Below are 54,480 nucleotides of genomic sequence, written 5' to 3' on the forward strand. Positions count from 1 at the left end.
CGCGCGCACCAAACAGATGACCGACGAGCTCGCCGAGAAACTGCAGGCGCGCGGTTTCGCCGCCGCCGCGATCAACGGCGACGTCGTGCAGGCGCAGCGCGAGCGCACGATCCAGCAGCTCAAGGACGGCAAGATCGACATCCTGGTGGCGACCGACGTCGCCGCCCGCGGCCTCGACGTCGACCGCATCAGCCACGTGCTGAATTACGACGTGCCCTACGACACCGAGAGCTATGTCCACCGCATCGGTCGCACCGGCCGCGCCGGCCGCAGCGGCCAGGCCATCCTGTTCATCGCCCCGCGCGAGCGCAGCATGCTGCGGGCGATCGAGCGCGCCACCCGGCAGCCGATCGCAGCGATGGAGCTGCCGACCGTCGCCGCCGTCAACGACGTGCGCATCGCCAAGTTCAAGCAGCAGATCAGCGACACCCTCGCCCGTGACGACCTGGCGCCCTTCCGCGCCCTGGTCGAGACCTACGAGCAGGAAATGAACGTCCCGGCGATCGAGATCGCCGCCGCGCTCGCGCGCATGGCCCGCGGCGACGTGCCGCTGCTGCTCGAGCCGCCGAAGGTCGAACCGCGCAAGCCGCGCGTCGACCGCGACCTGCTCGCCGCCAGCGACCGCTACGCCGATCGGCCGGCCCGCTTCGACAAGGGCCCGCGCCCGGAACGTGCCCGCCCGGACTTCGCGAAGAAGGTGCGGGTACCGCGCGCGCCGGATGCCGGCAAGACCACCTTCCGCATCGAAGTCGGTTACCAGGACGGCGTGAAGCCCGGCAACATCGTCGGCGCGATCGCCAACGAAGCCGGCCTGGAGGCGAAGCACATCGGCCGCATCGAGATCTTCGACGACCACAGCCTGATCGACCTGCCCGACGGCATGCCGGTCGACGTGATGCAGCACCTGAAGGGCGTCTGGTGCGCCGGCCGCCAGCTGCGCATCACCCGCGACGGCGAGACCCCGGACGCACCGCCGGCGCGGCGGCCGGTGCCGCCGTTCAAGGGGCCGCGGAAGGCGCATCGCAAGGGAAAGCCGTAGTAACGAGTCGAGAGTAACGAGTGAAGAGTGACGACCCGCGCCTTCGGCACGGGCGCGCTTCGCGCGAGTGACAAGATCGCGCCGAGACCGCTCTTACTCGTTACTCGTTACTCTTCGCTCGCTTCTCGCTTTCCGCCGGCGCCACAGCCCCCGGACCACGAGGAACAGGATCCAGCCGGCGACCGCGAACGGCAGCAGGGCCACTGCGATCGTGATCAGCACGGCGGTGCTGGCGTCGAGGATGTCGACCGCTTCGTGCAGGGCGTCGCCGATCTCGGAGGTCTCGAGGGTGACGCCGTCGGTACGGAAGTTCAGGGTCAGCAGGTTGGTGCGGATGCGCCGCTGCTGCATCGCGGCCTCCTGTTCGGCGTATTGCAGCTCGGCCTCGATCTGCGCGAGCTGGCCGCTCAGCGACACCAGGGCGTCGGCGGCGAGGTCGTCGCGGTCGAGGTATTCGAGCAGCCGCGCGTGCTGCTTCTCGAGGCGGCTGCGGCGCAGGCCGTTGTCGCGCACCGCATCGGCCAGGTCCTCGGCGCTGGTCGACCGCGCCGCCAGCTCGCCACCCTCGGCGGCCAGCGCGACCAGCGGCTGGATCGCCTCCGGCACCGCGCGCACGCGCAGGTTGCCCGAGGGATGGTCCCCGGCCTGCTGCGATTCGCCGAGCACGGTGCAGTCGCCGAAGCGGCGCTGCATGCAGGCCTCGCGCACCGCGTCGACGCGGGCGCCGATCTGGGCGGCGTCGACCCGGATGGTGGCGTCGTGGCTGTAGGCGAGGAAGCTGCCTTCGGCATTCGTCTGGCCGACGAAGCCGTCGGCGCCGCGCTCCCGCCCGCCTTCCGCCACCGGCGCCGACGCGGGCGCTCCGGCCTGGTCGACCTTGTGGCATCCCCCGACCGCCAGCACCAGGGCCAGGGTCCACACCATCGTCCGCATCGTCGCCATGCCGCGCCTCCTGTCGATCGCAGGGTATCGGAACGCCCGACCGCCGCGAACGGGGTTGGTTCCCGGCGACGGTATCATCGCCATCCCTTTCCATGGACTTTGGCATGGCCGGCGAAGACATCGACGTGCTGGTGATCGGTGGCGGCGCCGCCGGCCTGATGTGCGCGCTGACCGCCGGCGCCCGCGGCCGCCGCGTGCGGGTGATCGAACACGCCAACCGCTGTGGCAAGAAGATCCTGATGTCGGGCGGCGGCCGCTGCAATTTCACCAACACCGGCACCACGCCGGCGAATTTCCTGTCGGCCAATCCGCATTTCTGCAAGTCGGCGCTGGCGCGTTACCGCCCCGACGACTTCATCGCGATGGTCGATGCGCACCGCATCGGCTGGCACGAGAAGGAACTCGGGCAGCTCTTCTGCGACGAGTCCTCGAAGCGGATCGTCGCGATGCTGCTCGAGGAGAACCGGCGCGCCGGCGTGCGCATTCACACCGCGACCGCGGTCGCCGGCATCGACGCGCTGCCCGGCGGCGGCTTCCGCGTGCACAGCGAGCCCAGCCATGCCGGCGGCAGCCGCGGCGAAGGCATCGCCGCGACCTTCGACGCCGCAGCGCTGGTGGTGGCCACCGGCGGCCTGTCGATCCCGAGCCTCGGCGCCACCGGCTTCGGCTACGAGCTCGCGCGCCGCTTCGGGCACACGCTCGTGCCGACCCGCGCCGGACTGGTGCCGCTGACGCTGTCCGGGAAACACCAGGAGCACTACGCCGACCTCGCCGGCGTCGCCGTGCACGTGTCGGCCCGCTGCGGCAAGGCGCGTTTCGACAACGCGATGCTGGTGACCCACCGCGGCCTCAGCGGCCCGGCGATCCTGCAGATCTCGAACTACTGGGAGCCCGGTCGCGAGCTCTGGCTGGACCTGCTGCCGGAGCTCGACGCCGAGGCGTGGCTGCTGCATCGCCAGCAGGAACATCCCGACGCGCTGCTGCAGACCGCGCTCGCCGACGTGTTCCCGAAACGCTTCGCGCAGCGCCTGTGCGACCAGTGGTTCGGCAACCGGCCGCTGCGCCAGTACACGCACCGGCAGCTGCCGGAGATCGCCGCGAAACTCGCGCACTGGCCGATCACCGCCAGCGGCACCGAGGGCTACCGCACCGCCGAAGTCACCCTCGGCGGCGTCGATACCCGCGAGATCTCGTCGAGCACGATGGCGTCGAAGAAACAGCCGGGCCTGTACTTCGTCGGCGAAGTCCTCGACGTCACCGGCTGGCTCGGCGGCTACAACTTCCAGTGGGCCTGGGCCAGCGGCCGCGCGGCGGGCGAGGCGGTCTAACTCCCACGCCCCCCTGTAGGAGCGGCTTCAGCCGCGATACCAGGAACGAGCGGAGAGTAACGAGTAACGAGTGAAAGCCCGCGCCTCCGGCGCGGACGCGCTGCGCTCGAGTGGAGAGATAGTGGGTGCGCCGCGCCCTTCGCGCGCAGCGCGCGTGTCCACTCGTTACTCGCTGCTCTCCACTCGTTACTCGATCGGCTCGTCGAGCAACAGCTGCCGCGCATACCGCACCGGCGGTGCGCCGTAGGACAGCATGCGGTCGTGGAAGTCCTTCAGGTCGAAGGCGGCGCCCCACTTCGCCTCGGCGGCGCGGCGGGCGTCGAAGTGTTCCTGGGCACCGACGAAGTAGGTCGCGAGCTGGGTCGACGACAGCTGCGCCCGCACCCACTTGCCCTCGGCTTCGCTGGCCTGCTGGAAGGTCTGGCGGACCATCAGGTCCATCGCCTGTTCCTTCGTCCAGCCCTCGACGTGCACGCCCTGGTCCAGGATCGCGTTGGCGACGGCGCGCGCGTAGAACTTCAGCTGCATCAGGCGGAACAGCGGGTCGTTGTCGAGGTAGCCGGCGTCGGCGACCATGCGCTCGGTGTAGACCGCCCAGCCCTCGGCGAACGGGCCGGAACGCAGCACCGCGCGCAGCACCGACGGATGGTTCGCCGAATGCGCGCCCTCGAGGTAATGCCCCGGCATCGCCTCGTGGATCGTCAGCACGTGGATCAGGAACTTGTTGTACTCGCGCAGGAAGGAGTCGACCTGTTCCTGCGTCCATTCCTCCGGGATCGGCGAGATCGCGTAGTAGGTGTCGAGCCCCTTGTCGAGCGGGCCCGGCGAATCGCAGTAGGCGACCGAGAACCCGCGCTGGAACTCCGGCATCAGGATGATCTGCACCGGCGCGTCCGGCACCGTCACCAGGTCCTTCTCGCGCACGAAGGCGGTGGCGACCTCCAGCGTGTGCCGGGCGAAATCGACGACCTCGTCGCGCGCCGGCCGCTCGGCGTAGGCCAGTTCCAGCGCCGCTTCGATCGCCGCCTGCTGCTGGTCGGCATCCGGCGTGTCCGGCGTCGGCGGCGCGCCCTCGCGGCCGGCGAGCACGCTGCGCGCGACCAGGTACATCTCGTCGCGCACGCGCGCGAGTTCGGCGGTCGCCCGGTCGCGGATCTCCTGCCGCGACAGCGACGAGTTCAGCGCGAAGCGCAGCTGCTGGTCGTACTTCTCGGCACCGATGCGGAAATCGCCCTTCGCGTTCGGCACCAGGGTGGCGTCGATCCAGGCCTGGTGCTCGTCCAGCGCCGTGCGCAGCGCAGCCATCGCCGCGTCGAGGCGCGCGCGTTCCTCGCCCTGCAGCTGGTCCGCCGCCGGGATGATGAACTGCTCGAGCAGACCGGCGACGCCGGCGTTCTGCCGCGAATAGGTCTGCGCATGCGTCGGCGGCACCCGTGCCGGCTCGAGGTTGGCGCGCGCCTGCGCCAGCAGCGCCGGAATCGCCTCCATGCGCGCGGTCGCCGAACGCAGGCGATCCGGCATGGGCGCGAATTCGCGCGCCATCAGCGAGTAGATCGCGCCGCCGGCCAGGCCGCTGTAGACCTGCGGGTCCCAGGCCCAGCGCTGCATCACTTCCTCGTCCCAGATGCCGTATTCGAGCTGGTTGCGCAGGATCGCGGCGTCGACCTGGTTCTCGCGCGACAGCGTCGCGACGTCGATCGCGTCGAGGTCGGCGAGCAGCGAGCGCGCGGTCGCCAGGCTCTTCGCGCGGCCCTCGGCACTCATGTCGTCGACGAGATGATCGTGCCGGTGCTCGCCGATGCCGGTCGCCGAGACCGGGCTCATCGCCAGCAGGTCGTCGAGCGCGCGCTGCGACAGCGCCGCGAAGGCCGCATCGGCGGCCGACTGTGCGGGCGCGGCGGCGGCCGCGTCGGCCGCCGGGGCGGCGGCGCCGGTGGATGCAGGGTCGCCGCAGGCGGCGAGCGCGAGGACGAGGGCGAGGACGAGCGGCGTGCGACGCATGGCGGGTTTCCCGGATTCAGAACGCCGGGACTATAGGCCGATCGCGCCGGAGCCGCCCCTGCCGGTTGGCCGTACGGACCAGTATGGTAGAGTCGCCGGCGAACTTCCGGAGCCCGTCATGCCCAGCTATTCCGCCCCGTTGCGCGACATGTCCTTCGTCCTGTTCGACCTGCTCGACGTCGAGCGCGAGCTGGCCGCGCTGCCGCGACACGCTGGCCTCGACCGCGCCACGATCGAGGCGGTGCTGGCCGAGGCGGCGCGTTTCGCCAGCGAGGTGATCCAGCCGCTGAACCTGATCGGCGACCGCGAAGGCTGCACCTGGCACGGCGACGGCGTGGTCACCGCACCGCCCGGCTTCCGGGAGGCCTACCGCCAGTTCGTCGAGGCGGGCTGGCCGGCGCTGTCCTGCAGCGAGGAATTCGGCGGCCAGGGGCTGCCGCTGGTGGTCAACAACCGCTGCTACGAGATGTGGAACTCGGCCAACCAGGCCTGGCTGATGTACGCCGGCCTGTCGCACAGCGCCTACGAATGCCTGGTGGCCTTCGGCACCGACGAACAGAAGGCGACCTACCTGCCGAAGATCGTCTCCGGCGAGTGGACCGGCACGATGTGCCTGACCGAGGCCCACTGCGGCACCGACCTCGGCCTGCTGAAGACGAAGGCCGAACCGCGCGGCGACGGCAGCTACGCGATCACCGGCAGCAAGATCTTCATCAGCGCCGGCGAGCACGACCTCGCCGACAACATCCTGCACATGGTGCTGGCGCGGCTTCCGGACGCGCCGGCGGGCACGAAGGGCATCTCGCTGTTCCTCGTCCCGAAGTTCCTGCCGGACGCCGACGGCCGGCCGGGCGTGCGCAACACCCTGCAGGCCGGGTCGATCGAACACAAGATGGGCATCCACGGCAATGCCACCTGCGTGATGAACTTCGACGGCGCCACCGGCTGGCCGGTCGGCGAGCCGCACAAGGGCCTGGCGGCGATGTTCGTGATGATGAATTCGGCGCGCCTCGGCGTCGGCATGCAGTCGCTGGGCCAGGCCGAAGTCGCGTACCAGAACGCCGCGGCCTACGCGAAGGACCGCCTGCAGGGCCGCGCGGCCGCCGGCGCGCAGCGTCCGGAGAAGCCGGCCGACCCGATCATCGTCCACCCCGACGTGCGGCGCATGCTGCTGACCGCGCGCGCCTACGTCGAAGGCGGGCGCGCGCTCGCCGCCTGGGTCGCGCTGCTGATCGACCGCGAGCACGGGCATCCGGATCCGGCGGTGCGCGCGGAATCGGCGGAGCTGGTCGCCTTCCTGACGCCGATCGTCAAGGCCTTCCTGACCGACAACGGCTGGGAGACGACGACGCTGTGCCAGCAGGTGCTCGGCGGCCACGGCTACATCGGCGAATGGGGCATGGACCAGTTCGTGCGCGACGCCCGCATCAACATGATCTACGAGGGCACCAACGGCATCCAGGCGCTCGACCTGCTCGGCCGCAAGGTGCTCGCCGACCGCGGCGCGAAGTTCGCCGTGTTCGCCCGTCACGTCGAGACCTTCCTGCAGGAGAACGCGGCCCGCGAGGACCTGCGCGAGTTCACCGGGCCGCTGGCGACGCTGCTCGCCGACACCGTCGCGCTGACCCGCGAGCTCGGTGCCCGCGTGCCGCAGGATGCGAACGAGCTCGGCGCCGCGGCGGTGCCCTACCTGCGCATCTGCGGCCACCTCGCCTTCGCCTGGCTGTGGGCGCGGATGGCGGCGATCGCGATCGACCGCCAGGACGACGCCTTCCACGCCGCCAAGCTCGCGACGGCCCGCTTCCACTTCGCGTGGCTGCTGCCGGAGACGGCGCAGCGATTCGCGGAAGCGCGCGCCGGTGCGGCGGTGCTGATGGCGCTGCCCGAAGACGCCTTCTGATCCCCGCCCCCTCCTGTAGGAGCGGCTTCAGCCGCGATGCTCTTCCTGCGGGTCGGTGGGAGGAAGAGAGCATCGCGGCTGAAGCCGCTCCTACGGTGGGGGGGCGCGCTTGAAGAGCGCGTCCCAGCCGGCGCGCCCGAGTCGGCGCAACGTCTCGATGTTGGCCTCGTAGATGCGTTCCGCCTCCGGGAACGCGGCGACCGCGCGATCGACGCTGTCCTCGCGCAGCAGGTGCAGGGTCGGATACGGCGAGCGGTTGCTGAAGTTGGCGATGTCGTCCTCGCCCTCGCTGTCGGCGAAGCGGTAGTGCGGGTGGAAGCTGGCGACCTGCAGCACGCCGTCGAGCCCGAGTTCCTCGACGGCCGCATCGGCGAGATCGAGGAAGTCGTTGTAGTCGAGGAAATCGCCCAGTACCTCCGGGTGGATCAGCAGCGTCGTCTCGATGTCGCCCGGGTCGGCGGCGGCGAGCAGCTGCAGTTCGTGCAGCAGGTCGGCCAGCAGTGCCTCGACGTCGCCGGCATGACTGACCACGTAGCGGATCTGCCGTTTGACGTGCACCGCCTTCGCGAAGGGGCACAGGTTCAGGCCGATCACCGCCTTCTCGAGCCAGACGCGGGTCGCCGCGACGACGTGGGCGTCGGTATCCCCGGGAGCGGGGGTGGACGACGGATGCCGGGGCATGGCGACCTCCTGCCGGTGGATCCGGTGCGGGTCCGGAAGTCTGCCACGCGCCGCGGCGACGTGTTCAAATGGCGACGTCACGTTCAGGGGGAAGTGGCGATGCGCGAGTCCTTGCTTGCCGGGAAGCTCACCTTGCTGGTGTTCGCTTTCGCGGTGCTGTTCCTGATCTTCGGCTTCACCACCTGGCGCACCCTCGAAGAGGTGCGGGTCAAAGGCCCGATCTACACGGAGATCATCCTCGGCGAGGATCTGATCGCCGACGTACTGCCGCCGCCGGCCTACATCATCGAGTCCTATCTGCTCGCCCTGCAGATGGCCGACGAGACCGACGCGACCAAGATCTCCAAGCTCGTCGACCGCGGCGACACGCTGCGCCAGCAGTTCGAGGCGCGGCAGGCCTTCTGGGACCGCACGCTTCCGGAGAGCGAGTTGCGCGACAACATGGTCGGCCTCGCCAATCGCCACGCCCAGGACTTCTTCCGCCTGCGCGAGGAGCAGTTCGTGCCGGCCATCCGCGCCGGCGACCAGGAACGCGCGCGCCGGGCGCTGGCGCAGATGGGCGCGGCCTACGAGAAGCATCGCCTGGCGGTCGACCGCGTCGTCGAGATCTCGACCGCGAACAACATCGCCTACGAGGCCTCCGCCGAGAACGTCGTCGCGACCCGCACGCGCACGTTGCTGTTCCTCGGCACCGCGATCCTGCTGGTCGTCACCTTCATGGCCCTGTACGCGCACCGCTCGGCGCGCACGCTGTCGAGCCGCATCCAGCTCGCCGCCGGCATCGCCCACCAGGTCGCTTCCGGTGACCTCGCGACCGAGGTGCCGACCACCGACGGCCGCGACGAGGCCGGCCAGCTGCTCAACGCGATCGCCGGCATGACCCGCAGCCTGCGCGCCCTGGTCACCCGCGCCAAGCAGGCCTCGATCGAGCTGATGAGCACGGCGACCGAGTTCGCCGCGACCAGCCGCCAGCAGGAAGCGACGGTGCAGAGCTTCGGCGCCTCGACCAGCGAGATCGCCGCCGCGGTCAAGCAGATCAGCGCGACCAGCCAGGAACTGATGTCGACGATGGACGGCGTCAACACCGTCGCCGGCCAGACCGCCACCCTCGCCGAGGAAGGCCAGGCCGGCCTGCGCAACCTCGACACGACGATGGAGCGCATGGCCCAGGCCGCGAACACCATGGCCGCCCGCCTCGCCGCGATCCGCGAGGAAGCCGCCGAGATCACCGGTGTCGTCACCACGATCTCGAAGGTCGCCGACCAGACCAACCTGCTGTCGATCAACGCCGCGATCGAGGCCGAGAAGGCCGGCGAGCAGGGCCTGGGCTTCCTGGTGCTGGCGCGCGAGATCCGCCGCCTCGCCGACCAGACCGCGGTGGCGACGCTCGACATCGAGCAGATGGTGAAGCAGATGCAGGGCGCGGTTTCTGCCGGTGTGATGGAGATCGACCGCTTCGCCGAGGAAGTGCGCAGCGGCGTCGGCAATGTCGCCCGTGTCGGCGGCCAGTTCGGCCAGATCATCGGCCAGGTCAAGACGCTGTCGGAACGCTTCGACGCGGTGAACCACGGCATGAAGAGCCAGAGCCAGGGCGCCCGCCAGATCGGCGACGCGATGGGCCAGCTGATCGAGGGCGCACGCCAGACCTCGGTGTCGCTGCGCGAGTTCAACAGCGCCACCGAGAGCCTGCGCGACGCGGTCTCCGTGCTGAAACAGGAGATCGCCCAGTTCAACGTCGGCGGCAACTGAGCCGGCGCTGTCGATGCTCGCGCTCTGCTTCAGCATCGGCGAGCTGCGCCTGGCGCTGCCGGGCCGCTGCGTCGTCGAGGTGCTGCCGCGGCACGTACTGCGGCCGGTCGCGCTCGCACCCGCGGCGGTCACCGGCCTGCTGCCCTTCCGCGGGGCGCTGGTGCCGGTCGTGGACCTCTGCCGGCTGGTGCTGCAGCGCGATGCCCGGCCCGTGCATTCGAGCCGCATCGTGATCGTGTCGGTCGCCGAACAGACCGGCGGCGCGCGCCTGGTCGGCCTGCTCGCCGAGGACGTGCTCGACCTGGTGCCGGCCGGCGAAACCGTCCCCGGCCTGCAACTCGCCGACGCCCCGTGGCTCGGCGCGCACCTGGCCGAACCGCCGGGGCTGCCGCAGCTGCTCGATCCGTCGCGGCTGCTGCCGGACGAGCTGGCGGCGCTGTTCGTCGCGGACGCCGCCGCATGAGCCGCGAGGCCCTGCTGGACCTGCTGCGCGAGCGCATCGGCCTGGATCCGGCGACGCTCGGCGAGCGCGTGATCGACGATGCCTGCGCCGAGGCCCGTCGCCGCCTCGGCGTCGCCGACGACCTGGCGCTGCACGCGCGCGTCGTCGGTGATGGCCAGGCCTGGACCGCCTGCGTCGAAGCCTTCACGGTGCCCGAGAGCTGGTTCTTCCGGGCCGGCGAACAGTTCGCCGACCTCGCGCGGCATGCACGTGCCCTGCCCGCGCGCCCCTATCGGGTGCTCTGCCTGCCGTCCGCCGCCGGCGAGGAAGCGTGGTCGGCGGCGATCTCGCTGCTCGACGCCGGCCTGGCGCCCGGCGAGTTCGAGGTGCTCGGCATCGACGTGTCGCCGGCGGCGATCGCGAAGGCCGGTGCCGGCCTCTACCGCCGCTCGGTCTTCCGCGGGCAGACGCCGCCGGCGACCTGGCTGCACCCGGCCGGCGAGGGCGGCTACCGGGTCGACCCGCTGCTGCGCCGCTGCGTGCGTTTCCGGACCGGCAATGCGCTCGATCCGCGCCTGCTCGCCGACGAGGCGCCGTTCGCCGCGGTGTTCTGCCGCAATCTGCTGATCTACCTGCATGCCGACGCGCGCCGGCGGGTGCTGCTGGCGCTGCTCTCGCGCCTGCGACCGGACGGGCTGCTGTTCGCCGGCCAGGCCGAGGTGCTCAGCAGTTTCGACCAGCGCCTGCAGCCCTGGCCCGGCGGCAGTCCGCTGACCTTCGTGACCGCCACCGGCAGCCGCGCGGCCGGCGAAACGCCGGCATCGCGCCGGGAATCGCCGGCGGCGCCCGCGCCGATGCCGCGGCCGGCGACTGCCGCCGCGGCCGCGCCCCCCGCTTCCCGCCCGCCGCCGCCCCGCCCGGCGCCGCCACCTGCGGCCGCCGTGCCCGACGACGCCGATACCGCGGTCGCCGCCGACCCGATCGCCGAGGCGCACCGGCTCGCCGATGCCGGCCGCGTCGGCGAAGCGCGCGCGGCCTGCCTGGCGCAGCTTTCGCGCCGGCCCGACGACGTCGCCGCGCTGTTCCTGCTCGGCCTGCTGGAATCGGCGGCCGGCGACATCGACGCCGCCGACCGCGCCTTCGGCCAGGTGCTCTACCTCGACCGCGGCCACCTCGACGCGCTCGAGCAGCGCATCGCCCTCGCCGAACGCCGCGGTGAACGTGGCCGCGCCGCCGACCTGCGCGCCCGCGCCGGCCGCCTGCGCAATCGCGCGACGCCCGGAGGTGCCGCATGAACGCCGTGGCCCATTGCTGGCGCACGATCGGCGTGCACGGCGGCGACCACAGCTGCGAACGCCTCGCCGAGGTCCTGCACTGCCGCAACTGCCCAGTGTTCTCCGGCGCCGCGCGCAACCTGCTGCAGCGCGAATCGGCGGCCGTGGCCGACGACGCCGGCCTCGACGACGCCGGCGCCGGCGCCGGCCGCGCGACCGCGCTGGTGTTCCGCATCGGCCGCCAGTGGCTCGGGCTGCCGCCGGCGCTGGTCGGCGAGGTCGGTGCCGACCCGCCGGTCCGCCGGCTCGCGCACCGCACCGCCGGCCGCATCGAAGGCGTCGTCAACGTCCGCGGCGAACTGCGGCTGTGCATCGCTTTCGGCGAACTGCTCGGGCTCGGCCGCCGCACCGAGTCCGGGCGCGGCACCCGCCTGGTGCTGATCGAGGACGCCGGTGGCCCGCTGGCCTTCCGCTGCGACGAAGTGCGCGGCCTGGTCGGCTACCCGCCCGAGCGCGAGACGCCGCCGCCGGACACCCTGCGCGCCCCGCTCGACGAATGCGTGCGCGCGCTGCTGCCCGAGGACGACGGCGTCGCGGTGGCGCTGCTCGACGGCGAGGCGGTGGCGCGACTGCTGCGCGCGGCGGTGTTCGGATGAGCGCGCTCTGGCCGCTGATGCAGCAGGAACTGCGGCGGCTGCTGCCGCAGTTGCAGGAACTCGCCGGCCAGCTGACCGGCGGCTGGGATGCGGCCGCGTCGGCGCAGTGGCAGAAGCGCCTTGCGGCGTTCGCCGGCAGCACCCGCGTGCTCGGCGACACCCCGCTGCTGAACTTCGTCGCCCGCCTGCAGCCGCTGTGGCGTTCGCCCGGTGGCCGTGCCGGTGACGGCGACGAGGCGCGCACCCTGCTGATGGCGCTGGACGACCTCGCCGGGCTGCCGTTCGACGAGGCGATGGCCTTCGCGGCGTCCGCGCTGCAACCGGTGGCGACGCCGCCGCCGGTGCTCGGCGATGGCGGCGCGCCGGCGGCCCCGCCTGCCGCCACGCCGGCTTCCGCCGCGGCGGTCGAGACGGCACCCGCCAGCGCCGCCGACCAGCGCCTGCGCACGCTGTTCGCGACCGAGATGGCCGACAAGTGCCAGGCGATGGAACGCGTGCTGCTGCAGCTCGAGCAGGCGCCGGAGCGGCTCGAGCTGATCGCGCCGCTGATGCGCGCCGCGCACTCGATCAAGGGCGCCGCGCGGGCGGTGCGCATCGACCCGGCAGTGAAACTCTCGCATGCGCTGGAAGACCGGCTGAGCGCGGCGCAGAAGCGTGGCGAAGCGCTGCCGCCGGCGCTGCTCGAACTGGCGTTGCAGGCGGTCGACCGCCTGCGCCGGCTCGGTACCGATGACGGCGAGGCCGCGCGCCAGGCCGCCGCGGACACCACCGCGGCGCTGCTGTCCGCGGACGCCGGGACGGCGACGACGGCCGCCGCGCCGGCGCCGGCGTCCGCCGCCGGCGGCGCGATGGCGCCGCCGGCCGACGCGCCGACCTACATCGACGTCGAGGAAGCCGACCCGATCCTGCGCGTGCGCGCCAGCCACATCGGCCGGCTGATCGCACTCGCCGGCGACGGCATCGTCGAGAACCGCCGCCTGCGCGGCTTCGGCGAGCGCCAGCTGCGCCTGCGCCGCGAACTCGGCGACAGCGCGCGCGCCCTCGACGAACTGCACCGCGCCCTCGGCGCGCCCGGCGCCGACACCGCGATCGGCGCGCTGGTCGCCGGCCTGCGCCACCGGCTGTCCGATGCCCGCCACCGCATCAATCACTGGCTCGACGAATTCAGCGCCTTCGAACGCGAGTCGGCCGACCTCACCGAACGCCTGTACCACTTCGCGAACCAGACCCGGCTGCGGCCGTTCTCCGACATCGCCGCGGCCTACCCGCGGGTCGTGCGCGATCTCGGGCGCAGCCTCGGCAAGCGCGTGCGCGCGATCGTCGAGGGCGAGCAGCTGGCGGTCGACCGCGACGTGCTCGAACGCCTCGACGCCCCGCTGACCCACCTGCTGCGCAACGCCGTCGACCACGGCATCGAGGCGCCGGCCGTGCGCCTGGCCGCCGGCAAGCCGGAGGAAGGCACGCTGCGCATCAGCGCCAGCTACCGCGCCGGCATGCTGGCGATCGAGGTCGCCGACGACGGCGCCGGCGTCGACTACGCGAAAGTGCGCAAGCGCTGGCAGAAACAGCGCGGCCTGGACGCCCGGGCGGCCGCCGCGCTGGACGAGGAGGCACTGGCCGAGACCCTGTTCGTCGCCGGTTTCTCGACCCGCGACGAGGTCAGCGAGATCAGCGGCCGCGGCGTCGGCCTCGACGCGGTGCGGCAGATGCTCACGCAGCTCGACGGCGAGGTGAGCCTGCACTCGCGCCGCGGCGGCGGCACCGTGTTCTCGCTGCGGCTGCCGATCTCGCGCGCGGTCACCCGCGCGGTCGCGGTCGAGGTCGCCGGCGAGACCTATGCCTTCCCGCTGCAGCGCATCGAGCGCCTGGTGCGCGCCGGCGACGACCGGCTGCACCGCCGCGGCGCCTTGCAATACCTCGCGCTCGACGACGACGCGGTGGGTCTGGTGCCGCTGGCCGAACTGCTCGAACTGGGCACGACCCGGCCGGCCGGCGAAGAGATCGACATCGTCGTCGTCGCTCATGAAGACCGCCGCGTCGGCTTCGCGGTCGATGCCGTGCTCGGCGAGTTCGATCTGGCGACGCGGCCGCTGGACCCGCGCCTCGGCCGCGTCGCCGACCTCGCGGCGCTGGCGCTGATGCCGGACGGCGCCCCGGTGGTGCTGCTCGACATCGAGGACCTGCTGCGCGGCGCGCTGGAACACGAACGCGAACTCGGCCGGCTCGCCGGCGGCGAGGAGGAAGCGCCGCGGGCGCTGCGCCGCGTGCTGGTCGTCGACGACTCGATCTCGGTGCGCGAACTGGTGCGCCAGCTGCTGGTCGCGCGCGGCTACGAGGTCGAGGTCGCGGTCGACGGCATGGACGCCTGGGCGCGCCTGCGCGAATGGCCCTGCGACCTCGTGGTCACCGACGTCGACATGCCGCGCATGGACGGCATCGAGCTCACCCGGTCGCTGAAACAGGACCCGAAGCTGCGCGCGCTGCCGGTCGTGATCGTCTCCTACCGCGACCGCCCCGAGGACCGCGCGCGCGGCCTCGAGGTGCATGCCGACGCCTATCTGACGAAGGCCGATTTCCAGGAACACGGCTTCCTCGACGTCGTCCACCAGCTGATCGGCGACGCCGAGGTCGGCGCGTGAGGCTGGCGGTCGCGCACGCCGACCGCCTCGTCCGCGAAGCGCTGCGCCGCGCGCTCGCACGCAGCCCGCTGGAACTGGCCTGGAGCGCCGGCGACAGCGACACGATGGAGGAGTTCTGCCGCCGCGACCCGCCGCAGCTCCTGCTCGCCGACCTGCACCTGCTCGGCACGCGCGCCGCGCGCTTACCGGCCCTGCTGGCCGCCGGCATCGCGGTGATCGCGGTCAGCGAACGCGACGGCGCCGGCGATGCCTACGAGGCGCTCGGCTACGGCGCCCTCGGCCTGCTCGAACCGCCGCGGCTGACCGAGAGCGGCGAGCTCGTCGGCGGTCCGCGTGCGCTCGCACGGATCCAGCGGCTCGCCTCGCTGGTCGTGCCCGGGCCGCCGCCGGCCGCCGTCGCGCGCGGCGGCGACGTGCGTCCGCCGCTGATCGCGCTCGGCGCCTCGACCGGGGGACCGCATGCGCTGGCGCGGGTGCTGGCGACGCTGCCGGCGACGCTGGCCGCGGCGGTGCTGATCGTCCAGCACATCGAAAGCGGCTTCACCCAGGGTCTCGCCGAATGGCTGGGCAGCCAGAGCCCGCTGCCGGTGTCGCTGGCGCAGCGCGGCGAGCGGCCGCAGGCCGGGCGCGTCTACGTCGCCGGTGCCGGCGGTCACCTGGTGCTGCTGCCCTCGTTCCAGTTCGGGCACCAGCATGGGCGGCCGGGTGAACTGCATGTGCCCAGCGTCGACGCGCTGTTCCTGAGTCTCGCCGCGCATGCCTCGCCGGGCGCGGCGGCGCTGCTCACCGGCATGGGCAGCGACGGCGTCGCCGGGCTCGACGAGATGCGCCGGCGCGGCTGGCACACACTGGCGCAGGACGAGGCCAGCAGCGTCGTCTGGGGCATGCCGCGGGCGGCGATCGCTTCCGGCGCGGCGACCCAGGCACTGGATCTGGCGGCGATAGGACCGGCGCTGGTGCGCCACATCGACAGGGGCAGGCAATGAGTGCGGAAAAACTGCGGGTGCTGGTGATCGACGACCAGCCGATCATCCTCGAGGCGGTGCGCGGCATCCTGCGGCTGGCGCCCGAACTCGAGGTCACCACCGTCGACGACGCCGACTCGGCGATCGTCACCGCGCTGGAGATCCGCCCGCACGTGGTCCTGCTCGATCTGAACATGGAACCGGTGGACGGTCTCGAGGTACTGCAGCGCCTGCGCGCCGATCCCGAACTGACCGACGTGTCGGTGGTGATGCTGTCGGGCGCCGAGGAACCGGAGACCAAGGTCGAGGCTTTCCGCCGCGGCGCCAACGACTACGTGGTGAAGCTGCCGAGCCCGCTCGAGCTGGTCGCGCGGGTGCGCTACCACGCGAAGGCGGCGGCGGCGACCGCGGCGCGCGAGGCGGCCTTCCAGGCACTGATGGAGAGCCGCGCCGCGCTCGAGGAAACGAACCGGCAGATGGAGGAGCAGAAGCGCCAGCTCGAACTGATGAACCGTGAGCTGACCGAGGCCAGTCTCACCGATGCCCTGACCGGCCTGCGCAACCGCCGCTGGCTGCGTTACTTCCTCGAGCAGGCGCCGGTCACCGACGTCGCCGCCGAGGAGCGCCGCAACCACACGCCGGGGATGTTCACGTTCGCGCTGTTCGACCTCGACCACTTCAAGCAGATCAACGATCGCCACGGCCACGAGACCGGTGATGCGGTGCTCGTCGAAGTGGCGCGGCGGCTGCGCCGCGACCTGCGCCACAGCGACGGCATCCTGCGCTGGGGCGGCGAGGAGTTTCTCGTCGTCGGGCACGGTTACGACCGCGAGGGTGCGGTCGATTTCGCGCGGCGCATCCTGCAGGCGGTCGGCGGCGAACCGATGAAGCTGCCCGGCGGAGTGAGCCTGAAGGTGACCTGCTCGCTCGGTTTCGCGCCGGCGCCCTGGCATGCCGCGGACGGGATGCGGCTGGGCCGCGAGCAGGTCCTGCATCTGGCCGATTTCGCCCTTTACCTCGGCAAGCTCGAAGGGCGGAATCGTGGCTACGGCGTGTTCCCGGGGCCGGATCCGGCGATCGTCGAACGGATCTCCGACCTGAGCCTCGACGCCCTCGGTCTGCGCCGAGAACACGGCCGGGGCGTCGAACTGGTCGCGATCCCCGGGCCCGAGTCCGCCCCCTAAGGCCCGAGTCCACGTCTTAAGCCGAGCCCCACGCGCCGGCCCCACGGAGAAACCCCGCATGTACCCGCTGATCGGCCTCGTCACCCTCGCCACGGTTCTGCTGCTGGGCTGGACCAGCTACCTCGTCGGCCGCGCCCGCCACCGCTACGGTGTCGCCGCGCCTTCGACCACCGGTCCGGACGGCTTCCAGCGCGCCTTCCGGGTGCAGGCCAATACCTTCGAATCGGCGCTGATGTTCCTGCCGGCGCTGTGGACCGCGAGCTGGTGCCACGGGATGCCGCTGCTGACGGCGGCGCTCGGCGCGGTCTGGCTGATCGCCCGCACCGCCTACGCGCTGACCTATCTCGACGCGGCGAAATCGCGGGCGATCCCGTTCGTGCTGTCGATGCTGGCGATCCTGGCGCTGGTGCTGCAGGCGGCCTGGGGAATCGCCTGGCAGCTCGTCCTCCGCTGACGCCCGCCCGCCTCCGGGTTTTCAGTGTTGCGCGGTCTTGACCAGCAGGTGCTTGGCCAAGGCGCCGTGCACGACCGCGACGCCGCGGGCCAGGTGCAGCAGCAGGAACATGCCGAGCACGCCGAGCGCGAAGCAGCCCGGCAGCGCCCAAGGTCCCGGCAGGAACACGTCCTGCTCGAAGGTGCCGAAGCCCAGCATCGCCAGGGCGCCGGCGATCGCGCCACCGATCAGCCCCAGTGAGGTCGCGCCGACGGTCACGGCGACCGTGAAGTACAGGATGCCCAGCGGCAGCATCAACACCTGGTAGAGCATCGTCGACCACGTGCGCGGGTCGGTGAACATCATGCCGATGCGGCTCAGCCAGGGCTTGCCGCGTTCCGCGTACAGCGGCCGGCGCGGCATGCGTTCGCCGAGCATCGTCTCGACCAGGCGACCTTCGACGAGCGCCATCAGCCGCACGATGCCGACGAACAGGATCACCACCGGGATGCCGATGATCAGGATCGCCAGCCCGGCCGACAGGCTGAATCCGGTCACGACGGTCGTGAAGTAGATGATGCCGGTGGCGATCGACAGCAGCATGTAGAACAGCGCCGTCCACGCCCGCGGGTCGATCACGACACCGAAGAAACCGGCGAGCAGGCCGCGCGGTTTCGGCGGTGCCGGCGTGCGCAGGGCCTGGCTGACCTGCACTTCGGTCTCGCGGTAGATCTCCGCGACCTCGGCCGGCGCGCCGTAGCTGGTGGCGACGCGGACCAGCATCGCCGCCTCGGTCTCGCCGGGGTTCTCGGCGAGCTCGGAGCGCAGGTATTCCTCGGCGTCGTACAGGGCGTCCTGCACCAGCGCCGGGTCGGCGTTCCGCAGCTCGGCGCGCAACTGGTCCAGGTACTGGACGATCGAGGTCGGCACGGGAGGGTTGGCGGCGGTCATTTCGGCAGTCCTTTGAGCACGGAGTCGACGGTGTCGCGGGTGGTGTTCCAGGTGGCCAGCCATGCGTCGAGCACGGCGCGGCCGAGGGCAGTGATGCGGTAGTAGCGGCGTGGCGGGCCGGCGACCGAGGGTTCGACGTGGCTCTCGGCCAGACCGGCGGCGCTGAGGTTGCGCAGGACCGGGTAGAGCGCGCTCTGGCGACCGCCGAGCAGCGGGTCGCCGGTCTGCTCGAGCCGCTTTGCGATCTGGTAGCCGTACAGCGGCTCGTCACTGCGCGCCAGCACGGCCAGCAGCACCAGCGACACCGTCCCCGCGGCCAGCTCCTTCTGGAACTTCTTCAGATGCGGCTCGGTATCCATGCCCCTGTCCTCGACTGCCTCATATCTGGCAGTTCCGCTTAGTGTTGAGTCAACACTAGTGGGGCTGGTGGAGGACGCGCAGTGCCTGAAGTCACAACAGCGGCAACGCCCCCCATTCCCCTGTAGGAGCGCCTTCAGGCGCGATGCCCTCCGCCACGCCGTAGGAGCGCCTTCAGGCGCGATGCCCTTCCCCCGCGTTCCCGATCACCGATGTAAAGCATCGCGGCTGAAGCCGCTCCTACGGGATGCGGCTTCTGGGCTATCGTTGCCCCACCCCCAGCACCGAGGATCCCCGCGATGTCCGCCGCGTCCAGCTCCGCTCCGATGCCCGCCGTCTTCATCGGGCACGGTTCGCCGATGAACGCCGTCGAGGACAACGCCTGGCGACGAAGCTGGCAGACCCTGGGGCAGCGGCTGCCGCGGCCGAAGGCCATCCTCTGCGTGTCGGCGCACTGGGAGACGCAGGGCGTCTACGTCACCAGCAGCGAGAAGCCCGACACCATCCACGACTTCCGCGGTTTCCCGAAGGCGCTGTTCGATGTGCGCTACCGGGCGCCGGGCAGCCCCGCCCTCGCCCGTCGCGTCGCCGAACTGGTGAGTACGCCGCGGGTACACCTGGATCCGCAGCGTGGCCTCGACCACGGCGCCTGGAGCGTGCTGCAGCCGATGTATCCGGAGGCCGACATCCCGGTCGTGCAGCTGAGCCTGTCGACGCTGCAGCCCGGCGCCTGGCACTACGACCTCGCGCGCCAGCTGCAGCCGCTGCGCGACGAGGGCGTGCTCGTCGTCGGTACCGGCAACATCGTGCACAACCTGCGTTACTGGCGGCCGGACCAGACCGCGCCGCTGGACTGGGCGCAGCGCTTCGACGAGGACATCGCCGAGCGCATCGCCGCCGGCCATCACGAGGGCATGCTCGGTTACGAGACGCTCGGCCCGGATGCCCTGCTGGCGGTGCCGAGCCCGGAGCACTACCTGCCGCTGCTGTACGTGCTGGCGCTGCAGCGCGAGGACGACACGGTGGAGTTCTTCAACGAGGACGTGGTCGGCGCGATTTCGATGCGCAGCGTGCTCGTCGGGGCATGAGCAAGGTCTACGACGCCGCCTACTTCGACACCTGGTACCGCCACCGCGGGCTCGCCAGCCCGGCGGCGCTGCAGCGCAAGGTCGCGCTCGCCGTGACGACCACGGAATATTTCCTCGGCCGGCCGCTGCGCTCGGTGCTCGACGTCGGCTGCGGCGAGGGCGCATGGCGGGCTCCGCTGCGGGCGCTGCGGCCGAAGCTGCATTACCTCGGCGTCGACGCCAGCGAGTACGCGATCGCCCGCTTCGGTGCCCGCCGCAACCTGCAGTTCCTGCCGTTCGCCGACCTCGCCGTGCTGGCGCCGGCGCAGCCATTCGACCTGCTGGTGTGCTCCGACGTCATGCACTACCTCGGCGACGGCGAACTGCAGGCCGGCCTGCGTGAGTTCCCGCGCCTGTGCGGCGGTGCCGCCTTCGTCGAAGTGTTCACCGCCGGCGACGACATCGTCGGCGACATGCACGAGCTGCGGCGGCGGCCGGCGGCGTTCTATCGGCACGCGCTGCAGCAGCTCGGCTTCGTGCAGGCGGCGCCCTACCTCTGGCTCGGCAGCGAACTCGCGGCGACCGCGACGGCGCTGGAAATCCCGCGGTGACCGACGGCGCGGAGACGCCGTTCGCCGGGCTCGACCCGGACATGATCCTCGCGGCGGTCGAGGCCCTGGGTTTGCGGGCGGATGGGCGGGTGCTGGCGCTGAACAGTTTCGAGAACCGCGTCTACCGCGTCGGGCTGGAAGGAGAAACGGGAAACGAGGAACGGGCAACGAGTGGGGGCGCGCGCTTCGCGCGAATGGCCCAGGGGAACGGGGGCGGTGCGGTCGTCGTGAAGTTCTACCGGCCGGGGCGGTGGAGCGACGAGGGGATTCGCGAGGAGCATGCTTTCGTCGCGGAACTGGCGGCGGCGGACATCTCCGTCGTCGCACCGCTGGCGTTCGCCGGCGAGACCCTGCATCGGCACGCCGGTTACCGCTACGCGCTGTTTCCGCTGCGCGGCGGGCATGCGCCGGAGCTGGGCGACCGCGACGTCCTGCGCCATCTCGGCCGGGTGCTCGGGCGCCTGCATGCGGTCGGGGCCGGCGCGCGCTTCGCGCACCGGCCGGTGCTCGATGTCGAGCACTTCGGGCACGCGCCGATCGACTTCCTGCTCGACGGCGACTGGCTGCCGGACGATCTCGGCGAGAACGTCGCGGTGCTCGCCGACGCGGTGCTCGAGGACGTCGAGGAACGCTTCGCCGCCCTGCCCGACATCGCGATGCTGCGCCTGCACGGCGACTGCCACCCCGGCAACATCCTGTGGCGCGACGGCCACGCGCATTTCGTCGACCTCGACGACTGCCTGACGGGCCCGGCGGTGCAGGATCTGTGGATGCTCGCCGGCCGCCGCGAGGACAGCGGCCCGGCCTGGCGCTGGCTGCTCGAAGGCTACGGGGAATTCCGCGCTTTCGATCGCCGCGAACTCGCCCTGGTCGAACCCCTGCGCGCGCTGCGTCTGCTGCACTACAACGGCTGGATCGCCCGCCGCTGGCACGACCCGGCGTTCCCGGCGGCGTTCCCGGCATTCGCGACACGCGCCTGGTGGGAGGCGCTGATCGGCCAGTTGCAGGAGCAGCTCGCCGCTTTCGCAGAGCCGCCGGTGGATCCGGACGCGCGCTGAGCGCGGCGAATCCGGTAAGTTGCGGCGATCCCTCCGAATGGTGGAACCGCCGATGTCCCTGCAGCCGAAGCTCCTGACCCTCGTCCTCACCGCGGCCCTCGCCGCCTTCGCGACGGCGCCGCGCGCGGCCGAGCCCGGTGACGCGTCCGCGCAGGTCGCGCCGCGTGCGACGACGCAGCAGGTGCTCGATGCCTCGTCGCCGTCCGACTGGCGCCCGCTCGACCCCGAGAACACCGTGGTGATGACGCTGGCCAGCGGCGACGTGATCATCGAGCTGGCGCCGCAGTTCGCCCCCGCGCATGTCGCCAACATCCGCGCCCTCGCCCGTGGCGGCTTCTGGGACGGCCTGAGCATCTACCGCGGCCACGACAACTTCGTCGTGCAGTGGGGCGACCCGGAAGAGGACGAGGCGAAGCAGCGCGCCTTCCCGAACGGCGCCCTGCGCAAGCTCCCGGCCGAATTCGACATCGCCGCCGCCGGCGTGCCCTTCACCGTGCTGCCCGACGTCGACGGCTGGGCGCCACAGGTCGGCTTCTCCAACGGCATGCCGGCCGGACGCGATCCACAGGCCGGCCGCGCCTGGCCGCTGCACTGCTACGGCAGCGTCGGCGCCGGCCGGGGCCTCGAGGCCGATTCCAGCACCGGCGCCGAGCTCTATGCGGTGATCGGGCAGTCGCCGCGCCAGCTCGACCGCAACATCACCACGATCGGTCGGGTGGTCTTCGGGATGGAGCGGCTGAGCGTGCTGCCGCGCGGCCCGGGCCCGCTCGGCTTCTACGAGGACCAAAGCCTGCGCACGCCAATCCAGCGCGTGCGCCTGCTTGCCGACATTCCGGAGGCCGAGCGTCCGCGGCTCGAGGTGCTGCGCACCGACACCGCGACCTGGGACGCGCTGATCGAGGCCCGCCGCAACCGCCAGGACGACTTCTACAAGCGCCCGGCCGGCCACATCGACGTCTGCAACGTGCCGTTGCCGGTGCGCGAGCCGTCCTGATCAGTCGATCGTGCGCAGGACGTCGGCGACGGCCGCGGCGCGCGCCGCCAGGGCCGGGTCGCCGCTGGTCGCCAGGTAGACGTGCAGCGCCAGCAGGAAGGCGCGGGTGTCGTGCCGCTTCGCGAGACCGGTCTGGCTGGTGAAGGCGTCGGACCACGCCGTCATCGGCGCCGGCGCGGCCACGCGTTCGAGCCAGGCCCGCCAATCCGCGTCGTCGTGCTGGCCGCGCTGCAGCACGAACAGCACCGGCCGCGCCAGCCGCTCCGATTCGCCGTAGACGTAGAAGTGCCCGGGCGGCGCGACCTGGCTGGCGACGGCGCCCAGGATCGCGTCGAGCTGCGGCTTCTCCAGCGCCGGATTCAGCGCGAGCTGCATCAGCAGGTCGGCGCCGTGGGCGACGCCGTGGCGCCAGCCCTCGGTTTCGTCGAAGCCGCGCCAGTCGCGCACGGCGGCGACGTACGACGTCGCCACCTCGACCAGTTCCGCGCGCTGGCCGGCGTCGAGCCACGGCGCGAAACGATCCGTGCGCGCCACCTCCGACAGCACCAGCGCCGCGAACGGTGCCCGGAATCCCGGCCCCGGCAGCGCGGCCGGGCGCCCGACGCAGCTCATGTCGATGCCGTCGAAATCGGCGTGGACGAGCTCGCGCTGCAGCCGTACGAGCATGGTCCGGCGCGTCACCAGGTCGAGCGCGTCGGCACGCAGCCAGTGCGCGAGTGCCGCGTAGGCGATGCCGTCGCGCACGGCCGGATCGGGATGACCCAGGCAGTCGAGCAGGCCGAGCGCGAGCCGCTGCCGGGCCCCGTCGTCGGCGACGACCCAGCCGCCGGCCTTCAGTGCCTCGAGCTCGGCGCGTGCCGGGCCACGGCCTTCGCAGGCGGCGCCGCCCTCGATCGGTCCCGGCCGGGTGACGGCATCCGCCGGCGCCGGGCAGGCCGACGCGGCGCCACCGGCGAGCAGCACCGCGAGGGTCATGGAAGCGAAGCCTGGACGCATGGGCCTTCCCCGATCACGCGCGACGCGCGGCGAACTCCATCCTCCGCCACGCGCCGGCGTGGGACAATCGCCGCGATGCCCTGGTTCGTCTACCTGATCGAATGCCGCGACGGCAGCCTGTACACGGGCATCGCCACCGACGTCGCACGCCGTTTCCGCGAACATGCCGAAGGCCGCGGCGCCCGCTACACCCGCAGCCATCCGCCGGTGCGTCTGCTCGCGAGCTTCCCGCATCCGGACCGCTCGAGCGCGCTGAAGGCCGAGGCGGCGATGAAGAAGCTGACGCCGGCGGCGAAGCGCGCGTTGGCGACGTCGGCTGCCGGCGACGCCCCCGGGATCGCCGCCGCGGCGGAGGCGCCGAGTCCCGCATGAACCCGGCGACGAAGGCGCAGTGGCAGATCCACTTCTGCGTGCTGCTGTGGGGCTTCACCGCGATCCTCGGCAAGCTGATCACGCTGCCGGCGCTGACCCTGGTCGTGCAGCGCATGGCGATCGTCGCGCTGGTGCTGGCGCTGCTGCCGCGGGTCTGGCACGGGCTGCGCACGCTGCGGCCGCGGCTGCTGGCGACCTATGCCGGCATCGGCGTGCTGGTCGCGCTGCACTGGCTGACGTTCTACGGGGCGATCAAGCTGGCGAACGCCTCGGTCGCGGTGACCTGCATCGCCCTGGCCAGCGCGATGCTGCCGCTGGTCGAGCCCTGGGTGACCGGCTCGCGCTTCGATCCGCGCGAACTGCTGATCGGCGTCGCGGTGGTGCCCGGCGTCGCGCTGGTGGTCGGCGGCGTGCCCGAGGCGATGCACGCGGGCATCGTCGTCGGGGTGGTCTCGGCGCTGCTGGTGGCGGTGTTCGGGGCGCTGAACAAGCGCTACGTCGAGCGCGCCGACCACCTCACGGTGACCGCCGTCGAACTCGGTGCCGGCGGCGTCGTGCTCGCCCTGCTGGCGCCGCTGCTGCCGTGGTTCGGGCCGGCCTGGATCGCGCCGGGCCTGCACGACGGTGTGCTGCTGCTGATCCTCGCGCTGGCCTGCACCCTGCTGCCGTTCGCGCTGTCGCTGGTGGCGCTGCGGCACATGAGCGCGTTCTCGGCGCAGCTGGCGATCAACCTGGAGCCGGTCTACGCGATCCTGCTGGCGATCCTGCTGCTCGGCGAGCAGCGCGAGCTCGGGCCGATGTTCTATGCCGGTGTCGCGATCATCCTCGGCGGCGTGTTCGTGCACCCGTGGCTGGTGCGGCCACGGCTCAGCCCGGACCCCGACGTACCGCCGGCGTGAGCTCGAGGTTCCAGTCGCCGTCGATCAGCTGCACGACGCCGTCCTGGACCAGCACCTGGAAGCTCATGCCGCGCGCGAGCCGCGTCGCCAGCGCCGCGGTGGTCTCGGGACGCACGTCGAGCACGGTCAGGTTGCGGCAACGCGCCAGCGCGTCGGCGTTCTTCTCCCACCACAGGTCGGCGGCGCGGCCGCCGGTGGTGATGACGACGACTTCGCCGGCGCGGCCGCAGGCCTTGCGCACGCGCGACTCGTCCGGCTGCCCCAGGTCGATCCACTGCTCGATCGCACCGGTGAGGTCACGCCGCCAGAGGTCGGGTTCGTCGTCGCTGCTGATGCCGCGGCCGAAGGCCAGACGCTCGTCCGCGAACAGGGCGAACGCGAGCACCCGCGCCATCAGGCGCTCGTCGGTTTCCGATGGGTGCTGCGCGAGCACGAGCGCGTGCGTGCCGTAGTGGTGGCGGTCCATGTCGGAGACCTGCAGTTCGGCCTTGTGGACGGTGGATTTGAGGGCCATGGGCGGGGCTTCCGGGGCGGGCCCGGGAGCTTGCAGGATTCGCCGAGCGGGCGCATCCCCGTCGCGGCCCGGGAACCCGGCCGCGGTTGACCGCCGCGGCGCCGGCCGTGGACACTGGCCGGCGGGGATTGCCGTCGGGGAAAACGTCCATGTCGATTTTCGACCGGATCAGGAAGCTGTTCGGGAGTGGCGACGTCGCGCCAGCGGCGCCCGTGCGCCACGACATCACCGGCGAGACACCGCTGGTGCCGGCCACGAAGCCGAAGGCGAACGAGCGCCGCGTCAAGCCGCGGGTGAACGCACGGCCCGGCACGCGCATCCTCGTCGTCGACGACTCCGCGACGATCGTCGCGCTGCTCTCGCGCATGCTGCGCCAGAACGGCTACGAGGTCGTCGAAGCCGGCGACGCCGAGAGCGCCCTGGAACTCGCGCGCGCGCAGTTGCCGGAGCTGATCTTCCTCGACATCGTGCTGCCCGGCATGGACGGATTCGCCGCACTGCGCCAGCTGCGCCGCGACCCGTACACGCGCGACATCCCGGTGATCATGATCAGCGGCAACGAGCAGGCCACCGAGCAGTTCTACGTGCATCGCATCGGCGCCGACGACTTCATGAAGAAGCCGTTCTCGCGACCGGAAGTGTTCGCCCGCATCGAGCGCCTGCTCGACGCCACCCGCATCCCGCGCCGCCTGTCGCAGCTGCCGCCGAAGGCCGAGGAACACGACGACGAAAGCGCCGCCTGAGGGCGGCGTTTTCGCGATCTGTGACCGGGCGCACGGATTTTCCGTGACGGCCAGCGCGAAATGGGGCCGTTGTCGATGCCCCCGTAGCCGAAGCCCGCGCCGGTGCCCCCGCACCGGCGTTCTTCTTCCCGCCGCCCACGCAATGTAGGAGCGGCTTCAGCCGCGATGCCTTTCCCTTTCTCGCGGGGACGCAGGATCGCGGCTGAAGCCGCTCCTACAGGGGGGAGGATGCAGGATCGCGGCTGAAGCCGCTCCTACGGCATGACGCCGGCCAGGGATGCGATGAACTCGGCCGCCGGCACCGGCCTGCCGATCAGGTAGCCCTGCACGACATCGCAGTCGAGCGCACGCAGCGCTTCCAGCGTCGCGGCATCCTCGACGCCCTCGGCGACCACGCGGATGTCGAGGTGGTGGGCGAAGTGGATCATCGCCTCGACCAGCCGGGTCGAGCGCGGCGAGGACAGCATGCCGGTGACGAAGGACCGGTCCATCTTCAGTTCGGTCGCCGGGAACTCGCGCAGGTAGGCGAACGAGGAATTGCCGACGCCGAAATCGTCGATCGCGATGCCGACCCCGAGTTCGCCGAGCCGGCTCAGGATGTGCGCGCCGCGTTCGAGGTCGGCGATGATCGCGGTCTCGGTGACCTCGATCGTCACCTCGCCCGGGTCGACGTCCCACAGCGACAGCGCGTCCGACAGGTGTTCGACCAGGCCGCGTTCGACGAAGGCCACCGCCGACAGGTTGATCGACACCGGCAGCGCGATGCCGAGCCGACGGGCGTCGGCGATGTGCTTGAAGGTCGCGTTGACGCTCCAGCGCGTCAGGTCGGCGACCAGGCCCGAGGTTTCCGCGAGTTCGACGAACAGCGAGGGGCTGACCGCGCCCTGCCCCGGGTCGTGCCAGCGCGCCAGCGCCTCGGCGCCGGCGATGCGGTTCGTGCGCAGGTCGAGGAAGGGCTGCAGGTCGACCGTCAGGGCACCGCCGTGGATCGCGTCGCGCAGCGCCGCGGGATCGACGTCGAGGCTGAAGTCGCGCGCCGGGCTGATCGCCAGCCGGTCGGCCGAGCCGCGCGCCAGCGCCAGCGCGGCCTCTGCATGGCGGTACAGATGGTCGGCGTCGCGGCCGTGTTCGGGCGAGGTGGCGATGCCGATCGCGACCTGCACGCGCAGTGGCTGACCGTCGAGCTGCTGGGCGAGCTCGAATTCGCGCAGCAGCCGGGTCGCCGCCAGGGCCGCCATCGCCGGCTCGGAAAGGCTGTTGAGCAGGATCAGGAATTCGCCCGGGCCGAGCCGCAGCACCGTGTCGTCCGGGCGCATCACCGCCTGCGCGCGCAGGCGCACCAGTTCGACCAGCGCCTCCGCGCGCAGGTGGCCGTGCAGGATGCCGAAACGGCCGAGGCCCTCGATCGACAGCAGCAGCAGGCCGAGCGGGCGGCCGGCAGCGGCGGCGGCGTCGATGCCGGCCTGCAGGCGTTCGAACAGCGGGCGGCCGCGCAGGATGGAGCTCACGTCAGGTAGAGGTCCGAAGGATTGAGGCCGTAGGCGCCGGGCTCGAGCGCGGCGACGATGGTCACCGGGCCGCCGCGTTCGTCGGCGACCGTCATCAGGTCGACGTCGCGGAAGGGCTGGTAGCGCTCCTTGTCGGCGGTCAGCAGCAGCATCACCCGCGGCCGCAGCCGGCGCGCCTGGTTCTGCGCCATCACGATGCCGACCTGGCCGGTGCTCAGCTCGACCAGCGAGCCGGTCGGATAGACGCCGAGCGCCTGCATGAACTGCTCGACCAGCTCGCCCTGGAACAGCTGGTTGCCGGCCCGGTAGATCGTCTGCAGCGCCTCGTGCCGCGACACCGCGCGCTTGTGCGGCCTGCTGCTGGTCAGCGCGTCGTAGGTGTCCGCGAGCGCGCCGATGCGGCCGGCCAGCGGGATTTCCAGGCCCTTCTGGCCACGCGGGTAGCCGCCGCCGTCGTGGCGCTCGTGATGGCCGGCGATCATCTCGCGGACCCAGGTGCCGCCGATGCCGGCGGCCTCGATCGTGCGCAGGCCTTCCTCGACGTGCGACTGGATCCGCCGCCGGCCCTCGGTGCTCAGCGGGCGATGGTGGTTGAACAGGGTCTCGGGCACCCGCGCCTTGCCGATGTCGAGCAGCAGGCCGCCGGTGGCCAGTTCGACCAGTACCTCGCGCGGCAGCGCCAGCTGGCGGCCGAGCGCGGTGGCCAGCGCGCTGCAGTTCACCGCGTGCGAATACGCGTAGTCGTCGCGCTTCATCAGCCCGACCAGCCAGAACATCGCATCGGCATTGCGCAACAGGCTGCCGACCATGTGCTCCATCGCCTCGCGGACCTCGGCGCCGGACAGCTGGCGGCCCTCGCGGACGTCGCCGATCAGGCGTGAGGCCAGCGCGTGCACCTCGTCGCGCACCGCCAGCGCGCGCGGCAGCTCCTCGAGCAGGTCGGCGGTGTCGACCCAGGGCTTGCCGCCACGCGGAAGCCCGGACGGGCCGGTCTCCAGCGCCTCGACGGCCTGTGGATCGGGACCGGGGCCGCGTTCGACATCGACGAAGACGCTGGTGCACCAGGCCGCGAGCAGCTCGAGCTGCGCGTCGGTCTCGATGAAGAAGCCCTGGAAAGGGAAAGGCGTGCCGACCCAGTCGCGGTCCAGGCGACTGACGAACATACCCTTCCTGAGCAGGCCCACCAGGACCCGCTCTTCATGCAACGCCATCGGCCGCGCGCTCCCCTTGCCGGTCGGGGAGTAGCATGCCGTATCCGGACCATCCTGCGCACGCCATGGCCGACCCGCAGTTGCCGCTGGACCCGCGAACGATTTTCCTGCTGGCGACGCTGATGATCCTGCTCAACGGCGCGGTGCTGGGGCTGATGCACCGCAGCCTGGTCGCCGACGTGCAGCCCGCCGCCTCGGCCTGGCGCATCGGCACCCTGCTGGTCGCGATGGGCTGCCTGCTGCAGGCGCTGCAGACCTGGCTGCCGCCGATGCTCGCCCTTGGCCTGTCGAACGGCCTGCTGCTGGCCGGACTGACCGGCTACGTGCTGTCGCTGCGCCTGTTCGACGGCCGCGGCTGGCACCGCTGGCTGTTGCTGCCGACGCTGTTCGGCACCCTCGGCGTACTGTGGTTCATCGAGGTGCAGCCGGACCTGCCGGCGCGCATCGTCACGATGTCGGCGGCGATGTGCGTGATCCTGCTGGCCTGCGTGCGCGAACTGCGGCGCGAACGCCCGGCGGAGGCGATGACCAGCCGGCGGGTGCTGACCCTGATCTTCGCGCTGGTGGCGCTGCTCACCGCGGCGCGGCTCGGCATCACTGTCTACGCGCCGCCGGCCGGCAGCAATCTGCTGCAGCGGATGGGCCTGGTGCACATGCTGGCGCTGCTGGTGACGACCGCGCTGCCTGTGATCGGCACCACCGCCTTCGTGCTGATGTGCCTGGAGCGCATCCGCGGGCAGTGGCAGCAGGCGGCGTCGACCGACTACCTGACCAGCCTCGCCAACCGCCGTACCGTCGCCGAGGCCGGCGAACGCGCCCTGCACGCGGCCCGGCGGCAGCAGACGCCGCTGGCGGTGGCGATCATCGACGTCGACCACTTCAAGGTCGTGAACGACACCTGGGGACATGCGATCGGCGACCACGTGCTGCGCCATCTCGCCCGGCTGCTGGTCGACACCGCCCGCCGCAGCGACCTGCCGGGGCGCTACGGCGGCGAGGAATTCGTGCTGCTGCTCGAGGGCTCCGACGCCGGCCAGGCGGTGGCGGCCGGCGAACGTTTCCGCACGGCGCTCGCCGCCAGTCCCTGCGAGATCGCCGATGCGCCGCGGCCACTGACGGTGTCGATCGGCGTCGCCGTGCTGGATCCGGCCGACCGCAGCTTCGACGACCTGCTGCGGCGCGCCGACGCCGCCCTCTACGCCGCCAAGTCCGCCGGTCGCGACCGCCTGCACCTCGCCCCCTGAAACCAGGGAGACACGGGAGCCGAAGCGGGGGCGGAAACGGGGTCGGGGTACATTCCGGGACTTCCGCCACGTTCGCCGGCCCCGCGGCATCGGATCCCATGCCTCCGGGCTCGGCCCATCCACCCCGAAGGAGCACCGTGATGACGACCCGCCGTGCATTCCTCGCCGCTTCCGCCGCCCTCGCCGCCAGCGCCGCGCTCCCGGCGGCCGCCTCGACGCTCGTGCCGGTGATCGAACGCCGCGCGATTCCCGCCACCGGCGAAACCGTGCCCGCGATCGGCATGGGTACCTCCGGCAGCTTCGAGGTCGACGCCGCCGGTCGCGAGCCGCTGAAGGAGGTGCTGCGCCGCTTCGTCGCCGGCGGCGCCAGCGTCATCGACACCTCGCCGAACTATTCGAATGCCGAAGACGTCGTCGGCGACCTGCTGCACGAGCTCGGCCTGCGCGAGCGCATCTGGCTGGCGACCAAGCTCGCCGCCGACGACCGCGCCGCCGGCCAGGCGCAGTTCGCCGATTCGCTGCGCCGCCTGCGCACCGACCGGGTGGAGCTGCTGGCGGTGCACAACCTGCGCGACTGGCGCACCCAGCTGGCGCTGGCGCGCGATCTGAAGGCCCAGGGCAAGGTGAAATACGTCGGCCTGACCCATTACCGCGACGAGGCGCACGACGAACTCGCCGACATCGTCGCCGCCGAGAAACCCGACTGGGTGCAGATCAACTACTCGGTGTCGGCGGCGAATGCGGCGAAGCGGGTGCTGCCGGTGGCGCTGGACAACGGCGTCGCGGTGATGATCAACCGGGCCTTCGACGACGGCCGCCTGTTCGCCCGCGTCGCCGGGCGGCCGCTGCCGGCCTGGGCCGGCGAGGTCGGCGTGAGTTCGTGGGCGCAGATGTTCCTGAAGTTCGCGCTTTCGCACCCGGCGGTCACCGTCGTGATCCCCGCCACCGGCAAGCCGGAGCGGCAGAGCGACAACCTGCTCGCCGGCGGCGGCCCCTGGCTCGACGCCGCGCAGCAGGCCGAACTCGTGGCGATGTTCGCCGGATGACGGCGCCCGCACCGCTGCCGGAGCGCACCGGCCTGCGCCAGCTCGTCTCCCGCGTGCTGGCGATCGAACCGGCGGAGCTGCCGGCGGTGGTCGCGGCATGGCTGATGTTCCTGTTCGCGTTCACCGGCTACGCGCTGTTGCGGCCGGTGCGCGACGGCATCGGCTCGATCGGCGGCGGCCGCGACCTGCCGTGGCTGTTCAGCGCGACCTTCATCGCGACCCTGCTGATCATTCCGCTGTTCGGTGCGGTGGCCTCGAAGGTGTCGCGACGGCGGATCCTGCCGTGGTCGTACGCGTTCTTCGCCGCGGTGCTGTTCGCGCTGGCGGCGGCGTGGTCGCTGCGCCCGGACGAGCCCTGGGTCGGCCGCGCCTTCTACGTCTGGCTGTCGGTGCTGGTGCTGCCGGTGGTGTCGGTGGCCTGGAGCGTGCTCGCCGACCTGCTGCCGCTGGCCCAGGCCAAGCGCACGTTCGCGCTGATGGCCGCCGGCATCAGCGTCGGCGGCCTGGTCGGGCCGTTGCTGACCCGCCTGCTCGCCGGGCCGCTCGGCATCGCCGGTTTGATGGTGCTGGGGCCGTCGCTGATCCTGGTCTCGGTGCTGGCGGCGCTGTGGCTGCAGCGCTGGCGCGACCGCCACCCGCTGCCGGCGCTCGATGCGCAGGCACGGCGGGCGCCGCTCGGCGGCAACCCCTTCGCCGGCCTCACCGACGTGCTGCGTTCGCCCTACCTGCTCGGCATCGCGCTGTTCGTCGTGCTGCTGTCGAGCGTCACCACCTTCCTGTACTTCGAACAGGCGGCGCTGCTGGAGGCGGCCTTCCCGGCGCTCGAGCGCCGCACCGAAGTGCTGGCGACCATCGACACCGTCGTGCAGGCGCTGGCGCTGCTGACCCAGGTGTTCCTGACCGGCCGCATCGTGCAGCGCCTCGGCCTCGCGGTGCTGCTGTGCGCGGTACCGCTGACGATGGCCGCCGGCTTCGTGTGGCTGGCATTCGCGCCGACCTTCGCCGTGCTGGTCGTGGTGATGGTGGTGCGCCGCGCCGGCGAATACGCGCTGGCCCGCCCCGGCCGCGAACTGCTGTTCACCGTCGTGCCCGCCGAGGCCAAGTACAAGGCCAAGAACGTCATCGACACCGCCGTGTACCGCGGCGCCGATGCGGTGTCGGGCTGGGCGAAGGCCGGCATCGACGCGATCGCGGCCTTCCCGGCGCTCGTTTGCCTGGTCGGGGCCGGTCTCGCGCTGGCCTGGGGCTTCACCGGCTGGCGGCTGGCGCGTGCGCAGCAGCGGCGTGCCGGCGAGGCCGTTCCACCGCCGGGCTGATGGTGGCCCGCCCCGGCCCAGGCGTTAGCCGCACGCACCTTGTAAGCAACGATTACTCCAACTGGTCCGCTTCCGCTGTCGGCCCCGCCGTGGCGGCAGCACCGGCGCGCCATGGCGTGAAAGCGGCAAGCGGGACTAAGCGCCGGAGCGGCCGGACACGTCCGCGCCGCGCTTGCGCGCGCCCCCGCGGCGGTGGTCCCCTGCGCCCGCACCGGCGCCCTCCTCGTCCGGCGCGGCTTTCAGGCAACAGCCCCCTGGCGTTGACCTCACTCGGCAGGTCGTCGGCTTCCGGCGCCCTGCCGCTTTTTTTGCCTTCGTTGTGGGTCGATGGGCCCGGCGCAACGCGTGAGCGTCAGCGCGAGCGTTGGCTGAGGGCGACGCTGCCGAGGATGAGGGCGCAGGAGATGGCCATCGCCAGCGTGAGCGGCTCGCCGAGCAGGGCCCAGGCCCAGGCCACCGCCGCGACCGGCACCAGGTAGGTGACCGTCACCGCCCGCGCCGCGCCGACGCGCTGGATCAGGCGGTAATAGAGCGCGTAGGCCAGCCCGGTGCAGACCACGCCGAGGGCGATCGCCGAGCCCCAGGCGGCCAGCGATACCGGCTGCGCCGGCCATTGCGCGGCCGCGAACGGGGCGGTGAGCAGCGCCGCGCTGCCGAGGGTCGCCGCCGCCAGTGCCAGCGGCGGCAGGCCGGTGAACCAGCGCGGCACCAGGTTGGCGCCGATGCCGTACAGGAAGGCGGCGCCGACGCCGGCGGCGGCCGCCGCGGGCACGCCCGGGCCACCGGTCCGGTCGCCGGCGAGCACGACGACGCCGACGAAACCGACCGCCAGCGCGATCCACTTGCGCAGCGGAATGCGCTCGCGGAAGAACAGCCAGGCGACCAGGGCCGTGCACAGCACCGCCATCGCATTGGTGATCGCACCGACACCGGCCGGCGCCCGCTGCGCCGCCCAGGCGAACAGCACGAAGGGCACCGCCGAGTTGATCGCCCCGACGAGTACCAGCCGCGGCCAGCGCGCCGCCGGGAAGCTCGCGCGCTGCGCCCACAGGAAAGGCAGCAGGATCGCCGCGCCGAGACCGAGGCGCAGCTCGACCAGGGCGGCGGCGCCGAACTCCGGCGCGGCGATGCGCTGGAACAGGAACGAGGCGCCCCAGATCGCCGCCAGCAGGCCCAGTTCGACCGGGGTCAGCCAGGCGGCGGAACCGGCGGGCGCGACCGGCACGGCGACGGCGGGGTTCTTCATGGCGCGATCCAGATTGACGACTGGGCGCCATTGTCCTCCCGCCCGAGGGCCGCACAAGCGCATACTTTCGGGCCCAGCCACAAATCGGATTCGAGGCTCGCCATGGCCCTGCGTTCGGACTGGCTGCCGGCGCTGGCCGCCTTCGAGGCCGCCGCCCGGCACCAGAACTTCGCCCACGCCGCCGAAGAGCTGCACCTGACCGCCAGCGCGGTCAGCCACCACGTGCGCAAGCTCGAGGGGCGGCTCGGGGTCGCGCTGTTCCAGCGGCATGCGCGCGGCGTCGCGCTGACCGCCGAGGGCCGCCAGCTGGCCGACGCCGCCAGCAATGCGCTGGCCGATCTCGACGGCAGCCTGAAGGCGCTGCGGGGCGGCCGCGGCGAGACCGCCCGCGTGCGCCTCACGACCCTGCATTCGCTGAGCGTCAGCTGGCTGCTGCCGCGGCTGCCGCGCTTCGCCGCCGCCTTCCTGGACATCGCGCTGGCGCTGGAGACCGACACCGCGCTGGCCCGTTTCGACGATGGCGGCCCGGACCTCGGCATCCGCCACGGGCCCGGCCACTGGCCCGGGCTGACCGCGCATCCGCTGATGGACGAGGAACTGTTCGCGGTGGCGTCGCCTGCCCTGCCCGGCATCGACGCGCTGCGCGAGCCGGCCGACCTCCTGCGCCTGCCGCTGATCGCCGACCTCGCCCGCCAGGGCTGGCCGGACTGGTTCCGCGCCGCCGGCCTGCACGGGCCGCGGTTCGAGGAGCGCTGGCGCTTCGTCGACAGCACCGGCGCGATGCACGCGGCAGCGCAGGGGCTCGGGGTGGCGCTGGCGCGCGACCGCATCGCCCGGCCGTGGCTGGCCGACGGCCGCCTCGTGCGGCTGCCCTTCCCGTCCCTGCCGGCGCGCTGGAGCTACCACATCGTCTATCCCTCGCACCGGCGCCTGCGGGCGCCGGCGCAGGCGTTCGTGCGCTGGCTGCTCGACGACGTCGCGGAGTTCGGGCCATGAGCACGACGGAGAACACCGGCCCGACGATCTGGGTCGACGCCGACGCCTGCCCGAACCTGATCAAGGACGTGCTGTTCCGCGCCGCCGAACGCACGCGCCGGCCGCTGGTGCTGGTGGCCAACCAGTGGATCCGCACGCCACCCTCGCGCGTCATCCGCTCGCTGCAGTGCAGCGGCGGCCTCGACGAGGCCGACGACGAGATCGTGCGCCGCTGCGCCACCGGCGACCTGGTGATCACCGCGGACATCCCGCTGGCGGCGCGCGTCATCGAGAAGGGCGCGGCGGCGCTGAACCCGCGCGGCGAGCTCTATACCGCCGACTCGATCGCCCAGCGCCTGTCGATGCGCAACTTCATGGACGAGCTGCGCGGCGCCGGCATCGCCACCGGCGGCCCGCCGGCCCTGCATCCGCGCGAGGTGCAGGCGTTCGCGAACGCGCTGGACGGCTGGCTGCGCAGGAACAGCCCGTAGGCTGTGTCCTTTTGTAGGAGCGGCTTCAGCCGCGATCCCCTCCCTCGCGCGAAGCGCGCACTTTCGCGCGAAAATCCGTCGTTGTAGGCGCGGCTTCAGCCGCGATCCCTGCCTCGCGCGAAGCGCGTGCTTTCGCGGGAGAATCCAGTGAAGAGCAGGATCGCGGCTGAAGCCGCTCCTACAAGCGACGTCATACGAACTGTGAAACAACCCATGCCGACCATCGACTTCGAACTCGACCGCGACCACGTCGCCCTCAACGACCTGCTGCACCTGACCGGCGTCGTCGACACCGGCGGCATGGGCAAGGCCCTTGTCGCGAGTGGTGCGGTCGAGGTCGACGGCGCCCTCGAGCTGCGCAAGACCGCGAAGATCCGCGCCGGCCAGGTCGTGCGGGTGGAGACGGCGGAGGCGATCGTCGAGATCAGGGTCCGCGACTGATGCCCCACATCCCGTACAACTCGTAGGAGCGGCTTCAGCCGCGATGCTCTTCTCCGCCATCCGGCCGGAACCGTTAAGAGCATCGCGGCTGAAGCCGCTCCTGCAACGCGAGCGGGGAGTTCGCGGCTGAAGCCGCTCCTACACTGCCGGCGGGGCTTGCATGCAGAAGAAATTGAGCTTGTTGCCGTCGGGGTCGCGGAAGTAGCCGCCGTAGAAACCGAAGCCGCGGTCGCCGGGGGCGCCCTCGTCGCTGCCGCCCAGCGACAGCGCCAGCGCGTGCAGCTGGTCGACCTGCGCCTGCTCGCGGACGACCAGGGCCGTCATGTGGCCATTGCCCGGATGGTGCGGCTGGCCGTCGTAGGGTTTCACCAGGGCGATGCCGGGCTGATTCCTGCCGGCACTGTAGAGCACGAAACGCTCGCCGATCGCGAAGCCGCGCTTGCCGCCGATCGGCGCCAGCAGGGCGTCGTAGAAGGCCTTCGCCCGCTCCATGTCGTTCGTACCCAGCGTCACGTAACCGATCATCGCGCTCTCCCGTTTTCCCCAGCTTGCAGCTGCCGCCGCGCCGGCACCAGCGCCGTTTCCGACAGCCGTGGCGGACACGGGGCAACAAAGCACAACAACGGATCACACGGAAACAGCGGATAAAGCCCTTTGCTCGATCGGCTGTTATCGGCTCTGACCCGTTGTGATCTGCGACACGAAACCCGGTGCAGGGTCAGCGGAGCATCGGCAGCTTCAGCCCCTGCTCGCGCGCGCAGTCGATGGCGATGTCGTAGCCGGCGTCGGCGTGGCGCATCACGCCGGTGCCGGGGTCGTTCCAGAGCACGCGGGCGAGGCGCCTGTCGGCCGCTTCGCTGCCGTCGCAGACGATGACGACGCCGCTGTGCTGGCTGTAGCCCATGCCGACGCCGCCGCCGTGGTGCAGGCTCACCCACGTCGCGCCGCCGGCGACGTTGAGCATGGCGTTCAGCAGCGGCCAGTCGGAAACGGCGTCGCTGCCGTCCTTCATCGCTTCCGTTTCGCGGTTCGGTGAGGCGACGCTGCCGCTGTCGAGATGATCGCGGCCGATCACGACCGGCGCCTTCAGTTCGCCCTTGCGCACCATTTCATTGAATGCGAGCGCGAGCCTGTGGCGCTGGCCGAGGCCGACCCAGCAGATGCGCGCCGGCAGGCCCTGGAAGCTGATGCGCTCCTTCGCCATGTCGAGCCAGCGGTGCAGGTGCGGGTCGTCGGGGATCAGCTCCTTCACCTTCGCGTCGGTCCGGTAGATGTCCTCGGGATCGCCGCTCAGCGCGACCCAGCGGAAGGGACCGACGCCGCGACAGAACAGCGGCCGCACATAGGCCGGCACGAAACCGGGGAAATCGAAGGCGTTCGTGCAGCCGGCATCGGAGGCCATCTGGCGGATGTTGTTGCCGTAGTCGAACACCGGCACGCCCATGCGCTGGAAGGCGAGCATCGCCTCGACGTGCACGCGCATCGACTTCTTCGCGAGATCGCGCATGCGCTCCGGCACGACGTCCTGCGCCTCTTCCCACTCGGCGACGGTCAGGCCCTGCGGCAGGTAGCCGCGCAGCGGATCGTGCGCCGAGGTCTGGTCGGTGACCGCGTCCGGGCGCACGCCACGCCGCACCAGCTCCGGCAGCACGTCTGCGGCATTGCCGAGCAGCGCGATCGACTTCGCCGCGCCGGCGGCGGTGTACTTCGCGATCCGCGCCAGCGCATCGTCGATGTCGGTCGCCTGCTCGTCGACGTAGCGGGTGCGCAGGCGGAAATCGATGCTGCTCTGCCGGCATTCGATCGTCAGCGAACAGGCACCGGCCAGCGACGCCGCCAGCGGCTGCGCGCCGCCCATGCCGCCGAGGCCGGCGGTCAGGATCCATTTGCCGGTGAGGTCGCCACCGTAATGCTGGCGACCCATTTCGACGAAGGTCTCGTAGGTGCCCTGGACGATGCCCTGCGAGCCGATGTAGATCCACGAGCCCGCCGTCATCTGGCCGTACATCATCAGGCCCTTGCGATCGAGCTCGTTGAAGTGTTCCCAGGTGGCCCAGTGCGGCACCAGGTTGGAATTCGCGATCAGAACCCGCGGCGCATCCGGGTGCGAGGGGAACACGCCGACCGGCTTGCCCGACTGCACCAGCAGGGTCTCGTCGTCACCGAGGGTCTTCAGTGTCGCCAGGATGCGGTCGAAGCAGTCCCAGTCGCGGGCGGCGCGGCCGATGCCGCCGTAAACGACCAGATCGGTGGGGCGCTCGGCGACCTCGGGATCCAGGTTGTTCTGCAGCATGCGGAACGGCGCTTCGGTCAGCCAGGAGCGGCAGCTGAGCTCGGTGCCGCGCGGCGCGCGGATGGTGCGGGACGGGTCGTGACGGTTCGCGGACATCGGGACGGACTCGGGGAGCGTTGGGGCGGGATTCTAGCCGCCCCGCCGCTCCCGCCCCATCCCGGGGCCCTTCGGCTCAGAGCCGCGAGTCGAGGCGCTCGAGCGCTTCGGCGGTGCTGCCGGCACCGGTGCGGTCCAGGTCCTCGCGCGAATACGAGGAACCGGGCAGGCCGTTGCAGCCGTTGGCGTCGGGCTTGCGGCGGATCAGGGTGCCGGTGGAGCGCACGCAGCCGGTGTCGTTGACGATCCGCGGCTTGGTCAGGCCTTCGCCGGCGATGACGATGTTCTCGTCCTTGCGGGCGTCGGCGGCGTCGGCCTCGGCGACCGTGACCGGGGTTTCGTCCGCGGCGACCGGTTCGCCGGCGAGCGCGGACGCGGTGACGCCGCAACCGGCGAGCAGCAGGACGGAGGTGAGCGCGATGCGGTTCATGGGCATCTCCTTGCTGGGGGACGAGCCGAGTCTATGCCCGCCCCGCGGGCGTCGAGCGCGGAAGCGAATTCCCGGTTCGGCTGCCGTTCGGGAACCGGATACGCCGGTGAACGCCCCGCGACGACGAGGTCAGTGGCCGCTGCGCCGGAAGGTCGAGCGCCGCACCATCCATTCCGAGACGAGCAGCGCGCCGACTGCCAGCACCACCGACACGATCGCGAGCCGGCCGATGCCGGCTTCGCCTTCGGGCACCTGCATCAGGCTGTGCATCGCCAGCGCAAGCGTGCGCGTCTCGCCGGGGATGTTGGAGACGAAGGTGATCGTCGCGCCGAACTCGCCGAGCGCCTTCGCGAACGCCAGCGCCATGCCGGCGGCGATGCCCGGCAGGCTCAGCGGCAGCACGACGCGGCGGAAGCGCGTCCACGGTCCGGCGCCGAGGCTCAGCGCCATCTCGTGGATCTCGTGCGGGATCGCCTCGATCGACAGCCGGATCGCGCGCACGAACAGTGGGAAGGCCATCACCGCGGCGGCGATCACCGCCCCGGTCCAGCGGAACGCGAACGTCAGCCCGAACCAGCTCTCCAGCCACTGCCCGATCGCCCCCTGGCGGCCGAACAGCACCAGCAGCACGTAGCCGGTCAGCACCGGCGGCAGCAGCAGCGGCAGATGCACGAAGGTGTCGAGCAGCAATTTGCCGCGGAAATACGGCCGCGCCAGCGCCATCGCCGCCAGCAGCGCGAACGGCAGCGCGACCACCACCGCCAGCGCCGCGATGCGCAGGCTGAGCAGCAGGATCGTGATTTCGTCCGCGGTCGGCATCAGCCCGGCGTCGGCGACGGCGGACAACGGCGGCCGTCCGGCATCGTGAAGCCGGCGCGCACGAAGATGCACGTGGCCACCGGCGAGCGCAGGAACGCGAGGAACCCGTCGCTGCGCGCCGCCGGCGTACCGGCGATCCGCGCGGCCGGGTAGACGATCGGTGCGTGCGTGTCCGCCGGGAACGTCGCCAGCACGCGCACCCGGCGCTCGGCACGGGCGTCGCTCGCGTAGACGATGCCGAGCGGCACCTCGCCGCGGGCGACGAAGGCCAGCGCCGCGCGCACGTTGTCCGCCTGCACGAGCCGCCCGGCGACCGCGTCCCAGAGGTCCTGCGCCTGCAGCGCCTGTTTCGCATAGCGCCCGGCCGGCACCGACGCGGTGTCGGCGACCGCCAGCCGGCCGGATTCGCCCAGCCGCGCCGCCAGCGCCGTGCGCGGCGTCATCGTCGGCGCCGGATCGTTCGCGCCGGTGACGATGACGAGGCGGTTGCCGAGCAGGTCGGTGCGCGTCGCCGCGTCGACGAGGCGGCGCTGCTGCAGGTGGTCCATCCACGCCAGATCGGCACTGATGAAGACCTGCGCCGGCGCGCCGCGTTCGATCTGGCGTGCGAGCTGGGCGCTGCCGGCGTACGAGATCACGACGCGCTGGCCGCTCTCCTGCGTCCACGCCGCGGCGACCTCGTCCAGGCTGCCCTGCAGGCTCGCCGCGGCGAACACCACGACGTCCTCGGGCGCCTGCGCACGCGCGACGCCGGCGAGCGCCAGCACCACGCCCGCCACCCACGCCAGTTTCCGTCCGGCTCCGCTCATTCCACATCTCCCGCATCCCGCTACCCCGATCTTGCCATGACCGGTTTCGCGGACGGCGATGTCACATGCCGCGGAAGCGGTGCAGGAAGGCGGCGCTGACGGGGAGACGATCGGCGCGACCGCGCAGCGAGAGCACGTGCCGGCCGAGTTCGTCCTTGCGCACCCGGTCGATCGCGGCGACGCGCACGACCACGCCGCGATGTACCTGCCAGAACGTGTCGGGATCGAGGCCGGCGAGCAGTTCCTTCAGCGGCGTGCGGATCACCGCCTCGTCGCTGCCGGTGACCACGCGCACGTATTTGTCCTGCGCCTGGAAATACAGCACCTCGTCGATGCCGAGCATGCGCACGCTGTCGCCCACCGAGGCGCTGATCCAGCGGATCAGCCGCTCGCCCTGGGGCCGCAGCTTCTCCTCCAGGGCCCGCAACCGCTCACCGGCATCGGCGCGCGGCGTCGCCAGGCGTTCGCGCAGCCGGGCCACCGCCTGTGCCAGACGCGCCGGCGCGACCGGCTTCAGCAGGTAGTCGACCGCCCCGGCCTCGAAGGCGCGGATCGCGTAATCGTCGTAGGCAGTCGTGAACACGACGAGGCCGCCACCGGCGACCACCGCGCGGGCGACGTCGAGGCCGTTGACGCCGGGCATGCGGATGTCGAGGAAGGCCACCTGCGGCCGGTGCCGCGCCGCCTCCTCGAGCGCGGCGAGTCCGTCCTCGCAGGCGGCGACGACCTCGAGCTCCGGCCAGGCCTCGGCGAGCATCTCGAGCAGCGCGGCGCGCTGCGGCGGCTCGTCCTCGGCGACGAGGGCGTGGATGCGGCTCATCGCGACGCCTCCGCCGCAGGACTGGTCACCCCCTCTGTAGGAGCGCCTTCAGGCGCGATCGGCATCGCGCCTGAAGGCGCTCCTACAGGGGGGAGTTGCGGGTAGGGGATGGCGATTTCGGCGACCGCGCCGCGCCCCGCGAGTCCGCGCAGGCTCAGGCTCGCCGCATCGCCGAACCGGGCGGCGAGCTGTTCGCGCACGTTGGCCAGGCCGACACCGCTGCCGATGCCCGGCTGCAGGCCGGCGCCGTCGTCGACGACGCTGACCACGAGGCGGCCACTCTTGACCGATCCGCGCACCTCCACCCGGCCCGGGCCGGGCTGCGGTTCGATGCCGTGCTTGATCGCGTTCTCGACCAGGGTGATCAGCAGCAGCGGCGGGAACGGCAGCGCGCGCAGTGCCGGTTCGGCCTCGACCGCGTACGACAGCCGGCCGCCGGTGCGCAGCTTCATCAGCTGCAGATAGCTGGCGCAGATGTCGAGCTGCTGGCCGAGGGTCGAATGCAGCGCCGCCTGGCCGTCGCGCAGTTTCGGGATCGTCGCGCGCAGGTGATCGACCAGCGCGTCCAGCGTCGCCTCCGCCATCGCCGGATCCTGGCGCACCAGCGCACGCACCGAGGCGAGCGTGTTGAACAGGAAATGCGGCTCGACCTGCGCCTGCAGCAGACCGAGGCGCTGGTCGGCCTGTTCGGCGCGCCGGCGCAGGGCCAGCAGCTCGCGCTGCCGGCTGGCCTCCTGCCAGCGCCGGCTCTCGCTGAAGTAGGCACGCAGCGCGAACGCACCGCCCAGGACGCCGTAGATCGACAGCAGCACGAGCCCGTTGATCGCCAGCGCGACCGTCTTCAGTTCCGGCGCGACCGCCTTCCGGCGCTCGGGCACCATGCCCTGGTCGACCATGCGCGCCTCGACATGGGTCTCGACATAGCCGGAGGCCCAGCGGTCGGCGGCGAAGGCCACGGCGATGCCGAGCAGGATCGCCACGACGACGCCGATCCGCTCCGTGCGCGCACGCCAGCGCCGGTGTCGCACCCAGGTCGCCAGCGCCGGCCCCACCATGCACATCGCCGCGAAGGCGATGAACATGTGCACGCCGGCCATCAGGCCGATGTGGACGTCGTGCACCACCGCGCCGGCGCCGAAGCCGACGATCAGCGCGAAGGCGGTGATGGCCGCCGCGAAGCGCCAGCTGCGCCCGAGCAGCCACGGCAGGCTGAACACCGGGAAGCGGCGATAGCGGCCGAGCACGTGGTCGCCGCCGAGCAGCACCTCGGCCGGCAGCGCTTCCTGCAGCGAATAGTCACGCACGGGGACGTCCATCGCGCTCAGGATAGCGGCGGCTCAGCGCCGCTCGCCACGCATCGCCTGGCCGCCCTGCAGCAGGGTGACCGCGGTCACCCGGCCGTCGCCGTCGCGTTCGAAGCGGAACTCGGCGCCGACCTGCGGCACGACGAACACGTCACGCGCCGCGGGCTCGGCCGGGATCGCCTGCTGGCCGGTGCCCTGGATGAAGAGGCGGCCGTCGCGTTCGAACACCGTCAGCGCGAACTGTGGCGCCAGCGGGTACTCGCCCGCATACGCCTGCAACTCCGCCACCGTCGGAGCGGCGTCGGCCGCGATGCCGCCCGCCGAACCGTTCGCTGCCGCGGGATCGACACGCTCGGCCGGCATCACCGCGCCGCCCTGCTGCCACTGGAAGCCCCAGCCGCCACCGGGCTGGCGCACCGGACGCAGCACCGCATCGAAGGCCAGCGGATGGAAGTCGCCGGCGCTGTCGTAACCGAGTTCGAACTCCGGCTGGCCGTCCGGGTGGATGAACATCCGGCTGCCGTCGTGGCGGATCGTCGCCGCCAGCCCCGCGCTCAGCCGCCAGCGGCCGGCGAGCGCGTCGAGCAGTTCGGTCGGGGGTGTCGCCGGCTTGCGCGGCTGGCCGAGCGGCAGCTCCGGGTCGACGAGGTGCAGCGCGAGGCTGGCCAGGCCGCCGACGGAAGTGAGCGCGGTGTCGGACAGCACGACCACGCCGCGGCCGGCGGCGACATCGAAGCCGACGAACGACGAGAAGCCGCCGGTGCCGCCCTCGTGCGCATGCAGGGTGCCGCCGGGCAGCCGGCCGAGCATCCAGTTCATCGCCATCGGTCGGCCGGAAGCGGTCGGCACCGGCTCGCGGGTCAGCGCCAGCGCCGGATCCAGCGCCGAGGGCCGCTGCCCGAGGTGCGCCTGCACGTAGGCGACCATGTCGGCGAGCGTCGCCCGCACGCCGCCGACGCCGGCGGCGTCGGCCGCGAAATCCCAGGGCGAGGTCGGCTGCCGGTTCGGCAGATGCCCGACCGCGGCGCGCACGCCGGCCGGCGGCGCGCCGATGTGGGCGGTGCGCATGCCGAGCGGCGTGAACAACTCTTCGCGCATCAGCGCGTCGAAGGGCATGCCGGCGCGGCGCGCGACCGCGATCGAGAGCAGCATCGACGCGAAGTTCGAGTACTCCATCGTCGTGCCCGGGGCGCGCGTCAGCGCGGCGTGCTCGATTGCCTTCAGCAGGCCGTCGACGTCCATCGCCGCGTAGGGATTCGCCGGGTCCGGGATCGGCACGCCCGCCGGCAGTGCCGGCAGGCCGCTGGTGTGGGTGACGACATGGCGCAGCAGGATCGGCTGGCCCTCGAACTCCGGCACTTTCGTGCCCGGCAGCCAGGCCGACAGCGGCTCGTCGAGCGAGGCCTCGCCGGCGGCGATCCAGCGCGCCAGCAGGGCCGCGGTCATCGTCTTGCTGACCGAGCCGATCTCGAAGGCGACGTCGCCCTCGATGCGCGCCTGCTCGGCCGGATCGGCACAGACGTGGGCGGTGCGGACGTCGTCGGCGATCACCGCGACCGCGACGCAGGCGCCGGTGCGGTCGCCGCCGAACCGCTGCTCGACCAGTGCGCGCAGCGCCGGGTCATCGCCGGCCGGCATCGCCGGCGGTTCGGCACGCGCCGCGGCGGTGGCCAGCAGCGCGAATACCAGGGGAACCATCGTCGTCAGGCGTCGGCGCATCGTCGGAACCTCCTCTCTCGGGACGCTGTCAGCCTGCCGCAGCCGTCCCCACGCTGAGGGCCCCTGCGACGAACCGCCGCGGGGCGCCGACGAAACCGGCTTACGCGGCGGCGGATACAGGAAGCTTTGGACACGGAGCACCCTAGTCGGCAAGCAGGGCGCGCAGGGTGTCGGCGTAACGGCGCGCGATGCGGTCGCGATCGAGGTGGCGGCCGTCACGGACGACCTGTCGGCCGGCGACATGGACGTCGCGGACGAGACAGCGGTTGCCGGCGAAGACCAGCCGGTCGAGCAGATCGTCGCCGCGCGCGCCCGCGAGCGCCGGTGCGTCGGCGTCGAGCACGACGGTGTCGGCGGCCGCGCCGGCCTGGCCGCAGGCACGCAGGCCGCCGCGCAGGGCTTCGCCGAACAGGCATTCGCCGGTGCTCGGCACCGCCGCGCCGACGGCGATGTTGCGCCGGCGCTGGACCAGGCGCTGGCCGTATTCGAGCCAGCGCAATTCCTCGACCGGCGACACCGACACGTGCGAATCCGAGCCGATGCCCCAGCTGCCGCCGGCCGCGAGGTAGTCGCGCAGCGGGAACAGGCCGTCGCCGAGGTTGGCTTCGGTGGTCGGGCAGATCGCCACGGTCGCGCCGCTGGCGGCGATGCCCTGCACTTCCGCGGCGTTCAGATGGGTCGCGTGCACCAGCGACCAGCGCCGGTCGACGTCGGCGTTCGCGAGCAGCCACTCCACCGGGCGGGCGCCGCGCAGGGCCTCGCATTCCTGCACCTCGCCGATCTGCTCGGCGATGTGGATGTGGATCGGCAGCGCCGCGTCGCCGATCCAGGCCAGCAGCTCCTGCAGCGCGCCCGGCGGCACCGCGCGCAGGCTGTGCAGGGCGACGCCGATCGCGAGGGTGTCGGAGGCGAGCGGGCGGAGGTCGTCGATCAGCGACTGGTAGGCCTGCAGCGAATGCCCGAAACGGCGCTGGCGTTCGCCGAGCGGGCGGCCGTCGAAACCGCCGGTCATGTACAGCACCGGCAGCAGGCTCAGGCGCATGCCGGTGTCGCGCGCGGCGGCGACCAGCGCCTTCGACATCGCCCCGTGGTCGTCGTAGGGGCGACCGTCCGGCTGGTGGTGCAGGTAGTGGAACTCGCAGACGCTGGTGAAGCCGGCCTCGAGCATCTCCGCGTACAACTGCGCGGCGACCGCGTACTGGCTGTCCGGATTGATGCGGCCGGCGAAGCGGTACATCAGCTCGCGCCAGGTCCAGAAACTGTCCTCGGGATGCGTCTGCCGTTCCGCCAGGCCCGCCATCGCGCGCTGGAAGGCGTGCGAATGCAGGTTCGGCATGCCGGTCACCGACCAGCCGCGGCAGCGCGCGGCGGCGCCGGCGGCGTTCCAGCCGTCAGGCCCGAAATGCTGGAAATCGCCGGGTTCGCCCATGTGGCGAGTTTCGCATGCACGGCGGCGCTTCGCCCATGCGCCGCCGGGGGCGGCGGCTTACACTTCCCGGCGATGAGCGCCCTCGACGGAATCACCGTACTGGAACTGTCGCGGGTCCTCGCCGGCCCGTGGTGCGGGATGATGCTGGCCGACCTCGGCGCCGACGTCATCAAGCTCGAATCCTTCGACGGCGACGACACCCGCGGCCTCGGCCCGCCCTTCCTCGCCGGCACCCGGCCGGAGGACGGCATGTCGGCCTACTTCGCCTGCTGCAACCGCAACAAGCGTTCGCTGGCGATCGACCTGCGCGCGCCGGCGGCGCGGCCGCTGATCGAGGCGATGCTGCGCGAGGCCGACGTACTGGTGGAGAACTACCGTACCGGCGGCGCCGAAGCGCTCGGCGTCGGCTGGGACGAAGTGCGCGCGATCAATCCGCGGCTGGTCTACTGCTCGATCTCCGGCTACGGCCGCGACGGTCCGGACGCGCTGCGCCCCGGCTACGACTACGTGGTGCAGGCCGAGGCCGGGATGATGGCGATCACCGGCGCCGCCGGCGGCGAGCCGAGCAAGGTCGGTGTCGCGGTCGCGGACCTGGCGACCGGGCAGAACGCCGCCACCGCGATCCTCGCCGCGCTGCTGCAGCGCCACCGCGACGGCCGCGGCCAGCGCATCGACGTGTCGCTGTTCGACAGCCAGCTGGCGATGCTCGCCAACGTCGCCAGCAACGTGCTGTTCACCGGTGCCGATGCCTCGCGGCTCGGTAATGCGCACGCCAGCATCGTGCCTTACCAGGCCTTCCGCGCCGCCGACGCCGACTTCGTGCTCGCGATCGCTTCCGAGAAGCTGTGGCTGCAGGCCTGCGCCGCCCTCGGCCGCGACGACCTCGCGGCGGATCCGCGTTTCCGCAACAACGCCGCCCGGGTCGCCAATCGCGAGGCGCTGGTGGCCCTGCTGCAGGCGATGTTCGCGCAGCAGCCGAGCGCGCACTGGCTGGAGCTGTTCGCCGCTGCCGGAGTGCCGGCGGCGCCGATCAATTCGGTCGCGGAAGCGATCGCGCACCCGGTCGCGGCCGCCCGCGGCATGCGCCTCGAGATCGACGGCGTGCCGATGCTCGGCAGCCCGCTGAAACTCTCGCGCTCGCCGGCGCGCAGCGAGCTGCCGCCGCCGCGGCTGGGGGCGCACAGCGACGAGATCGTCTCGCGTTACGGTTTCGATCCGCGGTCGCTGCGCCGCGAAGGGGCGATCCGGTGAGCGCGCCGCGCTGGGACGGCCTGCTGCTCGACGCGCGGCTGGCGACGCTGCGCGAGGAGCTCGGCGCCTACGGCGCGATCGCCGACGGCGCGATCGGATGGAAGGACGGCGTGATCGCCTTCGCCGGCCGCCGTGACGAACTCCCGGGTGATCCGGCCACGCTGGCGACCACGGTGGAATCCGCCGGCGGTCGCTGGCTGACCCCGGCGCTGGTCGACTGCCACACCCACCTGGTCTTCGCCGGCGACCGCGCGCCGGAATTCGAACGCCGGCTGCAGGGCGTGAGCTACGAGACGATCGCCCGCGAGGGCGGCGGCATCCTGTCGACGGTGCGCGCGACCCGCGCCGCCGACGAGGAGGCGCTGCTCGCCGCCGCGCTGCCGCGGGCGCTGGCATTGCGCGCCGACGGTGTCGCCACCGTCGAGATCAAGTCGGGCTACGGCCTCGATTTCGACAGCGAGCGGAAGATGCTTCGGGTCGCACGGCGGGTCGGCGCCGAGACCGGTCTCGACGTGCGCACGACCTATCTCGCCGCGCATGCGCTGCCGCCGGAATACGCCGGCCGCGCCGACGATTACATCGCCGCCGCGATCGAATGGCTGCCGCGCCTGCATGGCGAAGGCCTGGTCGACGCCGTCGACGCCTTCTGCGAGGGCATCGGTTTCAGCCCGGCGCAGACGCGGCGGCTGTTCGACGCCGCGCGCGCGCTCGGGCTGCCGGTGAAGCTGCACGCCGACCAGCTCAGCGACCTCGGCGGCGGCGGCATCGTCGCCGACTACGCCGGCCTCTCCGCCGACCACATCGAGTGGACGAACGGGGAAGCGGTCACGGCGATGGCGCGGGCCGGCACCGTCGCGGTGCTGCTGCCCGGCGCCTTCCACGTGCTGCGCGAAACGAAGCTGCCGCCGCTCGACGCGCTGCGCGCGCACGGCGTCGCGATGGCCGTCGCCACCGACCTCAATCCCGGCACCGCGCCGCTGCAGTCGCTGCGCCTGGCGATGGCGCTGGCCTGCACCCATTTCCGCCTGACGCCGGAGGAAGCCCTGCGCGGCGCCACCGTGCACGCCGCCGCAGCGCTCGGCCTGCGCGACCGCGGCCGCCTGGCCCTCGGCCAGCGGGCGGACATCGCCGAGTGGTCCATCGCCCACCCGGCGGAACTCTGCTACTGGCTCGGCGGCTCCCTGCTGCACACCCTCCGCCTCCGCGGCACCCCGCCACCCCCCCTGTAGGAGCGCCTTCAGGCGCGATCCGAACCCGAAAACAAAAAGCCCCGCCGAAGCGGGGCCCTCGCGACCACCTGCAGACGAACTACTTCGCCGCCGCAGCCTTCTTCGCCGGCGCCTTCTTCGCGGCGGTCTTCGCGACCGGCGCCTTCACGGCCGGCGCGGCCTTGCCGGCGGTCGCCTTCTTCGCGGTGCCGGTGGAGCGCGCGTTGCCGTGGCTGCTGGCGAAACGCTTGCCCTTGGCGGTCTTCTTGTCGCCCCTGCCCATGATGCTTCCTCGGTGTTTGTGTCGATAAGGGGCGGCAAGCCTATCACTGCGCCCCGGATGCGGCCAGAAGGTCAGTGCGAGTGACCCCAGGACAGGCGCAGGTTGACCAGGTGGGCGATCGCGATCAGCACGCCACCCACGGCCATCGCCACCGCATGCGGCACCACCGAGGTGTGCAGCGGCTGGTACAGCAGCCCGGCCCAGGTCAGGGCCAGGCCGGGGCCGACCAGCAGCCAGGCGTGGTAGGCGCGGTGGCCCCGGTATCCCAGATACAGGCTGGTCACCGCGAGCACCGTCGCCAGCGCGACGAAGGTCGCCTCGAATCCATGCCAGCTGGCGAGCCCGAGACCGAAGGTCGGCACCAGCGCCAGCGCGACCGGAATCAGTGCGCAGTGCAGCGCGCACAGGAAGGCGCCGAACGCGCCGAGGCGGTCCGCCCAGGGCGGCAGGTGCAGGCGCTTGTGGGGCATCGGGGAGGCGTCCATCGCGGATGACTTATGGAACATAGTAACGTTCAGGCGCGTAACTGTATAACATCGCGCTCTGCTCCGCACCGTTCGCCACCGCATGTTCGAAATCCCTTCCCGCCCCCTCTCTGCCCCGCCCCGGCCGCTGCCGCTCGCGGCCGCCCTCGCCACCGCCCTGCTGCTGGCGCCGCCGGCCCGGGCCGACGACGTCGGCGAAGGCGGCGACCACCGCCACGACACCCCGGTCGAGCTCGACGCGATCGAAGTCGACGCCTCGCCGCTGCGGCAGCGCCTGGACGCGGTCGCGCGCCCGGTCGGCGTGCTCGCCGGCGAGGAACTCGATGCGAGTCGTGCCGGCAGCATCGGCGAGACGGTCGCGCGCCTGCCCGGCCTGCAGTCCTCGTTCTTCGGCGCCGGCGTCGGCCGACCGGTGATCCGCGGCCAGGACGGCGCCCGCGTGCAGGTGCTCAACGGCGGCACCGGCGCCCTCGACGCATCGACGATCAGCGCCGACCACGCGGTCGCGATCGAGCCCTTCCTCGCCGACCGCATCGAAGTGCTGAAGGGGCCGGCCTCGCTGCTGTTCGGCAGCGCCGCGATCGGCGGTGCGGTGAACGTCGTCGACGGCCGGGTGCCGACCGCGCCGCTCGGCCTGTCCGTCGGCGGCCGCGCCGAGGTCCGCTACGGCAGTGGCGCCGGCCTCGGCGTCGGCGCGCTGCGCCTGGATGGCGACGCCGGCGCACTGAGCTGGCACGTCGACGGCTTCCGCCGCAGCGCCGGCGATGTCGGCATTCCCGGTCATGCGCTGTCGCCCGGGCGGATCGCGGAAGAGCTGGCCGAAGGCGAGGATCCGGATCACTTCACCCACGGCCGGCTGCCGAACAGCCGCCTCGCCAGCGACGGCGGCGCGGTAGGCGCCAGCTGGTTCGGCGAACGCGCCTGGGCCGGTGCCGCGGTTTCGACCTACCGCAGCGATTACGGCATCCCGCCCGGTGCGCATTCGCACGACCCGGACGACGACGACGATCACGACGCCGGCCACGACGAACACGATCACGAGGCGCATGCGGTGCGCATCGACCTGCGCCAGCAGCGCCTGGACCTGCGCGGCGGCGTGCGCGAAGCCGGGCCGCTGCAGGAATTCGCCTGGCGCCTGAGCCGCGGCGACTATCGCCACAACGAGATCGAGGACGGCGTGGTCGGCACCCGTTTCGAGGCGCGCGGCACCGAGCTGCGCCTGGAAGCGGTGCAGCAGCCGATCGCCGGCTGGCGCGGCGCCTTCGGCCTGCAGGCCGGCGAACGCGACTTCGCGGCGATCGGCGACGAGGCCTTCGTGCCGGCGTCGAGCTCACGCGACCTCGGCCTGTTCGTGATGCAGGAACGCGACTTCGGCCGCTTCAAGCTCGAGGTCGGCGGCCGCCACGAACACGTGCGCATCGATCCCGACGGCGCCCTGCCGGCGCTCGACCGCCACGCCGGCAGCCTCGCACTCGGTGGCCTGTGGAAGTTCAGCGACGCGGTGCACCTCGGCCTGAACCTCGACCGCGCCGAACGCGCGCCGGCCGCCGAAGAGCTCTACGCCGCCGGCGCGCACGTCGCCACCGGCAGCTGGGAGCGTGGCGACCCGGGGCTGCGCAACGAGATCGCGCGCAGCGCCGAACTGTCGCTGCACCTGCACGGCCCGCGCCACGAGGCGACGATCGCCGTCTACCGCACGCAGTTCGACGATTTCATCCACCTGCGCGACGGCGGCCGCGAGATCGACGGCCTGCCCGAGCGCCTGTGGGCGCAGGCCGACGCCCGCTTCGCCGGCTGGGAAGCGGAAGCGCGCTTCGAGCTCGCGGATGTCGCCAGTGGTCTGTGGGAACTGCGGGTGTTCGCCGACGGCGTGCGCGCCCGCCTCGCGAACGGCGAACGGCTGCCGCGCATCGCGCCCGGGCGGGTCGGCGCCGACCTCGAATGGCGACGCGGGCCCTGGCGTGCCCGCCTCGGCGCGCTGCGCGTACACGCCCAGGACGAGGTCGCTCCCGGCGAATCCCCCACGCCCGGTTACACGCTGATCGACACCGGCGCCGCCTGGCACCACGACGTCGGCGACCTCGGCTGGGAGGTCTTCGTCGAGGCCCGCAACCTCGGCAACGCCGACGCGCGCGTGCACACCTCGTTCCTGAAGGACTACGCGCCGCTGCCCGGACGCAATGTGGAAATCGGCGTGCGCGTGCTCTTCTAACCCGCTGCAGGCCCCCCCCTGTAGGAGCGGCTTCAGCCGCGATCACTCGCCCCTCGCGGCAACGCGGCAACCACGCGATCCCGACAGTGATCGCGGCTGAAGCCGCTCCTACGGGGGGTGGGGCGGGAGGGGGGGGAAGAGGAACGGGGGTCAGTCGTAGTCGGCGGCTTCCGGCCGCGCTTCCGGATCCTCGGCATCTTCCGGCGCCGGCGTCGCCGGCGCGCTCGCGGCTTCTTCCACCGCGCGCTGTTCGCTGGTCTCGGTGCCGAGGTTGTAGGCGGCGTAGCCGGGCAGCACGGCCTGGTTCTGGGCCATGCCGATCACGCGGCCGGCGACCGGCGCGAGGATGTAGCGCTCGGTATTGGTCACCGGATCGATCACGCGGCCGAGGCGCTGGCCGGCGATCACCCGCTGGCCGAGTTCGACCTCGCTGATCAGCAGGCCGGCGGAATTCGCGCGGATCCAGCGCGAGTCGAGGAAGATCGGCGCAGGCTCGACCGACGGCGTGGCATTGGCGAGCACGTGCACGGTGTCGGCATCGGGCGCCGGCAGCATGCCGAGCTTGAGCATCAGCCGGTCGATGGCGGCCACCGCCTGCGCGATCTCGGCGGGCTCCAGGCGCAGCGGCGCACCGACCTCGAAGGTGACCGCCGGGATGCCGATCTGGGTCGCCGCGGTGCGCAACATGCCCTTCGCCCCGGGGCTGTGCAGCACGACCGTGGCGCCGAAGCCGCGGCTGAATTCGATCACCCGCTCGTCGGTGAGGTCGGCGCGCACCTGCGGCAGGTTGCTGCGGTCGAAACTGCCGGTGTGGAAGTCCACGAGCATGTCGCAGTGGCGGACGATGTCGGTGAAGAAGGCATTGGCGATGCGCGCGGCGATGCTGCCGTGGCGGCTGCCGGGGAAACTGCGGTTGAGGTCGCGGCGATCGGGCAGATAGCGGGTGCCGCGCGAGTAGCCGAACACGTTGACGATCGGCACGCCGATCACCGTGCCCGACAGCCGGCTCGGGTCGACCGCGTGCGCGACCCGGCGCACGATCTCGACACCGTTGATCTCGTCGCCGTGCACGCCGCCGATCAGGCAGAGTACCGGCCCCGGCAAAGCGCCACGGGTCACCACCACCGGGCTCGGGATCTCGGCATTGCTGATGCCGCCGCCCGGCCGCCATTCCAGCGACACGCGGGTGCCGGGCACGACCACGCGGTCGAGGATCGCCAGCGGCGTCACCAGCTGTTCCGGCGGTGTTTCCGGCGCCAGCAGGTCGGGACGCGCGAGCCCCGGCGGCAGTTCGGTGTCGCGGCCGGTCGGGTCGAGCACGCGCGGACGCTCGAGCGGGAAATCCTGCGCCGCCGCGGTCGCGCCGAGCAGCAATGCCGCCAGTGCGGCGGCGACGCGTCCGGGCACCGGCCGCCGCGGCCTCAGGCTGCGGCGCATGCGGCGCACAGTCCGTGCACTTCCAGCGTCTGCGCGCGCGGCGAGAAGCCGAGGGCGCGCGCTTCGCGGTCGAGCATCGCCGGGATCGCCTCGTCCTCCAGTTCCACCGCATTCGCGCAGCGGTCGCAGATCAGGAACGGCACGGAATGGCGCACGTCCGGATGGTGGCAGCCGACGAAGGCGTTGATCGACGCCAGTCGGTGGATGAAGCCCTGCTCGAGCAGGAAGTCCAGCGCCCGGTAGACCGTCGGCGGCGCGCTCGAACCGTTCTCGTCCTTCATCCGGTCGAGCAGGTCGTAGGCCTTGACCGGCTTGCCGGCGGCGGCGATCAGGCCGAGCACCTGCGCCCGCAGCGGGGTCAGGCGCACGCCGCGTTCGGCGCAGGCGCGCTCCACCGCCTGCAGGTAGGCGCCGGCCCCGTGCACGTGGTGCGCGGGATCGGTGCAGGCCGGGGAATCGGCGGCGGCGGTGCGGCGACGTTCGCTCATGCCGCTAGCGTCGCCGAAAACCGTCCGTCATGCGAGCCGCGACAGCGCGGCATCGATGCGGCGCAGGGCCTCGTCGCGGCCGGTCAGGTAGACGGTGTGGTCGATCGACGGGCTGACCTGGGTGCCGGTGATCGCGACGCGCAGCGGCTGCGCGATCTTGCCGAGGCCGATGCCGAGTTCGCCAGCGGTGGCCTGCAGGGCCTCGTGCACGGCTTCCACCGTCCATGTCTCCAGCGCCGCGAGCTTTGCGCGGACCGTGGTCAGCGGCGCCCGCGCCGCCTCGACCAGGTGCTTCGCGCAGGCCGCGGCGTCGTAATCCGTCAGCGGGCGGTACCAGACCGCGGCCTTTTCGGCCATTTCCTTCAGCGTCTGCACGCGGTCGCGCAGGGCGATCACGACGTCGGCCGGATCCGGGCCGTTCGCGAGGTCGTAGCCGGCGGCCTGCAGCTGCGGCACGAAATGCGCGGCGACCGCCTGCGGATCATCGGTCTTCAGGTAATGCTGGTTGAGCCAGCCGAGCTTGGCCGGGTCGAGACGCGAGGCCTTCTGGTTGACGTCGGTGATCGCGAACAGCGACTTCAGCTCGTCGACGCTGAAGATCTCCTGGTCGCCGTGGCTCCAGCCCAGGCGTGCGAGGTAGTTCACCAGCGCATGCGGCAGGTAGCCCTCGTCACGGTAGTTCATGACGTTGGCGGCGCCGTGGCGCTTGCTCAGCTTGGCGCCTTCGGGGTCGAGGATCATCGGCATGTGCGCGAAACGCGGCACCGGCGCGCCGAGCGCCTCGTAGATGTTGATCTGGCGCGGGGTGTTGTTGACGTGGTCGTCGCCGCGGATCACCTCGGTGATGCCCATGTCGAGATCGTCGACGACCACCGCGAAGTTGTAGGTCGGCCAGCCGTCGCTGCGGAAGATCACCAGATCGTCGAGCTCGTCGTTGCTCCACTCGATGCGGCCCTTGATCAGGTCGTCGAACACCACCGTGCCGCCGATCGGGTTCCTGAACCGGATGACGCGGTTCGGGTCGTCGCGCCAGGGCTCGCCGCGGTCGCGGTAGGCGCCGTTGTAGCGCGGCTTCTCCTTCGCCGCGAGCGCCGCCTCGCGCATCGCCTCCAGTTCTTCCTTCGTCTCGTAGGCGTAGTAGGCCTTGCCCTCGGCGACCAGGCGTTCGGCGACCTCGCGGTAACGCTCGAGGCGGTCGGTCTGGTAGACCGGGCCCTCGTCGTAATCGAGGCCCAGCCAGTCCATCGCCTCCAGGATCGCGTCGATCGCCGCCTGGGTGCTGCGCTCGCGGTCGGTGTCCTCGATCCGCAGGATGAACTGGCCGCCCTGGCGGCGGGCCTCCAGCCAGCAGTACAGGGCGGTGCGGGCGCCGCCGATGTGCAGGAAGCCGGTGGGGCTGGGGGCGAAGCGGGTGCGGGTCATGGAGATCTCCGGGAAGCCGCGCATTTTAGCGGCTTCTGCACTACCTCGTACCTCGTACGAACTACGAACTCCGCTGTTAGGATTTCCGGGTCGTCCCCGCCGGAATCCCCGTGCTGCTCCGCATCCTCACCCTGCTCGCCGGGCTATTCATGCTGCCCGCCTTCGCGACGCCGACGCCGGTGCCGGCGCAGGTCGCTGCAGAGGACGCCGTCTCGACCCCTGCCCCGCCACCGCGGGTGATGCTGGTGACGAATCTCGGGGAGATCGTGGTCGAGCTGGATCCGGTGGCGGCGCCGAAGACGGTCGAGAACTTCCTGGCCTATGCGCGCGACGGTCACTACAACGGCACGATCTTCCACCGGGTGGTGCCGGGGCTGCTGGTGCAGGCCGGGGGCTTCACCCCCGACCTGCAGCAGAAGCCGACGCGGGCGCCGGTGCCGAGCGAGGCCGACAACGGTCTCGGCAACCGCCGCGGCACGCTGGCGGCGGCGCGGGAGCGGGGTGCCGCGGATTCGGCGACCGCACAGTTCTTCATCAACCTCGCCGACAACCCGCAGTTCGACCGCCGCGCCGGCGACACGCCCTATACCGGCGGCTATGCGGTGTTCGGACGGGTGGTGCTCGGTATGGACGTGATCGAGCGCATCGCCGCGGTGCCGACCGCGGCGAAGGCGCCGTTCACCGGCTGGGTGCCGGTGACGC

Annotated in this window: 52 protein-coding genes (2 of these 52 only partly in view); 28 read left to right on the forward strand and 24 right to left on the reverse strand. The window is 72.1% G+C overall.

Going from position 1 to position 54,480, the window contains the following annotated elements:
* Positions 1 to 1,039 carry the 3' portion of a DEAD/DEAH box helicase gene (locus K311_RS17205; RefSeq protein ID WP_051240195.1) on the forward strand. It extends 773 nt beyond the left edge of the window, so the window shows 1,039 of its 1,812 coding nt (coding positions 774-1,812); its start codon lies off the left edge, out of view; the stop codon is at positions 1,037 to 1,039.
* 93 nt (positions 1,040 to 1,132) lie between these two features.
* Here the strand turns inward: K311_RS17205 and K311_RS0114190 are convergent, their stop codons facing one another.
* Entirely contained in the window at positions 1,133 to 1,981 is an 849-nt protein-coding gene (locus tag K311_RS0114190; RefSeq protein WP_161627324.1) for a DUF4349 domain-containing protein, read from the reverse strand.
* Between the two features lie 104 nt (positions 1,982 to 2,085).
* Here K311_RS0114190 and K311_RS0114195 point away from each other — a divergent pair, with 104 nt between their 5' ends.
* Positions 2,086 to 3,309 (forward strand): BaiN/RdsA family NAD(P)/FAD-dependent oxidoreductase, encoded by a 1,224-nt coding sequence (locus tag K311_RS0114195; protein ID WP_211223672.1) that lies wholly within the window; start codon positions 2,086 to 2,088, stop codon positions 3,307 to 3,309.
* Positions 3,310 to 3,495: 186 nt separating this feature from the next.
* Here the strand turns inward: K311_RS0114195 and K311_RS0114200 are convergent, their stop codons facing one another.
* Complete coding sequence (locus K311_RS0114200; protein ID WP_026817843.1) at positions 3,496 to 5,310, reverse strand: DUF885 domain-containing protein; 1,815 nt, start codon at positions 5,308 to 5,310, stop codon at positions 3,496 to 3,498.
* Positions 5,311 to 5,428: 118 nt separating this feature from the next.
* Between K311_RS0114200 and K311_RS0114205 the strand changes: the two genes are divergently transcribed.
* On the forward strand, positions 5,429 to 7,210 hold the full coding sequence (locus K311_RS0114205; protein WP_026817844.1) for an acyl-CoA dehydrogenase C-terminal domain-containing protein: 1,782 nt from the start codon (positions 5,429 to 5,431) through the stop codon (positions 7,208 to 7,210).
* Between the two features lie 90 nt (positions 7,211 to 7,300).
* On the opposite strand, the gene K311_RS0114210 is transcribed toward K311_RS0114205, so the two are convergent.
* The gene (locus tag K311_RS0114210; protein WP_026817890.1) at positions 7,301 to 7,891 is read right to left on the reverse strand and encodes a DUF1415 domain-containing protein; all 591 of its coding nucleotides are present in this window, start codon (positions 7,889 to 7,891) and stop codon (positions 7,301 to 7,303) included.
* A 99-nt stretch (positions 7,892 to 7,990) separates the two neighbouring features.
* Between K311_RS0114210 and K311_RS17905 the strand changes: the two genes are divergently transcribed.
* Genes K311_RS17905 through K311_RS0114255 form a run of 8 tightly spaced genes read left to right on the forward strand, consistent with a single transcriptional unit; the run spans position 7,991 to position 17,254 of the window.
* Positions 7,991 to 9,640, forward strand: a complete 1,650-nt coding sequence (locus K311_RS17905; RefSeq protein ID WP_051240196.1) for a methyl-accepting chemotaxis protein — start codon at positions 7,991 to 7,993, stop codon at positions 9,638 to 9,640.
* Between the two features lie 13 nt (positions 9,641 to 9,653).
* Positions 9,654 to 10,103, forward strand: a complete 450-nt coding sequence (locus K311_RS17215) for a chemotaxis protein CheW (protein ID WP_051240197.1) — start codon at positions 9,654 to 9,656, stop codon at positions 10,101 to 10,103.
* The gene (locus tag K311_RS17220) at positions 10,100 to 11,377 is read left to right on the forward strand and encodes a CheR family methyltransferase (RefSeq protein WP_051240198.1); all 1,278 of its coding nucleotides are present in this window, start codon (positions 10,100 to 10,102) and stop codon (positions 11,375 to 11,377) included. Before K311_RS17215 ends, K311_RS17220 begins: the two co-directional genes overlap by 4 nt.
* Positions 11,374 to 12,012, forward strand: coding sequence for a chemotaxis protein CheW (locus K311_RS17225; RefSeq protein WP_051240199.1), 639 nt, complete (start codon positions 11,374 to 11,376; stop codon positions 12,010 to 12,012). The genes K311_RS17220 and K311_RS17225 overlap by 4 nt, the downstream gene beginning before the upstream one ends.
* Positions 12,009 to 14,651, forward strand: coding sequence for a hybrid sensor histidine kinase/response regulator (locus K311_RS0114240; RefSeq protein WP_051240200.1), 2,643 nt, complete (start codon positions 12,009 to 12,011; stop codon positions 14,649 to 14,651). The genes K311_RS17225 and K311_RS0114240 overlap by 4 nt, the downstream gene beginning before the upstream one ends.
* Positions 14,648 to 15,637, forward strand: coding sequence for a chemotaxis protein CheB (locus K311_RS0114245; protein WP_026817846.1), 990 nt, complete (start codon positions 14,648 to 14,650; stop codon positions 15,635 to 15,637). Before K311_RS0114240 ends, K311_RS0114245 begins: the two co-directional genes overlap by 4 nt.
* On the forward strand, positions 15,634 to 16,800 hold the full coding sequence (locus tag K311_RS17230; protein WP_081683482.1) for a diguanylate cyclase: 1,167 nt from the start codon (positions 15,634 to 15,636) through the stop codon (positions 16,798 to 16,800). The genes K311_RS0114245 and K311_RS17230 overlap by 4 nt, the downstream gene beginning before the upstream one ends.
* A 58-nt stretch (positions 16,801 to 16,858) precedes the next feature.
* The gene (locus tag K311_RS0114255; protein WP_026817847.1) at positions 16,859 to 17,254 is read left to right on the forward strand and encodes an MAPEG family protein; all 396 of its coding nucleotides are present in this window, start codon (positions 16,859 to 16,861) and stop codon (positions 17,252 to 17,254) included.
* Positions 17,255 to 17,275: 21 nt separating this feature from the next.
* Here the strand turns inward: K311_RS0114255 and K311_RS0114260 are convergent, their stop codons facing one another.
* Both K311_RS0114260 and K311_RS0114265 read right to left on the reverse strand, forming a co-directional pair.
* On the reverse strand, positions 17,276 to 18,184 hold the full coding sequence (locus K311_RS0114260; protein WP_026817848.1) for a sensor domain-containing protein: 909 nt from the start codon (positions 18,182 to 18,184) through the stop codon (positions 17,276 to 17,278).
* Positions 18,181 to 18,543 carry a PadR family transcriptional regulator gene (locus K311_RS0114265; RefSeq protein WP_026817849.1) on the reverse strand — a complete coding sequence of 121 codons (363 nt, stop codon included), beginning with the start codon at positions 18,541 to 18,543 and terminating at the stop codon, positions 18,181 to 18,183. The genes K311_RS0114260 and K311_RS0114265 overlap by 4 nt, the downstream gene beginning before the upstream one ends.
* A gap of 357 nt (positions 18,544 to 18,900) precedes the next feature.
* Between K311_RS0114265 and ygiD the strand changes: the two genes are divergently transcribed.
* The 4 genes from ygiD to K311_RS0114285 are packed head-to-tail and all read left to right on the forward strand — an operon-like array spanning position 18,901 to position 22,271.
* Entirely contained in the window at positions 18,901 to 19,629 is a 729-nt protein-coding gene (ygiD, locus tag K311_RS0114270; protein ID WP_245570673.1) for a 4,5-DOPA-extradiol-dioxygenase, read from the forward strand.
* Positions 19,626 to 20,219, forward strand: coding sequence for a class I SAM-dependent DNA methyltransferase (locus K311_RS0114275; protein ID WP_026817851.1), 594 nt, complete (start codon positions 19,626 to 19,628; stop codon positions 20,217 to 20,219). Before ygiD ends, K311_RS0114275 begins: the two co-directional genes overlap by 4 nt.
* Positions 20,216 to 21,277: a serine/threonine protein kinase gene (locus K311_RS0114280; RefSeq protein ID WP_026817852.1), complete on the forward strand. Its 1,062-nt coding sequence runs from the start codon at positions 20,216 to 20,218 to the stop codon at positions 21,275 to 21,277. Before K311_RS0114275 ends, K311_RS0114280 begins: the two co-directional genes overlap by 4 nt.
* Before the next feature lie 52 nt (positions 21,278 to 21,329).
* Entirely contained in the window at positions 21,330 to 22,271 is a 942-nt protein-coding gene (locus tag K311_RS0114285; protein WP_026817853.1) for a peptidylprolyl isomerase, read from the forward strand.
* Here K311_RS0114285 and K311_RS17235 read toward each other — a convergent pair whose 3' ends face one another.
* Positions 22,272 to 23,246: a DUF2785 domain-containing protein gene (locus K311_RS17235; RefSeq protein ID WP_051240202.1), complete on the reverse strand. Its 975-nt coding sequence runs from the start codon at positions 23,244 to 23,246 to the stop codon at positions 22,272 to 22,274. It lies immediately after the preceding gene.
* Between the two features lie 96 nt (positions 23,247 to 23,342).
* Here K311_RS17235 and K311_RS17240 point away from each other — a divergent pair, with 96 nt between their 5' ends.
* Together K311_RS17240 and K311_RS0114300 are read left to right on the forward strand one after the other, a co-directional pair.
* Complete coding sequence (locus K311_RS17240) at positions 23,343 to 23,639, forward strand: GIY-YIG nuclease family protein (RefSeq protein ID WP_043798216.1); 297 nt, start codon at positions 23,343 to 23,345, stop codon at positions 23,637 to 23,639.
* Positions 23,636 to 24,538, forward strand: coding sequence for a DMT family transporter (locus K311_RS0114300; RefSeq protein WP_026817854.1), 903 nt, complete (start codon positions 23,636 to 23,638; stop codon positions 24,536 to 24,538). Before K311_RS17240 ends, K311_RS0114300 begins: the two co-directional genes overlap by 4 nt.
* Here K311_RS0114300 and K311_RS0114305 read toward each other — a convergent pair.
* Positions 24,507 to 25,052: a YaeQ family protein gene (locus K311_RS0114305; RefSeq protein ID WP_026817855.1), complete on the reverse strand. Its 546-nt coding sequence runs from the start codon at positions 25,050 to 25,052 to the stop codon at positions 24,507 to 24,509. The genes K311_RS0114300 and K311_RS0114305 overlap by 32 nt on opposite strands.
* A 149-nt stretch (positions 25,053 to 25,201) precedes the next feature.
* Between K311_RS0114305 and K311_RS17245 the strand changes: the two genes are divergently transcribed.
* Positions 25,202 to 25,795: a response regulator gene (locus K311_RS17245; protein ID WP_081683484.1), complete on the forward strand. Its 594-nt coding sequence runs from the start codon at positions 25,202 to 25,204 to the stop codon at positions 25,793 to 25,795.
* Between the two features lie 254 nt (positions 25,796 to 26,049).
* Here K311_RS17245 and K311_RS0114315 read toward each other — a convergent pair whose 3' ends face one another.
* Positions 26,050 to 27,303 carry a putative bifunctional diguanylate cyclase/phosphodiesterase gene (locus K311_RS0114315; RefSeq protein ID WP_051240203.1) on the reverse strand — a complete coding sequence of 418 codons (1,254 nt, stop codon included), beginning with the start codon at positions 27,301 to 27,303 and terminating at the stop codon, positions 26,050 to 26,052.
* Positions 27,300 to 28,514: an HD-GYP domain-containing protein gene (locus tag K311_RS0114320; protein ID WP_026817857.1), complete on the reverse strand. Its 1,215-nt coding sequence runs from the start codon at positions 28,512 to 28,514 to the stop codon at positions 27,300 to 27,302. The genes K311_RS0114315 and K311_RS0114320 overlap by 4 nt, the downstream gene beginning before the upstream one ends.
* 65 nt (positions 28,515 to 28,579) lie before the next feature.
* On the opposite strand from K311_RS0114320, the gene K311_RS0114325 reads away from it, so the two are divergent.
* The 3 genes from K311_RS0114325 to K311_RS0114335 all read left to right on the forward strand — a co-directional run bounded on the left by K311_RS0114325 (position 28,580) and on the right by K311_RS0114335 (position 32,120).
* Positions 28,580 to 29,758, forward strand: a complete 1,179-nt coding sequence (locus K311_RS0114325; RefSeq protein ID WP_051240205.1) for a GGDEF domain-containing protein — start codon at positions 28,580 to 28,582, stop codon at positions 29,756 to 29,758.
* Between the two features lie 140 nt (positions 29,759 to 29,898).
* Positions 29,899 to 30,804, forward strand: coding sequence for an aldo/keto reductase (locus K311_RS0114330; protein ID WP_026817859.1), 906 nt, complete (start codon positions 29,899 to 29,901; stop codon positions 30,802 to 30,804).
* Positions 30,801 to 32,120: an NTP/NDP exchange transporter gene (locus K311_RS0114335; protein ID WP_051240206.1), complete on the forward strand. Its 1,320-nt coding sequence runs from the start codon at positions 30,801 to 30,803 to the stop codon at positions 32,118 to 32,120. Before K311_RS0114330 ends, K311_RS0114335 begins: the two co-directional genes overlap by 4 nt.
* 352 nt (positions 32,121 to 32,472) lie before the next feature.
* Here K311_RS0114335 and K311_RS0114340 read toward each other — a convergent pair whose 3' ends face one another.
* On the reverse strand, positions 32,473 to 33,366 hold the full coding sequence (locus tag K311_RS0114340; protein WP_051240207.1) for a DMT family transporter: 894 nt from the start codon (positions 33,364 to 33,366) through the stop codon (positions 32,473 to 32,475).
* A 102-nt stretch (positions 33,367 to 33,468) separates the two neighbouring features.
* On the opposite strand from K311_RS0114340, the gene K311_RS17250 reads away from it, so the two are divergent.
* From K311_RS17250 to K311_RS0114355, 3 genes are all read left to right on the forward strand, one after another.
* Positions 33,469 to 34,362: a LysR substrate-binding domain-containing protein gene (locus tag K311_RS17250; protein ID WP_043798214.1), complete on the forward strand. Its 894-nt coding sequence runs from the start codon at positions 33,469 to 33,471 to the stop codon at positions 34,360 to 34,362.
* On the forward strand, positions 34,359 to 34,832 hold the full coding sequence (locus K311_RS0114350) for a YaiI/YqxD family protein (protein ID WP_026817862.1): 474 nt from the start codon (positions 34,359 to 34,361) through the stop codon (positions 34,830 to 34,832). The genes K311_RS17250 and K311_RS0114350 overlap by 4 nt, the downstream gene beginning before the upstream one ends.
* A 213-nt stretch (positions 34,833 to 35,045) precedes the next feature.
* On the forward strand, positions 35,046 to 35,273 hold the full coding sequence (locus tag K311_RS0114355; protein ID WP_026817863.1) for an RNA-binding S4 domain-containing protein: 228 nt from the start codon (positions 35,046 to 35,048) through the stop codon (positions 35,271 to 35,273).
* A gap of 138 nt (positions 35,274 to 35,411) precedes the next feature.
* On the opposite strand, the gene K311_RS0114360 is transcribed toward K311_RS0114355, so the two are convergent.
* The 9 genes from K311_RS0114360 to K311_RS17265 form a co-directional block, all read right to left on the reverse strand.
* On the reverse strand, positions 35,412 to 35,798 hold the full coding sequence (locus K311_RS0114360; protein ID WP_026817864.1) for a VOC family protein: 387 nt from the start codon (positions 35,796 to 35,798) through the stop codon (positions 35,412 to 35,414).
* A gap of 193 nt (positions 35,799 to 35,991) precedes the next feature.
* A complete protein-coding gene (gene hutU, locus K311_RS0114365) occupies positions 35,992 to 37,662 on the reverse strand; it encodes a urocanate hydratase (protein ID WP_026817865.1) in 1,671 nt (556 codons plus the stop codon).
* A 76-nt stretch (positions 37,663 to 37,738) separates the two neighbouring features.
* Positions 37,739 to 38,092: a hypothetical protein gene (locus tag K311_RS17255; RefSeq protein ID WP_043798212.1), complete on the reverse strand. Its 354-nt coding sequence runs from the start codon at positions 38,090 to 38,092 to the stop codon at positions 37,739 to 37,741.
* A 129-nt stretch (positions 38,093 to 38,221) separates the two neighbouring features.
* Positions 38,222 to 38,911 carry a molybdate ABC transporter permease subunit gene (gene modB, locus K311_RS0114375; RefSeq protein ID WP_154659596.1) on the reverse strand — a complete coding sequence of 230 codons (690 nt, stop codon included), beginning with the start codon at positions 38,909 to 38,911 and terminating at the stop codon, positions 38,222 to 38,224.
* Complete coding sequence (modA, locus tag K311_RS0114380) at positions 38,911 to 39,720, reverse strand: molybdate ABC transporter substrate-binding protein (protein WP_026817867.1); 810 nt, start codon at positions 39,718 to 39,720, stop codon at positions 38,911 to 38,913. The genes modB and modA overlap by 1 nt, the downstream gene beginning before the upstream one ends.
* A 61-nt stretch (positions 39,721 to 39,781) precedes the next feature.
* The gene (locus K311_RS0114385; protein ID WP_026817868.1) at positions 39,782 to 40,540 is read right to left on the reverse strand and encodes a LytR/AlgR family response regulator transcription factor; all 759 of its coding nucleotides are present in this window, start codon (positions 40,538 to 40,540) and stop codon (positions 39,782 to 39,784) included.
* Positions 40,537 to 41,856 carry a sensor histidine kinase gene (locus K311_RS17260; protein ID WP_081683486.1) on the reverse strand — a complete coding sequence of 440 codons (1,320 nt, stop codon included), beginning with the start codon at positions 41,854 to 41,856 and terminating at the stop codon, positions 40,537 to 40,539. Before K311_RS17260 ends, K311_RS0114385 begins: the two co-directional genes overlap by 4 nt.
* A gap of 21 nt (positions 41,857 to 41,877) precedes the next feature.
* A complete protein-coding gene (locus tag K311_RS0114395) occupies positions 41,878 to 43,563 on the reverse strand; it encodes a serine hydrolase (protein ID WP_026817869.1) in 1,686 nt (561 codons plus the stop codon).
* A gap of 142 nt (positions 43,564 to 43,705) precedes the next feature.
* Entirely contained in the window at positions 43,706 to 44,992 is a 1,287-nt protein-coding gene (locus K311_RS17265) for a formimidoylglutamate deiminase (RefSeq protein WP_081683488.1), read from the reverse strand.
* 72 nt (positions 44,993 to 45,064) lie between these two features.
* Between K311_RS17265 and K311_RS17270 the strand changes: the two genes are divergently transcribed.
* Together K311_RS17270 and hutI are read left to right on the forward strand one after the other, a co-directional pair.
* Positions 45,065 to 46,243, forward strand: a complete 1,179-nt coding sequence (locus K311_RS17270; RefSeq protein ID WP_043798209.1) for a CaiB/BaiF CoA transferase family protein — start codon at positions 45,065 to 45,067, stop codon at positions 46,241 to 46,243.
* Entirely contained in the window at positions 46,240 to 47,472 is a 1,233-nt protein-coding gene (hutI, locus tag K311_RS17275; protein WP_043798207.1) for an imidazolonepropionase, read from the forward strand. The genes K311_RS17270 and hutI overlap by 4 nt, the downstream gene beginning before the upstream one ends.
* 79 nt (positions 47,473 to 47,551) lie before the next feature.
* Here the strand turns inward: hutI and K311_RS0114415 are convergent, their stop codons facing one another.
* Complete coding sequence (locus K311_RS0114415) at positions 47,552 to 47,734, reverse strand: 30S ribosomal protein THX (protein ID WP_026817870.1); 183 nt, start codon at positions 47,732 to 47,734, stop codon at positions 47,552 to 47,554.
* Between the two features lie 71 nt (positions 47,735 to 47,805).
* Positions 47,806 to 48,204, reverse strand: coding sequence for a MerC domain-containing protein (locus K311_RS0114420; RefSeq protein WP_043798234.1), 399 nt, complete (start codon positions 48,202 to 48,204; stop codon positions 47,806 to 47,808).
* A 97-nt stretch (positions 48,205 to 48,301) separates the two neighbouring features.
* On the opposite strand from K311_RS0114420, the gene K311_RS0114425 reads away from it, so the two are divergent.
* Complete coding sequence (locus K311_RS0114425) at positions 48,302 to 50,431, forward strand: TonB-dependent receptor (RefSeq protein WP_051240208.1); 2,130 nt, start codon at positions 48,302 to 48,304, stop codon at positions 50,429 to 50,431.
* Between the two features lie 150 nt (positions 50,432 to 50,581).
* Here the strand turns inward: K311_RS0114425 and K311_RS17280 are convergent, their stop codons facing one another.
* Genes K311_RS17280 through gltX form a run of 3 tightly spaced genes read right to left on the reverse strand, consistent with a single transcriptional unit; the run spans position 50,582 to position 53,778 of the window.
* Positions 50,582 to 51,868, reverse strand: coding sequence for a succinylglutamate desuccinylase/aspartoacylase family protein (locus tag K311_RS17280; RefSeq protein ID WP_051240209.1), 1,287 nt, complete (start codon positions 51,866 to 51,868; stop codon positions 50,582 to 50,584).
* The gene (locus K311_RS0114435; RefSeq protein WP_026817873.1) at positions 51,853 to 52,356 is read right to left on the reverse strand and encodes a transcriptional repressor; all 504 of its coding nucleotides are present in this window, start codon (positions 52,354 to 52,356) and stop codon (positions 51,853 to 51,855) included. Before K311_RS0114435 ends, K311_RS17280 begins: the two co-directional genes overlap by 16 nt.
* A gap of 27 nt (positions 52,357 to 52,383) precedes the next feature.
* Positions 52,384 to 53,778: a glutamate--tRNA ligase gene (gene gltX, locus K311_RS0114440; protein WP_026817874.1), complete on the reverse strand. Its 1,395-nt coding sequence runs from the start codon at positions 53,776 to 53,778 to the stop codon at positions 52,384 to 52,386.
* Between the two features lie 110 nt (positions 53,779 to 53,888).
* On the opposite strand from gltX, the gene K311_RS17285 reads away from it, so the two are divergent.
* Positions 53,889 to 54,480 carry the 5' portion of a peptidylprolyl isomerase gene (locus K311_RS17285; RefSeq protein WP_211223673.1) on the forward strand. 92 nt of this gene lie beyond the right edge of the window, so the window shows 592 of its 684 coding nt (coding positions 1-592); it begins with the start codon at positions 53,889 to 53,891; the stop codon falls past the right edge of the window.

The organism is Arenimonas composti TR7-09 = DSM 18010 (genome assembly GCF_000426365.1).
Taxonomy (GTDB): Bacteria; Pseudomonadota; Gammaproteobacteria; order Xanthomonadales; family Xanthomonadaceae; genus Arenimonas; species Arenimonas composti.

What these genes read in the sequence shown, in the direction of transcription:
- modB (WP_154659596.1), bottom strand. Translation starts at nt 38,911, where the DNA reads ATGCCGACCGCGGACGAAATCACGATCCTGCTGCTCAGCCTGCGCATC.
- K311_RS0114240 (WP_051240200.1), top strand. Translation starts at nt 12,009, where the DNA reads ATGAGCGCGCTCTGGCCGCTGATGCAGCAGGAACTGCGGCGGCTGCTG.
- K311_RS0114385 (WP_026817868.1), bottom strand. Translation starts at nt 40,540, where the DNA reads ATGAGCCGCATCCACGCCCTCGTCGCCGAGGACGAGCCGCCGCAGCGC.
- K311_RS17265 (WP_081683488.1), bottom strand. Translation starts at nt 44,992, where the DNA reads ATGGGCGAACCCGGCGATTTCCAGCATTTCGGGCCTGACGGCTGGAAC.
- K311_RS0114190 (WP_161627324.1), bottom strand. Translation starts at nt 1,981, where the DNA reads ATGGCGACGATGCGGACGATGGTGTGGACCCTGGCCCTGGTGCTGGCG.
- gltX (WP_026817874.1), bottom strand. Translation starts at nt 53,778, where the DNA reads ATGACCCGCACCCGCTTCGCCCCCAGCCCCACCGGCTTCCTGCACATC.
- K311_RS0114435 (WP_026817873.1), bottom strand. Translation starts at nt 52,356, where the DNA reads ATGAGCGAACGTCGCCGCACCGCCGCCGCCGATTCCCCGGCCTGCACC.
- K311_RS17225 (WP_051240199.1), top strand. Translation starts at nt 11,374, where the DNA reads ATGAACGCCGTGGCCCATTGCTGGCGCACGATCGGCGTGCACGGCGGC.
- K311_RS0114255 (WP_026817847.1), top strand. Translation starts at nt 16,859, where the DNA reads ATGTACCCGCTGATCGGCCTCGTCACCCTCGCCACGGTTCTGCTGCTG.
- K311_RS17215 (WP_051240197.1), top strand. Translation starts at nt 9,654, where the DNA reads ATGCTCGCGCTCTGCTTCAGCATCGGCGAGCTGCGCCTGGCGCTGCCG.
- K311_RS17235 (WP_051240202.1), bottom strand. Translation starts at nt 23,246, where the DNA reads ATGACCCTCGCGGTGCTGCTCGCCGGTGGCGCCGCGTCGGCCTGCCCG.
- K311_RS0114360 (WP_026817864.1), bottom strand. Translation starts at nt 35,798, where the DNA reads ATGATCGGTTACGTGACGCTGGGTACGAACGACATGGAGCGGGCGAAG.
- K311_RS0114335 (WP_051240206.1), top strand. Translation starts at nt 30,801, where the DNA reads ATGACGGCGCCCGCACCGCTGCCGGAGCGCACCGGCCTGCGCCAGCTC.
- K311_RS0114340 (WP_051240207.1), bottom strand. Translation starts at nt 33,366, where the DNA reads ATGAAGAACCCCGCCGTCGCCGTGCCGGTCGCGCCCGCCGGTTCCGCC.
- ygiD (WP_245570673.1), top strand. Translation starts at nt 18,901, where the DNA reads ATGAACGCCGTCGAGGACAACGCCTGGCGACGAAGCTGGCAGACCCTG.
- K311_RS17270 (WP_043798209.1), top strand. Translation starts at nt 45,065, where the DNA reads ATGAGCGCCCTCGACGGAATCACCGTACTGGAACTGTCGCGGGTCCTC.
- K311_RS0114275 (WP_026817851.1), top strand. Translation starts at nt 19,626, where the DNA reads ATGAGCAAGGTCTACGACGCCGCCTACTTCGACACCTGGTACCGCCAC.
- K311_RS0114210 (WP_026817890.1), bottom strand. Translation starts at nt 7,891, where the DNA reads ATGCCCCGGCATCCGTCGTCCACCCCCGCTCCCGGGGATACCGACGCC.
- K311_RS17255 (WP_043798212.1), bottom strand. Translation starts at nt 38,092, where the DNA reads ATGAACCGCATCGCGCTCACCTCCGTCCTGCTGCTCGCCGGTTGCGGC.
- K311_RS17220 (WP_051240198.1), top strand. Translation starts at nt 10,100, where the DNA reads ATGAGCCGCGAGGCCCTGCTGGACCTGCTGCGCGAGCGCATCGGCCTG.
- K311_RS0114350 (WP_026817862.1), top strand. Translation starts at nt 34,359, where the DNA reads ATGAGCACGACGGAGAACACCGGCCCGACGATCTGGGTCGACGCCGAC.
- K311_RS0114300 (WP_026817854.1), top strand. Translation starts at nt 23,636, where the DNA reads ATGAACCCGGCGACGAAGGCGCAGTGGCAGATCCACTTCTGCGTGCTG.
- K311_RS0114200 (WP_026817843.1), bottom strand. Translation starts at nt 5,310, where the DNA reads ATGCGTCGCACGCCGCTCGTCCTCGCCCTCGTCCTCGCGCTCGCCGCC.
- K311_RS0114265 (WP_026817849.1), bottom strand. Translation starts at nt 18,543, where the DNA reads ATGGATACCGAGCCGCATCTGAAGAAGTTCCAGAAGGAGCTGGCCGCG.
- modA (WP_026817867.1), bottom strand. Translation starts at nt 39,720, where the DNA reads ATGAGCGGAGCCGGACGGAAACTGGCGTGGGTGGCGGGCGTGGTGCTG.
- K311_RS0114355 (WP_026817863.1), top strand. Translation starts at nt 35,046, where the DNA reads ATGCCGACCATCGACTTCGAACTCGACCGCGACCACGTCGCCCTCAAC.
- K311_RS0114260 (WP_026817848.1), bottom strand. Translation starts at nt 18,184, where the DNA reads ATGACCGCCGCCAACCCTCCCGTGCCGACCTCGATCGTCCAGTACCTG.
- K311_RS0114325 (WP_051240205.1), top strand. Translation starts at nt 28,580, where the DNA reads ATGGCCGACCCGCAGTTGCCGCTGGACCCGCGAACGATTTTCCTGCTG.
- K311_RS17905 (WP_051240196.1), top strand. Translation starts at nt 7,991, where the DNA reads ATGCGCGAGTCCTTGCTTGCCGGGAAGCTCACCTTGCTGGTGTTCGCT.
- K311_RS17250 (WP_043798214.1), top strand. Translation starts at nt 33,469, where the DNA reads ATGGCCCTGCGTTCGGACTGGCTGCCGGCGCTGGCCGCCTTCGAGGCC.
- K311_RS0114415 (WP_026817870.1), bottom strand. Translation starts at nt 47,734, where the DNA reads ATGGGCAGGGGCGACAAGAAGACCGCCAAGGGCAAGCGTTTCGCCAGC.
- K311_RS0114205 (WP_026817844.1), top strand. Translation starts at nt 5,429, where the DNA reads ATGCCCAGCTATTCCGCCCCGTTGCGCGACATGTCCTTCGTCCTGTTC.
- K311_RS0114305 (WP_026817855.1), bottom strand. Translation starts at nt 25,052, where the DNA reads ATGGCCCTCAAATCCACCGTCCACAAGGCCGAACTGCAGGTCTCCGAC.
- K311_RS0114425 (WP_051240208.1), top strand. Translation starts at nt 48,302, where the DNA reads ATGTTCGAAATCCCTTCCCGCCCCCTCTCTGCCCCGCCCCGGCCGCTG.
- K311_RS17260 (WP_081683486.1), bottom strand. Translation starts at nt 41,856, where the DNA reads ATGGACGTCCCCGTGCGTGACTATTCGCTGCAGGAAGCGCTGCCGGCC.
- K311_RS0114420 (WP_043798234.1), bottom strand. Translation starts at nt 48,204, where the DNA reads ATGCCCCACAAGCGCCTGCACCTGCCGCCCTGGGCGGACCGCCTCGGC.
- K311_RS0114395 (WP_026817869.1), bottom strand. Translation starts at nt 43,563, where the DNA reads ATGCGCCGACGCCTGACGACGATGGTTCCCCTGGTATTCGCGCTGCTG.
- K311_RS17240 (WP_043798216.1), top strand. Translation starts at nt 23,343, where the DNA reads ATGCCCTGGTTCGTCTACCTGATCGAATGCCGCGACGGCAGCCTGTAC.
- K311_RS0114285 (WP_026817853.1), top strand. Translation starts at nt 21,330, where the DNA reads ATGTCCCTGCAGCCGAAGCTCCTGACCCTCGTCCTCACCGCGGCCCTC.
- K311_RS17245 (WP_081683484.1), top strand. Translation starts at nt 25,202, where the DNA reads ATGTCGATTTTCGACCGGATCAGGAAGCTGTTCGGGAGTGGCGACGTC.
- K311_RS17280 (WP_051240209.1), bottom strand. Translation starts at nt 51,868, where the DNA reads ATGCGCCGCAGCCTGAGGCCGCGGCGGCCGGTGCCCGGACGCGTCGCC.
- hutU (WP_026817865.1), bottom strand. Translation starts at nt 37,662, where the DNA reads ATGTCCGCGAACCGTCACGACCCGTCCCGCACCATCCGCGCGCCGCGC.
- K311_RS0114320 (WP_026817857.1), bottom strand. Translation starts at nt 28,514, where the DNA reads ATGGCGTTGCATGAAGAGCGGGTCCTGGTGGGCCTGCTCAGGAAGGGT.
- K311_RS0114195 (WP_211223672.1), top strand. Translation starts at nt 2,086, where the DNA reads ATGGCCGGCGAAGACATCGACGTGCTGGTGATCGGTGGCGGCGCCGCC.
- K311_RS0114330 (WP_026817859.1), top strand. Translation starts at nt 29,899, where the DNA reads ATGACGACCCGCCGTGCATTCCTCGCCGCTTCCGCCGCCCTCGCCGCC.
- K311_RS17230 (WP_081683482.1), top strand. Translation starts at nt 15,634, where the DNA reads ATGAGTGCGGAAAAACTGCGGGTGCTGGTGATCGACGACCAGCCGATC.